Raw genomic sequence first — 50,304 nt, forward strand, 5'->3', positions numbered from 1 at the left:
ACCTTCACGCCGATCGTGAAGGGCGCCGCGGCGGGGATCGGGACGCTGTTCGACCGAGCGACGCAGGCGGCGAAGTCGCCATTCTGGGCACAGTTCTCGCAGTTCCTGGGGCAGTCCGCCGGTCCGGCGATCTTGGGGCTCGGGTCGCTGCTGGGGAACCTCCTCAAGAGCCTCGCCGGGCTGGCTCAGTCGTTCGCGCCGATCGGGTTCGCGTTCCTGCAAGTCCTCAACGCGATCGCGGCACGGTTCGCGGCGTTCACCACGGGGCTGGCGAACAACCCGGCCTTCCAAGCCTTCACCAAGCAGTTCATTGCGCTGGCGCCGCTGATGGCGCAGACGTTCATCAGCCTCGGCAGTCTTCTCGGTTCGCTGTTCGCAGCGCTCGCCCCGGCGCTACAGCCGATCCTCGGACTGATCAACACGCTGGCGTCGTCGCTGGCGGGTGTCCTGCGACAGGCCGGGCCAGCGATCGCTTCGGTGTTCTCCGCGCTCGGCTCCGGACTGTCCGCAGTGATCGTTGCGCTCGCGCCGGTGGTGACGCAGCTGGTGCAGGCGCTCGCACCGCTCCTCGTCCAACTGATCAACGGGCTGAAGCCCATCCTGATCTCGCTCGTTCCCGTGCTCGGGCAGATCATTTCCGGTCTCGCCCCGGTCATCTCGGCTCTGCTGTCGGGGCTGCAGCCCGCGATCCAGTCGCTTGTGCCTGTGGTGTCGCTGCTGGTCGGCGCGATCGCGAAGATCCTGTTCGCGTTGGCGCCGGTGCTGCCTCTGGTCGGCCAGTTCATCGCACAGCTCGTCGCGGGCCTAATGCCGGTCCTGACGCCGATCGTGAACGCGATCGCGTTGATGGCGCAGCAGATCGCCGGAACGCTCATTCAGGCGCTTCAACAGTCCGCGCCAGCCCTCCAGCAGATGCTGCTGGCGGTTGCGAGTCTGCTTCCCGAACTGCTGCCGCTGGTGCCGTTGTGGGCCGAGTGGTTCAAGGCGATCGCTCCGCTGCTGCCGGTCATCATCCAGCTGGCCGCGGTGATCGTGCAGGCACTCGTGCCCGTCCTTCGCATCGCCATCAAGATCGTCGTCTGGTACTGGACGACGATCGCGCACCTGCTGCTACCGGTGTTCCGGCTGCTCGTCACCGTGATCACGTGGGTCGCGGGGATCCTCACGCCGATCATCCAGGCGATCGGGTGGCTGATCCGCGGCATCGGTACCGCCGCGATGTTCGTGTGGAACATCATCAAGATCGCGTTCGCGGGGATCGTGTTCGCCGCGAAGATCCTCGCCGCCGTGATCTTCGTGGTGGTCGTCGCGCCGCTATTGATCGCTTTCAAGCTCCTGCAGATCGCCTTGATGGCGCTCTGGCAGCACGTGTTCGTGCCCGCCTGGCACGGCATCTCCTGGGCCGCGCAGCAGGCATGGAAGCTCCTGCAGCCGCTATTCGGGCTGATCCGGGCAGGAATGCGGCTCCTTGGCTCTGTCATGTCCTGGCTCTGGCGCAACATCGCCGTCCCCACCTGGAACGGCATCCGCGCCGCGATCAGCGTCGCATGGGGGGCCATCCGCGGAATCTTCAACGCCGTCGTGGGGTTCCTCCGCGTCACCCTCGGCCCGATCTTCACCTGGCTGCGCGACAAGGTCATCCGCCCGGTCTGGAACGCGGTCGGCTCTGTCATCAGGGCCGCGTGGACCGGAGCGATCCGCCCCACCTTCGACGCGGTCAAAAACGCGGTCGGGAAGGTCCGCGACGCGTTCAAGACCGCGGTCGACGGAATCGGCCGCATCTGGGACGGCCTGAAGAAGATCACCAAGGGACCCGTCCAGTTCGTTGTCAACACGGTCTACAACAAGGGCATCCGGGCGGCGTGGAACACCATCGCCGGCCTGGTGAAGCTCCCTGGCCTCCCGGAACTGAAGTTCGCGGCCGGCGGTGTCGTCCCGGGCGGCGCCTACGGAGTACTGCCCGGCTACGCGCCAGGCCGGGACACGATGCTCGCGGCGGTGTCGCCGGGCGAGGCATGGATCCGGCCCGACGCCACGCGTGCCCTCGGGTCGAACTTCATCTACGGCCTGAACGCCGCGGCGGCGTCCGGAGGGACTACCGCCGCAGCGCGGTTCCTGTCGCAGGCGGGCGGCCCGCAGTTCGCGTTCGGCGGCATCGTCGGGAAGATCAAGGACGCTGTCGGCGGCGCGAAGAACCTGGTCGTGAAGGGCGCCTCGGACCTGCTGTCCAAGGGCGCGTCTTTCGCCGCCCGCAAGATCCTCGACCCGATCCTCGGGCAGCTCAACGAGGTCGCTGGCGACTCCAACTGGGTCAAGGCGATGACCCGGCTGCCGCGGCGGATGATCGACGGGTTCATCGGCTGGCTCAAGAAGGCCATCGACCCCAAGCTCGGCGGCGACGCCACCGGGGTCGTCGCGGCGGCGAAGAAGTACCTGGGTGTCGGTGACGACCGTGGCCGTGACAACGACAACCCGTTCACCCGCCACTACGGGTGGCCGGCCGGTACGCCGTGGTGCGCGCTCTTCGCCTCGAAGGCGATCGAGGACGCGCACGCCACCAAGAAGTACTCGGGCGCACCCACCGCCGCGGTCGCCACGTTCAACGCGCAGATGCAACACGTTCCTGTCTCCGCAGGCCGCCCAGGTGACTTGGCGACCTACCGCGGGAACGGGCACGTCAACATCATCGAGAAGAAGGCCGCTGGCGGCTACATGACCATCGGCGGCAACCAAGGGCCCAAGGTCAACCGGTACGTGCGTGGCGGGCAGACCGCTGTGCTGCGTCCGAAGTTCGCGACCGGCGGGATCGTGCCGAGCATGGCGCGGCAGGTGTTCGGCAAGGAGTGGCTGCACGCCGACGACCCGGCCGACCGGCGAGACCCGCTCGCCGCGATGTACAACCAGCTCGTCCGTCCGACCCTGTTCGACACCGGCGGTTGGCTCCCGCCCGGAGTCAGCACCGTCGCGAACTTCACCGGACGTCCCGAGGCCGTACTCACCGACGGGCAACTCCGCCGCATCACCGCGGCGGAGGGCCGCGGCGACAGGCACGTGTCGGTCATGGACCACGCAACCGTGGTCGTGCAGGACCCGGTCGACATCGACATGCTCGCGCAGCGGCAAGAGTTCGCCGCCCGCAGCGCCTCCTTCGGATGAGGGGAGCGGCGCTGTGAAGACCGCGGTGCGGCTTGTCGACGGCGCGCGGCAGCTGAACCTGCACCCCTCTCTCGATTACATCCCGCAAAAGCTCAGTGTGACCTCACCGCCGGTGCGTGAAGCCACCGAGCCCCGGACCGACGACGACGGGGAGCGCGACTCCACGACCCTGTTCGGCGGCCGCGCGGTGTCGCTTGAAGTCGTGGTCGTCGACGAGCAGGTCGACTGCGAGGTTCTCCTCGACCAGCTCAAACAGTTCCTGCATCCCCGCAGCAGGCCGTACCTGTATGTCACCGATGACGGCTGGTCGCAGGAGCGGCGGATCCGGCTGCGCGTCGACCAGTGGGACGAACCCTACGAGGGATACAAGGCGTCACAGTCACGGCCGGTGCAACTGCAGTGGAAGGCGCCCGACGGGATCTGGGAGGCCGTCGCCACGGTCGAGGAGACCGTGAACGCCGACCTCGCCGGCGACCCGGTCGGGTTCACCTTCCCGGTGACCTTCCCGGTGACGGCGACGGCGACGATGTCGGCTGGCGCGTCCACGGTCGTCAACCTCGGTGGCGTCCCGTCGCACTTCAGCGCCCTGCTGTACGGCCCCTGCACAGGTCCGCGGCTGATCAACGAGACGACCGGTGAGCAGATCGCCTTCACCGAGTCGCTAGTGCTTGGCCCGGGGGAGTACGTGGAGATCGCCACGCGGGAGCGGACCGCGTGGCTGAACTCCGAAACCAGCCAGTCACGGCTGAACTTCATCGATTTCGACTCCACGTCCTGGTGGCGGATCGAGCCGGGCGACCAGCAGATCCGTTACGCGCCGCTCGACACGGCGGGTGCAGCCGCTGCCGTCATTACCTACCGGCCCGCGTGGCTATGAGGAGGACGCCGTGACGCTGAAGCGGCCCCTGTACATGCAGGCGGGCGGCGGCGATACACCCTTCTCCTACGACGCGGTCGACTTCCGTGCGATCCTCGCTTCGGTCTTCAACGTCGGGGGCGTCTGCAACACCAGCCCCGCCGACCTGAAGGTGACCCAGCGCAGCGCTGGCGCCAACTTCTCCGTGGACGTGGCGGCCGGGTATGCGGTCATCGCCGGAACCGACGTAGCCGGGCAGGGGTTCTACCTGGTCCAGAGCACCGCCACGGTGAACCTGGTGGTGCCGCCGCCGCCGGTGTCCGGGACGCGGGTTCACCGGGTGGTGGCGCAGGTCCGCGACAAGCTCCACAACGGGGCGTTGGCGGCGAACACCTACGACTTTGTGCTGAGCGTGCTGGAGGACACCGGGTCGGGGACGCCAGCGACGCCCGCGTCGGCGCTGAGCCTGGCGACGGTGAGCGTCGCGTCCACAGCACTCAATGTGAGCGACAGCAACATCACCGACACGCGGGTGAATGCGGTCTCCACGATAGGCATCGGCCGGTGGGTCGGGTCTGATGCGCTTCGCCCTCCCGCTCCGGTGGACGGCGAGCTGATCTGGCGGACGGACAAGAGCTACTACGAGGTCGCGGTTTCCGGGTCGTGGCGGCCTATCGGCCTCGCCGCACCCGCCGCGCGCCTCGGCCGCGTCACCACCAACCAGTCGATCACCAACAACACGACGACGCCACTCCAATGGAATTCGGAGTTCGAGGACACCCACGGCGGCCACGACAACTCCACCAACAACAGCCGTTACACCGCGCCGATCGACGGGCTGTACCAGGTGACGGCGACCGTCGCGTGGGACTCCAACTCCAGCGGAATCCGGGAGATCTCGCTGCGCGTCAACGGATCCACGATCTTGGACGGTAACCGGATCGGTGCCGGTTTCAACATCACCTTGACGCAGACCGTGAGCCACCTCGTGCGGCTCACCGCAGGCCAGTACGTCGAGGCGATCGTGTGGCAGAACACCGGCGGGTCGCTGGCCATCGACAGGACGTTCCACGCCGGCCCGCTGATGGACGTCGTCTGGATGCGCCCGTGACCATGCGAAGGGGAGCCTGATGTTCACCCCGGCCACCCGCGATGCCGTCATGGACGGCACGTCGATCGCCGCGCTGTGCACGCACGCGAGCCTGCACACGGCAGACCCGGGCGGGACCGGCGCGAGCGAGGTGGCGGGCGGCTCGTACGCGCGCGTCGCGGTCACGTGGGCGGCGTCGTCCGGCGGCACGAAGACCCTCACGGCCGCCGTGACGCTGCAGATCCCGGCAGGGACGACGTTCACCCACTTCGGCCTGTGGTCAGCCGTCAGCGGTGGGACGTTCCGAGGCGGCGAACTGCTCAGCGCGTTGCAGTCGTATCCGACCGGCGGCACCTTCGACCTGTCGATTTCAATCCCGTCGACGTAGGAGCGCTCACAGTGACATTCACCGCCCAGGCGACGATGGCCGCCGCCGAGGCGTTCTGCGCAAGGGACATCAACGCCTCGCGGGACGACCTCGCCGAAGTAGGGATCAGCGCCTGATGGCCAAGGCTGGATATGCCGTCGTCACCGGGGGCGCGGTTGCCCTGTCGGCGGCGACCGCCAAGAGCGTCCTGGGCGTGAAGGCGCCGTCCGGGAACGGCATCGACCTCAAGAAGTTTCGGGTCGCCTTCGACGGCGTGACCGCGACGAACGTCCCGGTGCTGGTCGAGCTGTGCGCGGCGACGTTCGCGACGAACTCGCCCGGCACCAACAGCACCAGCGTGACGCCTGTGCAGGTGTACGGCCGGGCCGTCACGGTTGGTGCGACGGCGGCCAGGACCTGGACCACGGAGCCAACGGTACTCACGGTGATCGGCGAGTTCCTGCTGTCGCCTGCCGGGGGCGTGGTCTTCTACGACTTCCCGCTCGGCGACACTCCGGACTCGGCGGTGTCCGAGGGGTTCGTGATCCGCTGCAACGCGCCCGCTGTTGTGAACGTCAGGGCCAGCCTCGAATTCGAGCGCTGCTAGGGCCGCCACTCGTCCCGGTAGTCGCGATGGTCGGCGTACGGCAGAGTGAGCAGGCGCATGGTGGTGCACGGCCACTCTCCGATGATCTCTTCTCTAACATGGCACGTCGCGCAGTAGCGCCAGCGGAGCGGTTCTGACCCTCCCAGCACGGCACCGCCCTCCATCGGGTGCTCCGCGAAGATCCGCCGCTTGGCCTCGACGTCGGCCAGCACGTGGTCAGGGTCGTGGCGGGCGGCATGGTCGAGCACGTCCGCCTCGTTCTTGTCAGCGGTGGCGATGACGTGGCCGCTCTGCGGATCGTCGTAGCTGGCGTACAGATCGCCAAGGATGCCGTCTGTGCGCCAGGCCCCCGAGTGGGCTGCGGCCAGCGCGCGCTGGGCCAGGGCGGCATCCTCGTCCAGCCGCTCGTTCAGGAATCTCACCAGGTCGTCCACGTCTCCAGCATCGCACCGACGGGAGGACCGTGGAGCTGAATAACGGCGCCGAAGGCGGGACGAACACCACCACGGTCTCTGCCGCCAACAGCGGCGGCGCCAGCGGCAACCCGTTCGACTCCGTGGTCGGCACCCCGACGATCACGTTCGACAACACGCACGCGCTCGGGAACTTGAGCTACAAGGTCGTCGCCGGGGCCAGCGCGCAGCAGATGGTGTGGTCGTCGGCCAGCCACGGCACGCAGTCCGAGACGTGGGGCCGCCTCTACCTGTACTCGTCCGGCGCGCCGTCCGCAGTGACCGGTATCGTCCGCTGGCTCGTCGGCGTCGGCCAGACCGCACGGCTCCGCTACGAGTCCACCGGCGTCCTCACCCTGTCCGACGTGGGCAACAACCCAGAGTTCGCCACCGCCAACCCGATCCCGACTGGGCAGTGGGTGCGCCTCGAGTGGCACATCCTGTTCCAGGCCGGGACCGGAGTGTGCGACTTGCGGACCTACAACAACGCCGACAGCACGACGCCTACCGAGTCGCTGTCGTCGGCGACCCTGAACGCGGCGGCGGGCTGCGACACCGTGCAGTGGGGATCGTTCAACGCGGTCACGTGGACGGGCTGGCTCGATGGTCTGCAGGTGAACAACACCGGCTTCCCCGGGCCCATCACCGCCCGCCCCGCCGTCACCGTCGCCAACCGCGCCGCCGTCGTGCGCGCGGCGGGGTGGTGACCAGTGGCACGACTCGGTCGCGGCCAGCCCAACCGGCCTGTCGTCACCCGTACCTCGGTCAAGGGCCCGCTCCCCGGCACCGGGACGATCCAGGTCAACTTCACGCTGACCGGCACCGGCACCAAGCACGCGTCCGGAACCGGGACCATCGCGCTCGGGCTCGCGCTCACGGGCACGGGCGTCAAGCACGCGCCCGGGGCGGGCGCCGTCGCCATCGCGTTCACCCTCACCGGCAGCGGCACGAAACAGACCGGTATCGGGTTGCCGCCGAGACCGCGGACCCGCTGGCAACTCATCCTTGGCCCCGCGTCGGGCGGCCATGAGCTCGCGTTGACGGAGGCGACCGGCCGCCGCTACACGGCGCGGCTGACGGACGCGTCAGAGCTGGCGTTCTCTCTGGATGGACGGCACTCGCAGGCCGCGGCGGTCGAAGAGCTCGCTACCGATGTGCACGTGTTGTGGACCTCTGATGCGGGGGACAGTCGGCTGCTGGACCGGTGCCGGGTCGGTTCGACGCAGGACACCCTGGATGACGCCAAGCACACGATGTCGGTTGGCTGCCTGGACTACAAGGCAGTGTTGAATCGGCGTCGGCTGTACTCCGACGCGACCCTCACCTACACCGCCAGCGATCAGGCCGAGATCGCTTGGGCCCTGATCAACTACACGCAGGGCCTAGCCGGTGGTGCCCTCGGCATCGCCAAAGGATGGGTTGGGACAACACCGACGGGCGTGGTCCGTGACCGGACGTACGAGGTCGGCGATTCCGTCGGCGAACGCGTCCAGGAGCTCAGCGAGGTCATCGACGGTTTCGACTGGGACGTCACGCCGGTCAGCGCGTCCGCTCTGCGGCTGGACGTGTGGTCACCGCAGCGGGGCTCTGATCGGGGCGTGGTTCTGGAGTTCGGCGGGATCGTCGCTGCGGCGACCAGGGACACCAACCCTGCCGACTACGCCAACGCGCTCCGGTATACCGGCGCTGCCGGTGATGACGTGGCCCCGGGCCCGACGGCTCAGGAGAGACAGGCCGGCGACATCGGCTCCGTCTTGCAGGGTCGCTGGGATGCGGTGTTCGGCGACGACGGCCTCACCACCCAGTCCGCGCTTGACGACCGCGCGGACTGGCAGCTGGCGCAGTCGCAGGTGGTCCGCCCGGTCTGGACGGTCACGCTGCGCGCCGGCGCGTGGGATGGGCCCGACCACATCTGGCTGGGTGACCCAGTCCGGTTGATTGTCAGATCCGGGCGGCTCGCCGTCGACACCACACTCCGGGTGTTCGAGGTCGAGATCGGGCTGGACGGCAACGGCGGCGAGTCAGTGCAGCTCGCGCTTGGCGGACCACGTCCAGACTACCGGAGGCGCCCGTCGCTGGTGGATCGGCGGCTGACGAACCTGGAGAGGCGGTAGGGAGTGACGGCTGCCTTGGCCCAGGTTCCGTGGCAGACGCTGCTGGCTAGCGGTCTGGTGGCGGGCCTGCTCGCCACGATCGTGCTGATCGTCCGGTCGATCATCCAAGGCGCGCTTGTTCCCCGCCAGCATCTGCTGGACGTGCAGGCCGAGCGCGACAAATGGGAGGCCGCATGGCGGGTACAGCAGGAGACGCTCGCCGAGATCGATGGCCGGCTGGACGCCAACACCGAGGCGCTGAGGCTCATGCAGCAGCTGGTGGACGCGCTGGCGACGAAGGGGTCGGCGCGGTGAGGCTGCCGTGGCGGCGACGCCGCGATGACGCCATTCCCTCCGACGCCGACGAAGCGTTGGAGCTCAGCGAGCAGCGGCGGGAGCAGGCCGTCGAGCGACGTGCGGAGTTCGACCGGCTCGCCGAGCGGATGCGGCGTATGCGGACGACCAACCATTTGGCGGAGCGGTTCGCGCAGGCTTTGAGGGAGGGGCGTCGTTGATCCAGTTGCTCGGCACCATCGGCCTGGTCGCGGGCGCCGTGGCGGCCACCGCGTTCGTGGGGCTGTACCACCTGTCGGCGCGCTGGTGGCGCAGCGAGGAGGGCATTCACCTGATGGCGTTCACCGGTGCGCTGGCGGTGGTGTTCGACTGGCAGTCGGTGCGGGCGCTCATCGTCGGCATGCGGCAGGTGTCGCTGGGTGTGGAGATCACGCGTGCCGCCATCTACTGCACGGTGGCGGCCCTGCTGGTGTGGCGGCTGTGGCTGCTGTACCGGCTGCAGATTCGGCCGGGGATGAAGCGTGAGAGGGGCAGGCAGTGAGCGAGATCGAGCACATGGGCGAGGTCGACCGGCATCCGGGCGTGCACCGGGCGACGGAGGCCGACGAGGAGCAGGTGCTGCGGGGGCTGTACGGCGAGCCCGACCAGTACGGCGTGTTCCAGGGGGTGGAGGGCTGATGACCCGGGGTCCTGATTTGAGGCAACGAAAGAAGCGCGCAGACAGCGGCCGGGTTTCCTGGCCGCTCTTCTTTTCCCATATTGCGCTTCCGGATGAAAACAACTGCATGGAGTGGGTGGGCCCGGCAGGTGAAGCGACCCTCGGCTTCAAGTACGGACGCCATGGAGCGCGCACCGCGCACCGGATGGCCTACGAGTACTGGCACGGCCCCATCCCCCACGGCCTGGTCATCGACCACGTGTACGCCTGGGGGTGCCGGAGCACCTTGTGCTGTGCACCTGACCATCTCGAAGCCGTCACGCAGGCCGAGAACGTCGCACGCGGCCATAAGGGTGCCCTGTTCACGCACTGCCAGAGCGGCCACGAGATGACTTCGGCGAACACCTATGTCCGGAAGGACGGACGCGGTCGACAGTGCCGTCGGTGCAAGGCCGACCGCGAACGCATCCGGCAGCGCGCCTTGAAGGAGGCGGGCTGATGACCGTAAGCAGCATGCTGGCCGAGGCGCGACGATGGCTCGGTACTAATGGCCGGCCGAACGCTCTGACGATGGCGTATGCCTCTCGGCACGGTGCCGACTATCGCAGCACGGCATGGTGTGACATCGCCGTGACTGAGTGGGCCCGCCGCTCCGGCAACACCGCCGCCGTCCTGCCAGGCGGGGATCGGGCCTACACGGTGTGGCACGCGGAGGACTTCCAGAAGGCCGGACGCTGGCACACCGGCACCACGGCCGAGGTGAACGCGGCCAAGCCGGGCGACATCGTGTTCTTCGACTGGGGCGCGACCAACTCGATGGACGCCATCGACCACGTGGGCGTCATCGAGAGGGTGCTCGGTGACGGGCGGGTTCAGACGATCGAGGGCAACACCTCCGACCAGTGCCTGCGGCGCGTGCGCTCGGCCGACGTCATCGCCGGGTACGGCCGCCCGGCCTACAGCAACGAGGAGGACGACATGCCGCTCAGCGACGCCGACCTGAACAAGATCCGCGACATCGTGTGGAACACCGACACCGCCCCGGCTCCGACCGGCTCGGCGACCAAGGACAACCCGACGTGGCGGCACGTCAACCTGATGCGCGACACCTACAGCGCGGTCCGCGAGGTGCAGGCGCTGGTGGCCGCGCTGGCCGGCCAGGTGCCCGACGTGGACGAGGCCGCGATCGCCCAGCACGTCGTGAACGCGCTCCCCGAGACGCTCGCCCAGCAGGTGCTCGACGGGCTGAAGACCCGGCTGGAGAGCTGACCAGTCTTTATGCCGGATCCGGCAAGAACGTGGCGGCATCCGTCGCCCGGTGACCCGAGGAGGTCGCACCCATGAAGGTCTTCGGATATGAACCGGCCGTCATCGCCTACGCGGTGAACGCCGCCGTGGCGCTGCTGGTCGCCTACGGGCTGGACCTGTCGCAGGGCCAGGTGGAGGCCGTCGCCGTCATCACCACGGGCGTCCTGGCGGCGGTCGCGGCCGTGATGACCCGCCCGGTCGTGGTGTCCACCATCACCGGCGCTGCGGCCACCATCCTGACCGCGTTGGCCGCCTTCAAGATCGAGCTGACCGCCGACCAGATCGGCGCGACCGTCACGGGGCTGTCCATCGTGCTTGCGCTGCTGCTGCGGCAAAACGTGTCCCCGGCGCCGGGCGTGACGGCGAGGCGCCCTTGAGCCCGGCGTTCGTCGGCCGGATCCGGACCGGCGCGGGCACCCCTGACCCATAGACTGATTCTGCCCGGTATCCGGGCGTGGGGACAGCGCACGAACGCCCGCCTTCCTTCGGGAGGGCAGGCGTTTCGTCGTTCTCTTGAGACGGTTTCAAGTGCGGGCTCGCCGATCAAGGTCCTTCAGGTTCCCGCGCAACGACGCCTCGTCCTCTGCTTCGGCGGAGGGCGGGGCGTTTCGTCGTGTGCGAGGTCAGGTGGGCTCCTCGTAGAAGCCGTCCAGATGTTGATCCAGCTCAGCCAGATCCGGGTGCGCTGCGATCTCGCGCCGATCCGCTTCTCGCATTGCCGCCTCGGCTACCAGGGTCGTAGCCGCCGCCTCCAGCATCTCCGCGTCCCCGCGTAGGAGGGCGGCCCTGAGGCGCATCATGGCAGCACGGAACTCGGGATCATCCGGGGATGTCGTGGCGCTCACTGTTCCGGGCCTTCTGGGCGCGGTGCCCCGGCCAGGGCCTTCCGCATCGAGGCGGCCATCTCCGTGACCGCTGCGCTGAGCCGCTCGAACTGGGGAGCGAGTTCCGCGAACTTCTTGGCCGACCGGGCCAGCGCGACCGACTGCAGGCGCTTCAGGGTGGTGGGCCGGGACGCGATCCCGGCGGCGTGCACGCGGCGGGCGATCTCGTTGACGGACACGCCTGAGCGGTGGATCACGAACAGGTACTGCCAGAACGCCTGATCGACTTCGTCCTTTCGGGCGTCGAGTTCGAGCTTCGTGGCGATGATGGCGTCCACGTCGTCGGTGGTGAGCTGGCGGGCGGGTTCGATGTGGGTGTCCATGCGGGCCTCCTGATGGTCAAAGGACTTGACCTCTACTATGCAGTCAAATCCTTTGACCGGTCAAGATATTTGACCGAAGAATCTGAGGTGTGTCCATGACCTGCACGAACACATGCCCTACCCTGACCGCATGGCCACACGAACCTGCCCAAACGGCCACGCGCTTCGCCCCGGCCACGTCCTCGTCGGCTGGTCACCCTGCACCTGCACCTCCGCGTGGGGCGAGCACAAGGGCCACCGCACCGTGCGAGGCGTGCCGTGCGGTCGGGGAGACGATGGTGCGATACCAGCCCGAGCACATCGGCGGCGGCCACCCCAACCGGCGCACCCGACCGGCGGGACCGCAGGAACCTGACTAGGGAGGGCCCCGGCCGGACCGCTGACCTTGGCACGGTCACAGCGGTGCCGGCCGGAGCAGCACGGCCTGGAGGCATGGGGATGCCCCCAAGCGAGTGGATGCGGGCCGGGAAGCCGGGAAAGATCTCCGGCCCGCACCCCACCCCCCAAGTGGACGGCGCCCCGTGCGGGGTGCAGGGCGCCGACCCACACCTAGAGATCCACTTGGTAGAACAAGCACGTTTCGGTCAGCTTCTGAAGCATGGCCTAGGCCAAGGCGCGTTCGCGCAGTACCTAGGATCCTAGGTACTCAGGACCCGAGGTAGAGAGGAACCTTGCCGCCTTTACGGTCCCCAGCATGCAACGGCGCATCGACCGCACCTCCGACCGGGCTTGGTTCCGGCAACTCGCGGACATCATCCGGGATCGAATCGACTCGGGGGAGTGGCAGCCAGGCCGCAACCTGCCAAGCGAAGCCCACCTGGGACAAGAGCACGAGGTCAGTCAGCTCACCGTCCGTCGCGCCTTTGTAATCCTCCGCGCCGAGGGATGGGTGGAGTCCGTGCGGGGGATGCCCTGGAGGGTCCGTGAGCGAGAGGGACCAACCACGGTGGAGCTCAAACCCGGTGACCAGGTCACCGCGCGGGTCGCGACTCGGGCTGATCAAGAGCGGCACGACATCCCCGAGGGCACCCTGCTGCTCGTCGTGTCCAGGGAAGGGCAGCCGGACCGGGTGTACCGTGCAGACGAAGCCGTGGGTGAGGTCCCTGACTAGCGCCGGTTACCGCTGTGCCGGTCGTGAGCCTGGGTATCCACTGTTGAGTTAGCGAAGCGGTACCGTTCCTGCCTGAAGATACGTTCGTCGAGCAGGTGCCCTCAGACTCACACTTCGATCCCCAGTTTTGCAAGGTGCAGAAATAGTTGCTTTTCTCCACGTCAGAACCCACCTTCGAAAACTGAGCCCTGATGATCGAGCCCACCGACCTCACCGCCGCGCGGTGGAGCCCCGCCGTGCGGCGGCAACGCCTCGCCGGCGTCCTCGCCGACCTCCGCGACCGTGACGGACGCACCGCCGAGCAAATCGCCAGCGAACTCGGTGTCGCCAAGACCACCGTCATCCGCCTGGAGAACCCCAGGCATCTCACCTTGCCCAAGCGAGAACTCATCGAGCGGCTCCTGGACGTCTACCGGGCAGGCACCGCCACCCGGAAGCGCGTACGCGACCTTGTCGACGAAGCCCGGCAACGGGACTGGTGGCACCCCTACAAGCCCTACCTCCGACCCGCCCACACCACCTACCTTGGCCTCGAAGCGGAGACCGCTGTCCAGCGGATCTACCAGCCCACCCTGCTCCCCGGACTTCTGCAGACGGCCGCCTACAGCGCAATCACCGTCAAGGAACAACACCCGGCCCTGCCCGAGCGCGAGGCTGAGGCGTTCACCGCCGAGCGCCGGGCCAGGCACGAGCGCATGTTGACCGGCCCAGACCCGATCCGCCTCTGGGCCGTCCTGGGCGAAGCCGCGCTACTGCAGGCCGTTGGCGGCCCCCGCGTGATGGCCGAACAGCTCGACTACCTGCACCGCATGGCGCAACTCCCGCACGTCACCATCACCATCGTCCCCTTCTCCGCAGGCGCACACGAAGGTCTCGCCCCGTTCGTGATCCTCACGTTTCCGCAGCCCACCGACCCGGAACTGGCCTACATTCCCGACCCGGTCGGGCACTGGGTCCGGACCCGCGAAGACGTGGACCACCTCGTCGGAGTCTTCGAGCGGCTGATGCTGCTGCTACCCGACCGCGACGCGAACCTGCAGATGATCGCCGCCGCGGCTCAGCGGTTCCGAGCCGAGACCTAAGGTTTGCGGGCGACGCCGCCCAGCAGCAGATGCGGCCCCAACTCCATTGGTGCCACCGGCCGCCACTCCCGCACCTCTACCAGCCCGGGGTCCTCCAGGGGCCACCCGCAGAACATGCCCGCGATCTCGTCCCGGGAACGGATCGCTACACCACCCGCCGGCGCGTACACCGCCTCCAGGTCCGCGAGCAGCTCAGCCGGAGCACCATCGGACGCCATGTGTGAAACGGCCAGGAAACTCCCGGCCGGGACGGCATCGGCGTACCGGGTCACGACACCCGCAGCGTCGCCCACGACATAGTGCAGCACCGCAAGCATCAAGATCCCGACGGGCTCATCGAAATCGATCAGCCGACGCGTCTCCGCCGCGGCGAGCACCTGGTCGACGTCCCGCACGTCGGCCTCCACATAGCCGGTCCGCTGCCCGGATCCCCACATCGCGCGAGCATGGCTGTGCGCCGTCGGGTCCTTCTCCACATACACCACCCGCGCGTCACCCGCATGCGAGCCGAGGATCTCGTGGACGTTGCCCCCGGCCACCGGCTTCGGCTTCCCCGCCCCGAGATCGAGGATCTGCCGGATACCGCGCTCGGCGAGGAAGCCGACGACACGTTCCAGGAACTGTGCGTTCGCGACAGCGTTGGAAGCGAGGCCCGGCCACTTCGCCTCGTAGGCGTGCACGATCTCCCGGTCGGTGAGGGTGTTGTCGTCTCCGCCGGTGGTGTAGTTGTAGGCGCCCGCCAGGCTGATGTGAGTGGGGTCAACGTCCCGTTGAGGATCGTCCATAACCTGTGTCTACACCCCCGACCTGGAGCGAGGCCAGCCCGATAAGTAGAGCACCTACCCGGCTGGCCTGCAGAATCATCGGCGGATGTAGCCGTTCACCACCATCGGCAGTGACGCGTCCACGCCCGCCATGTTCAGCACGCCCTCGTCCCGCGGGTCACCGATTGAGTGTCCGTTCGCTGCCATCGCAGCGATCACCACCCGAGCGTCCCCGTTGACCGCGCGCCGGTACGAGGTGAGCGCCTGCGACGGATGCTGTCGGCCCGCCCACGTCTCGTTGTCAGTGAGTACCAAGATGCCGTCGACGTGGAGCTTCTCGCGCTGCGCCCACTGGAACGGCAGAGACAGGTCAGTCCCACCACCCGACGGAGACCACCGGCCAACCTCACGCAGGTTCGTGTGTGCCGTCACCCGGGAGGAATGGACGCTGGTGTCGACGTCGATGACGTGAACGTTGCCGCCCTCGATCCGGTTGAGGATCACCGCCATCGCGTTCGCGACCTCGTAGCAGGACCCGAGCGGCACGCCACCCGAGCGCACACCGGCCCATGACATCGACCCGGACGAGTCCACGGCGATGAGCAGCCGATGGCCGGACGGCTCGATGTGGCCGAATGACAGCTCGTACGCCTCTTCCAGCGCGTCCACGATCGCGGGAACCGGCGACCAGGTCTGGAAGTCGGCGCGCGGGTTCGGCTGCGACCGCCCGGCCTGGTAGACACGCACCGCCAGGAACAGGTCCATCGGGTGGATCCGCGCCTTGGAGAGCGCGTCGGCGTTGGTGAGCCGCGCCGCAGCGAGGCGGGTCGCGTCACTCATCGGCTTGAGCGTGCCGAGCCTGGTCATCCTGGCCAGGTTCCGGATGAGCGCGGTTATCCCGATCGTGTCGACGAGCTCATCCCACACACCCGCGTCGGTGAGCACGGCGTCGGGCAGGAACTCCCACGGCACGCCGCGGTCCTGGACCACGTCGATCGCGTCGACCGGGTTGGTGACGGCCTGCGCAGCGAGGAACGCGTCAACGGCCGGCACCTGCGTGCGAACGTCAGCGTCGGCGACGTTCCCCGCGATCCACCCGAACAGCGCACGCCGCTCCGGAGTATCAGCCTTCGGGTGCGCGATCCGCAGCGCGTCCCGTAGCGCGAACGCCTCACCCGAAGACGTTTTACGCTGACGCGCCTTGCACACCCGCCACGCCACCTGGTCGACTTCACCGTTCAGGAACCACGACCCGAGGGCGGTCCGCATCGCGCGGCCGATGACCGGGGCGGTACCGCCGCTGGTGGCCTTGCCGGCGAGGTTTTTCCAGTACCCGAAGTACGTTGCGAAGTGGTCGGTGGTCCGGGCGACCTGCGCAAGAGACACCTTGACGGCCTGCTTAGTGTCGGCGTCCCCGCGGGCTGCAGCCGCGGCGAGCGCGAACAGCGCGGGACGGTTCTTCGGCGCCCGCGGTGGACGCGCCGTCGAGATTTCCGTTGCCGTCTTTACGACACGGACACCGTCGGCCTGAACGGCATCGAACACGACCCCGGCATTGTCGGCAGTGAGCTGGTCCTCGCCGACGTAGTAGGTACCGCCCGTTGTGCCGAGGATCAAGAAGTCCTCGAGCTTGGTCCACAGGTCCTTGGCGAATCCGTACCCGCCGGCGTTGTTGCGGACCTGCTCGGCCTCACGGCCAGGAATCGGCTGGTTCTGCGGCGTCTGGATGGTGGACACGGACGCGAGAGGATCACGGGCCATCATTGGCCTCCGAGGTGTTCGACCCGCCACGAAGGCGGATGTGGGGGACTGGCGCTGGCCCGCGCGGGGAGGGCGGATGTGGTGGCGCCTGCCGGGTTTTTAGACCAATGCGCTACCTGGCTGCGCTACCGGCCGACCAGGTCGGCCGAGCAGGATTTGAACCTGCGACCTTTGGTTCCCGATAACCGACGGGCTTCGACCCGCCCTCCCCATGACGTCCAGCTTGGCCCGTAGGGCCGGGTGTCTGCACGGATGTGGGAACGACCGCCGGAGGGCTCTATGCGAAAGATAACCGACGGTCTTCGACCCGTGCAGGCACCGAGCCTGACGCGCTGATCCGAAGGTAACGCGCCGGATCACAGTTCGCATCTTGATATTGGTCGGGGGACTACCTCTGGGCCGCCGCCCGCAATTCCTTCTTCGCGTCCAGCACGTCATCGACCGTCGCCCACCACCGGTGGCGCTGCAGCCGTTCTGTGAGGTCCCAGCGTTCCGCGCGGGCGCGCTTCAGCTCGGTGTGCTGCTCGTCGGTGACTGTGGCCGTGCCCGCTATGACGTCGAGGGCCGGCGGGTGCGACGCCGTGATCTCCTGGCAGCGGGCGTCCGCGGCGTACCAGTCGCGCTGGAGTTGGAGCAGGTCAGGCGGGAAGTCGTAGGTGGCCACGCGACGATCATGCCACCAGAGCACCAAGACAGGTCAGCGGGGGAGTGGTGGCGCGCTAGACAACCGTAGAGACCGCTAGAACTCGATGTCGTTCATCGGGTTGTTCCTCCACTGATCTACGGCTCGGATGTAGACGAGGAGCACGGGGGAGTTGGGGTTCCAGCGACCATGCTTAGCGATCTCAGAGATAGGGACGCCTGCTGCGTAAGCGGTCGAGGCTGAGCCTGCCCGGAGCCCGTGGGAGGTGTACTTCGCGGGAAGGTTGGCGAGGACGCCACGGCGGTGGACGATATCGCAGGCGGACTTGCCTGTGAGGCGTACGGCGACTTTGCCGGCACTGTTGGGCTCGCCTCCAATTCGCCCGTGGCGGTCGACGGGGCGGAACAGAGGACCGTCCACCAGGCCCCGCTCGGCGAGGCACTCCTTCCATCCGTTGACGGCTTCGACCGGGCACATGTCGGCGCGCTTGCTGCGGGGGATGGCGACCCTGATGCCGCTGGCTTCCTGGTCGGTCTTCGACCGCTTTACATAGACGCTGAGCCCCTCGGGGGTTTCGATGGCGTCGTCCTGGTCGAGGCCGACGAGTTCGGAGCGGCGCGCCATCATGTTGAAGCCGAGGAGTAGGAGTGCCCGATCGCGTACGCCCTGCAGGGTCCTCAGGTCGCAGGTCGCGATCATGGCACGCAGCGCGTCGGGCATGATCGGTGTCGCCTGCTTCTCTCGGTTGCCGTCCTCGGCCCACTGCCTCCGGTAGGTCTTGAGGGCTTTGAGAGGTTTCTCGCTATCAGGTTCGTCCTGGCAGCCAGCGTCTGTGTGCTTGGAGCGGATCGTGGAGATTGCCTGAGCAATGGTGTTGGGGGCGCTCTTGCCCCTGCACATGTGGTTGACGTACTCGGTGAGTGTCTGCGCGGTGGCAGGGAGGTAGACGCGTCCTTCGTGCTCACACCACTCGCGGAAGTCCTTCCACGCCCGGTCGTATGCGATGCGGGTGTTCTCGGCGGTGGAGTTGATGAGACGCTCAGCGGTGTCGGCGCTGATGGTGAAGTCGATGTCGCTGTACGCGACGGGCGGCGGCTCGGTAGGGCGAACGACGATGGGGGAGGAGGTGACCTCTAGGTCGGACACGCCTTACTGCCTAGCCAGGCTGCGGATCTTGCGTGCCGCGTTGCGGTAGGTCTGGGCCGCGATGGAGCGCTGGTCTTCGTTGAAGATGTCAGCCCCGCCGCCAGCCTCCAACTCTTCGGCTTCGGCGTCAAGAAGCCGAGCAGCCTCGCCAAGCGCATCACGTGGGGCTGTTTCTGCGGTGATCTTCAAGGGGGTCCCCCATCGAATTCTGAATTCCTATAATGCATCTTAACGGAACCCAGGCGTCTGTGACCTCACTCAAACGGAACGATTCTAGATCGATGTCCGCTTCTGCCTTACGGACGGTAGCCTCACCGCAGGTACAGCTCTTTACCGATGTCCTCAAAGGTCCTGGGCAGCCGCGGATGTGACTTCGTGATCGAGCAACCCACGCCCCCATCCTCCCCAAGGAGTTGAAGTGTGGTTGTCTCCTCACCTTCCTGGAAGGTAGGGATGAAGACCGGGTGTCGCTCAAGAGCCAAGGTGATCTTCAGTGATGGTATGCCGAAGTCCTGATCGCCGGCATAGTTCACCCTGATCTCGGTGAATGGTGCGCGTACGCCCCTGGCGTCCTCCGTTCCGGAGCCAGCGCGCGCAAGCTCCAACCAGTCGATCACCGTGATGTGACCGAACCACTCGAAGAGCGCTTCCCCCTCCGGCCCGATCATTGCGATATGCCCGTCCACCGTCGAGGGGGCCGACAGGGGCGCATCCCGCAGATCAGTCTCGCCCGCGATGAAGAAGCCATGATCAGCAAGCACGAAAATCGGGCGAACGCTATCGTTTCGAAGCAAGCCGCGGTACCTCATCCCCAGGTAGTGGAGCCGGTGAGTGCCAATCGGATCCAGTCTCCGTGGCGGGGGGCTGACCTCGGCATCCTCACCCCAACTGTTGGCCAGCACCGCAGGTCCGTGTTGGGAAGAGTCGATGACGACTGTCACCGAGGGACTCGCGCTCATTGCTGCGTGACGTGCCTGGCGTAAGGCGGTCGCTTGATTGACTTCTGTAGCCCGCTGGGCCTCGACAACGGCGCGGGCGGCTTCCTGGCCTTGCCGCTCAGTCGCCTGCGCGCTCCGCCGCGCGTATCGCAGCGCACCCAAGGAGCCTGCCAAGGCGACGACCGATACCACGTTGGTGAGGGCGACTTCGGAGTTCACGATAGCCGATCCTAGAAACACCGGTGGGGAGTCGTCTGCCCGTTGGCCGCTGTCGGTCCCGTCTTGTTACGAGGATGAAGCTTATGATGAGCTAGGCGTCCTCTTAATACCTGACATACGCCACTGAGGGGGTGTGATACATGCCTGGACCTCTGCGAGACGCAGCGCCACGGCGATGACGAAGTCTCTGCAGTAGTCGAACTCTTCCTGAGTTGGTGAGTAGCCCTCGGGAGGGTGCACCTCGCGTGTGCCAGCCATCGAGTGGAAGACGAACGGCGTGAGGAGTGTGAATCTGTGGTATCGATGATAGTCGATTCCGACCGCAACCATGCGCATTGCGTCCTGTAGATAGTACGTCACCTCCGAGCACTTGGTGATCTGTTCGGCTAGGGTGCCGGCCCCCCGCACGGGCACACCCAGGCGGTTATGTTGATCTACCCGCTGCAGTGCTGCGGTGACATCCTGCTCGCGCATGAGGCCGCGAATTTCTGGACCAAAACTGAAGACAGACTCCCTACGGTCATCGCCTCGAACATGGCTGGTGAACAGGTCGGAATAAGCGTCCACGAGCCAGCTCATTGCCTGAATAGTCTCCCCAGTCTTCCATCGTTCCGAAGCCCGCTTCACGAGGGACTGAGCACTCTTCTGAGGCATGAGATTTGCCATGTCGAGAGTATTGTAATCCAAGTCGAACACCAGAGTGGCGTTTTCCTGGAAGAACGAATGAACGTCCCTGCGGGCAAGGTCGATGTCTTCGGGGCTTGGAGGGGCTCCTGCGTGCTTGAAGTCCTTGCGGCATCGATTGAGGCGATCCATGCCCACTTTGCCCGCGAGTGTGACTTCGACCTTCTTCATCTCAACCCAGTACTTCATGAACTCAGTCGGCTGGTTGGCCTTGCATACCTCACACGCCAAGATCAGGAACTGCTCGACAGCGTCGTGGAAGGCTAGGATGCTGATCCTGTTCATCGGGCTCGGCCGGTTGGACTGTTCGACAGCCTCGTGATGGATGAGCTTGATGAAAGCGAGGCGCTCCATGATGTGCGGGGTAACTGGAGTGGGTGGGGTCATGGTGTCCATCATCCTCCGGATCGCATGGGGATGCCGCGATTTCCCAATCCCTACACATCGTCGATGCGGATCACCAGGCGTCGAGCGTGAGGTCCAGTATCGATCGGGCGGGTGCGGATCGACTCGACGTGCCCGTCGCCCTCCAAGACCACGCCGTCCGACATCTCCAGTCGGAGTCGCCGCTTCCCTTCTCCGGGGGCGGGCGAGTCAGGTGTCGTCCAGCCAGTGACGATCCTCTGGCCGTCGATGATGGAGTAGTCGGGATCGATTGTGTCCAGCTCGGTGATGAGCTGCGTCCTACGCGAAGTGGAGATCAGTCGGCCTGTGAGTTCCATGGTGGGTTCCTTGGCGTCCGAGGCGTATCGCTGGGTGAGGGCGGTGGCTGCTTCGGAAAGGACCTCGAGAGGGTTGTCGCCGACGAGGTTGATGACGACCTCGGCGTCGCTGTTGCAGATCGTGACGTCGGCTCGGTGCCACGTGGGAGTGGGTGCGTCGACGTCCCCGTCGAGGGTCTCTCCGCCGGTGGACAGGGTGACGGTGTGACCGGTGTCGAGCAGGTGAGAGAGCCGTGCGTCGAGGCTCTGGTCCATAGTGTCCTTCCCGGAATGTGCATTCTGTGAGCCCATCAGGTCGTGCTGTCATCGCCCAGTCGTTTGCAGCCGTCCTCGCCGCAGAGCCACACCCCCGTCACGGGCGGTGGCGGAGGAAGATAGAAGAAGTTGATCGGAAAGCCTGTGAGGCAGACGAGCGCCTGCAGTTGCTCCTCGGTCGGGACGCGTTCGCCGGCCTCCCACTCGTCCACCATGGGCTCCTGGCCGCCGAGCGCCTCGTCGACCTCGGGCCCGTACAGGCCGCAAATGTCAAGTGCCACTGTGATGCGTTCGGGTGTGGGTAGGCCGTTGCGTCTTTCGGCCTGGCGAACGCGGTCCATGACCTTGGTGATCTGAGACTGCCGCCGGATTCCAGGCCCGAAGGCACCGACCGGTGAGGTGGAGCGGCGTCGCTCTCGAAGTTGGCGGGCGCGTTCGAGGTCGTCAGCCATGCCCTATTCTCCCATGCCCGCAGGTCAGATGCCGGTTTGTGTAGCCGAGAGTTCCCAATCCCTACGTCACTCGTCGGTCTCGCTCCTGGGTTCTCTCAGGTGGGGCCGCAGGAGGGTCGCGATGCGAGTGATCTCGGCGGGGCTGAGGGGCCGATCGTGGCGGCCGTCTTCCTGGCCGGCGCGGAACGCCTCGTCGGGTGTGCGGCAGATGCGGCGCTTCGGCTGGTTACCCATATGGGCTCTCCCTCTTCGCAGGTCAAATGCGGGCAGTCGAGACTATCCACGGGTGCCTTCCGGGTCCTGGTGAATTAGGAACCGGTGCAGATCGTCGTCTGGTGTGTGCTTCAGGTAGAGCTCCCCGCCCGTCCGCTGCAGCGCCATGAGGAACGCGTACGCCTGGACGGCGCGGTTGACGGTGTCGGTCTTGGAGATGCCGAGCGCTTGAGTGGTGTTGTCGAGGGCGAGGACGGCTTCGCCGAGGAGCTGGACGGTGATCTGGGCTGCGGCCCTGGGTGGATCTGCCATAGCTGCTCCTGCGTGTCTGGGTGCTGTCGTCTAGCGTGCCTGCTGCCGGGCGTGCTCGTTGCGGACGGCCTGGACGATGAACTCGGCGACGTCCTTCGGGTACTCGGCGTGTACCTCGATCCACACATCTGTCTCGTCGTACTCCCCGGCCAGGATCACCCAGCAGCGGGTGCGTGTACCGCCGGGGTTGTCGGGGGCGGGTTGTGCGCGCCAGGTGTCGATGTCGACTCCCCCGATATGCGGGTCTTCGTTGGTGAGCATGGGGTTGGTTCGTCCTTCCACTAGTTGGGGCTGCAGCGGGTGCTGTCGCCGGTTCACTCCGCCGCATGTTGACAGTCGGTGGAGCAGTACGCGTCGTCCGTCTCGATCTCAATGAAGACGGCCATGGTCAGGACTTCCAGCGGCCGACAACGACCGGCTGCGCCCAAGAGACCGTCTTGCGGCGGTCGATGATGATGTTCCCGTCGGGATCGAGGATGATCTCGTCTTCTCGGATGTTGTCGTCCGCGAAGGATGCGATGACTTGCTGCTTGATGGCGGTTTCATCCGTCGCGGTCATGACCAAACCAACCCTCAGTCGTCAGGCTTTCCTGGTGGTCCTCTTTGCAGTTGATGTCGCTCACCGGCGGGGGCTCCCGTCCGGCCAGTGGCTCTCCAACAGGGCCCGTTCGTGGTCTGCGCAGTACCCGAACGGCGCTCCACGCTTGGACGGCTTGTGGCACATGGTGTCGCGCTGGCCCCAGTGGGAGTCGCCGATGTCCCAGCAGCACTGGTTGGCGTTGAACGCGGCCTTCTCTTCTCGGGTGAACCTGTCGGGGTCCGTGCTCGGGGTAACGATGCGGTTCCGGTCGGCCATGCTTTCTCTCGGTTCGAGGTGGATGATCTGTGTTCCGTGAGGCGCTCCCCCACGGGGTAGCGGAGCGCCAGGACGCAGCACCAGCGCCGGGGCTACTTCTTCTTCGGGTCCTCGCTGTCGGCCTTCTTGCCGTCGACGACCGTCACCTTGGCGTTCTTGCCTACGGCGCAGTTCTCGACCTTGACTTCGCCGCCCATGTTGACGATCCCGGTGATCTTTTCGGCCATGTTGTTCTTCCTCTCGTATGGTGGCCGGGTGCCCGGCCTGTTGGTGCGGGGTCAGATGATGCGGAGTTCGCGGAGGAACTCTCGCCAGATCGGCTCCAGGTTGCGGAGGTCCGCGAGTTCACGTGGGGTTCGCCAGGTGAGGTCGTGGAGTTCGCCGTTGGAGCGGACCTTCGGCGGCTGCGGGCCGGTGAAGAGCGTGGTGAACACCAGCCAGTGGTGCCAGTTCTCGCCGTCGATGGACCCGGCTTTGCGGTGGCAGCGGTCGCCTCCGAGCCGGTTCAGGACGAGACTCAGGTCGCGGTCCCGGACGCGTAGACCGGTCTCCTCTTCCAACTCGCGGACGCCGGCGGCGCGGAACGCGGGCTCCTCTTCATGGGCCCCGGTCGGGATGCGGGTGGCGAGTTCGTCGACGTGCCCGGCGCACGGCGCGACCGCCACCGGGGTTTTCGCGCGCAGGCCGGTGAGGTAGCGGCCTTCCCAGACGGCGAGGACGCCGACTACAGCGTGGTTGCAGGGATCTCCCATCACGACACCCGGTGGATCTTGATGCGGCCGATGCGGAACATCCACTCGTTGGTAGGGCCGTCCTTCTTGACGCGGGACGGTATGTAGACGACGTCGTCGGCCCTATCCGGGTTGGTGGTGTCGGCTTCGAGTTGCTCGACGTCTCTTGGGGGTAGGTCGGCGTACAGGGTCTGGGCGGGCCCGTTGGCGGGCCGGAACTCAATCTCGATCTTCAAGGGGCTCCTCTGGAGGGGTTAGGCCGCGGCCTGCTGGCCGGGACGAGCGGTGTCGGCGAGCGCGAACAGGCGCTTCCAACCGGCGACGGTGAGCTGGTAGCGGACTCCGCCGTCGACCGACTGGACGATGAGGCCCCCGCGGGCCTGGACGTCGATTTGCGTCTTGACGGTGTCCGGGGTTAGCCCCGCCACCGTTGCGATCTCGCGGCACGTTGACGGGCGCTGTGCGGCGCGGAGGATGGCGTGCTCAACGTCGTCCCAGATGCTCGACGAGAAGCGGTTGGTCGTGATCATTGGAGAGGCCCTCTCGGGTTAGGCGGCGCACCTATAGCGGCCGGTTCGGGGTCGGGTGAGATAGCCGGCCTCGACGAGTTCCTTCAGGAGGTCGGCGACCTGGCGGTGCTTGAGGCCAGTGGCGGCTTCGATCTCCACGGGGCGGGTAGCGCCTGCGTGGACGGCGTTGACGATCGCGAGTCGTGAGCCAGCGAGCTCGGGAAGGCCGCGGCGTGGCGAGGCTGGTGCGATGTTCTCTAGATCTGCGGGGATGAGTGCGCGGGGGAATTCGATGACCTCGCCCATCTCTCCCTGTGCGGTCGTGTCCGGAGCGGGCTGCGGGGTTCGCATGTCATCGGGCAGGATGCCGCTGCGGAGCTGCTCAATCCGCGCGGCTGATGCCACACGACCTGCGGTTGAGGACTCGTGCCGGTCTCGGTAGGCGGTGCCTGCCGCGAGCGTCGCTGTCGCGGCGAGCGTGTCCAAGGCAACACTCGGCTGCGTAGCGAGCCAGCCCCGGGCGACCTCCGAGCTCTCCCCCGGGGTGGTGTTGCGGTTCCGGAACGGCGCGGTCCGGGTCCCCGTTTGCGGGGTGCCCTGTATGTACCCGTATCCGGGGATGTCCGGGAGGTGGCGTGGATCCACATCCAACCCGGGCATCAGTGAACCAGCCGTCTTGGAGGACACGTGCAAGGCGATGGCGTTGCCGGCCATGATGTTCATCCGCAGGGCCTCGGAGTTCCCGAAGGTTTCCAGGCCGGGGTACTGCGACAGGCAGATGAACGCGATGCCGACTTTGCGTCCTTCGCGGGCGATCTTTGCCCACCACGGTTTCCACGCCTTCACGCTGAATGGGTTGTGACACTCCTCCACGACGAACAGCAGCCCGGGCCGCTGGGGGGACGGGGTGAACCCGGTCAGGCCCTCGTAGGAGTTCTCCTCCCCGCGCGCTTTGAGGATCTCCACCGCGGCGAACAGCATGTCCTCGGCGTTGACCATGGTGCCGAACCAGTCGGCGTGCTCGGCCAACGCCGGCGACGATCCGCCGCCCTGAGGGTCGAGGTACCAGAACACGGTGTCGCCACCCGACAGCGCGGAGATGACCTTGTTCTCCGCGACGCGGGATTTTCCGCTGCCGGTGTCGCCGATGATGGCCATCGACCACATCGAGCCACTGGTGTACAGCCGAGACTTGGCTTCACCGGACCCGTCCGCCCAGGGGCCGAGGCCGATCAGTCCGTTCTCGCGGCGAGGGCCGTCGAAATTGACGGCGCCGGTGATGGGCGAGTGCTCAATGACCTGCAACCGGAACCGGGACGGGTACTTCTTCCCGGTGACCGGGTCCGGCGGCGCGGACTCGGCGATGAGGTGTTCGAATTCCTCCTCCAGACCCGTGGCGATCTTCGGGAGGGCGGCGACAACGTTCTCCAATGTCTGCTTGCCGCGGTCAAGCTGCCCGAGGAACTCATGCCCGTACTGGGTCGGCTTGGGAAGTGTGAGCTTGGAGTTGGCGAGTGGCCCGCCCGGGCACCCGATGAACGCGTCCCAGTCGTCAATGATCCGGGTTGCCCGGTTGATCGGTTCCTCCTGGTGCACTGCTTCTGGTGCCTCCTCGGGCGGTGGATAGCCGAGGCGGATGTGCTGCCACCAGCGGGCGGCGAGCCCGTACTCGACTGCGGCGAGGGCGGCGATGTCACTGGTCGCCACGCCGTAGGGCGCGACGGTCAGCCAGCCCGCACCGAACAGGCCACCTAGGAGGACGCGGCGGCCGAGGCGCCGACGGTGGCGCCTGGCCCGCTTCGACGTCAGTAGGGCTAGGGGGACTGAGATCCCGGCGAGGATGCCTGACATCCCTGCGGGGCTGACGGCGCCGACCGCCGAGATCGCCTCTGCGGCCACACCAGCGCCCAGCACGGAGCCCGCAAGCAGGTGAGGTAGCAGCGGGCGCCGGCACCGCCACACCGTGGCGTACAGACTGCGTTGGACTCGCACGCCGACGCTTTCAGGGCGCCACTCATCCTCGCCGGACTCTTCCCGCAAGTCGGCAGAGCCGGTTTGCTCCTCTTCGCGGAGATCTCCGACGTCAGGTGTGACCTTGACGAACGTGGGCATCGCCTGCTCCTCGCGCGTGAACCGGGGGACGTGGCGTCGGGTGAGGCGCCCGACCTCTGTTCGGGCGCCCGGACTCAACGTCAGTCCTGGGTGACGAACTCCTTGTCGCCGGCGCCCTGACGGGCCTGGTAGGCGTCCTTGACGACCATGTCGGCTTCGAGTTCGGCGTGTGCGTCGTCGAACGCGGCGGTCAGATGGCTGGCCAGATCCTGGGCGAGGGCGAGCTTGTCGATGACCGCTCCACTGACCCCGGCGTTCCGCATCGTCGAGATCGATATCTCGGTCGATGCCACTGCGGCCCCCGACTGGGTGGCCATCTCCTGGGTCCACCGCAGTGCGGCGATCAGGTTGGTGGTTTCTCCGGACACGATGTCCTCCTTGGTGATTGGTGGGGTGGAGCCTTTGCTGCGCCACCGGCTCAGGTCGGTGACGGTCCCTCCGGAGGCCTTGCCGCTGGCGGTGACTTCCTTGTCCTCCTGCTCGGGGACCACGGGCGGCGCGGCGGCTTGACGGGCTGCGGTGTCCGCCTTCTGCCGGGCGGTCTCCGTCTCCCAGCAGCTGCGGCACGCGAGGACGGTGCCCTCCGGGGCATGTGAAAGGTGGAGTGGTCGGAGGTTGGCCAGCCGGAACTCGTGGTTGCACAGGTAGCAGCGGGCATCTGGCGCTTGAGGCGCTTCGGCCGTGGGATCAGCGGACGGCCCCGCCGAAGGCCTTGCAGAAGCCTTAGCGGAGGGTGCGGGGGCCTGGTCGTCGACGGAGGGGTCCATGCGCTCGTTGATCTCGTAGGCATGATCCTCGGCGTCGGCGAGATCCTTCTTCGCCCATTTGCTGCGGCGACGCGCGGCGGCTCTCTTCGCCATCCGGGCTCGCCGCTCATCGGCGGACGCGCAGGCATCCGACCAGGCGTTGGCGAAGAACCGTCGGCCCGGGCCCCCACCCGAACTGCCCTTACTTCGCTTCCAACGCTCTTGCTCGCGCCGGAAACTCGGCGGGTCTTCCCCGCGGGCCTTCCACGACAGGTCCTGGACGGTGTTGCGGGTCAGGTAGTAGGCGATCCACAACGCCAGCAGCAGGTCGAAACCCATCACGACTCCCCAAGATCGGAGACGAACGCGGCGACCTTGGTGTTGACCGTTTCCACTGCGTCCCCGCCGGTCTTCCCGAGGGACCCGCCGATCACTAGGGCCAGCAGTGTTGGCATCACGACCGCGGCGAACTGGGCGCCCTTGTCGGCCTGCTTGTCGAAGGAGATGTCGGCGACGGCGATCCCGACCATGATGATCGTCACCGCGACCGACACCGCGAGCACCAAGTCCGGCTCGTCGGCGAGGTCAGCCGCGCCCTTCCCCACAAACGACACCGAGCCAGCGACCCCCTTGCCGACAACGGTGTGGGCCAGACCACACCCGGCAGTCGCGGCCAGCAGCATCGTGATGACAGCTACGGCCTTGGCGTTGCGCTGCGAGTTCACTCGCTTGTTGAACACGTACAGCGTCGCCAGACCGGCGAGCAGCACAACCCATCCCATGATGGTTCCTCCTTTGCTTTAGATGAGCCACGACAGTGGCGGGGCGTGGGACAGCAGCCACAGCAGCAGCAGCGCCGCGGCGAGCCGGGAAGGTCGCTCGGCGATCCACTCGATGACGGCGCATATCGCGATGGCGGGGAGCGCGACGGTGAGGGCGTACACCTGGCCGACCTTGCGGGCGGCGCCGTCCTCGGTGGTCCACTCGCCGCGGGTCGTGTACGCCCACACCTTCGCGAGGCCTGCGCGGTCCTTCGACCACACGTCCGGTGGGGTGAAGGTGACGCGGACCCACGCGGTGACCTCCGCCAGATAGTCACGCGCTGTGATCGTCGAGGTTTCCGCACTGTCGGGTTGTGACTGTGCGGCTTCGGGGTTACTCTCGCGCGCACCTGCGCGCGTTGCGCGTTGGGTTTCTCCCTCGGGCAGAAAGTCACTGTGCGGACCGCACTGTGCGGACTGTGCGGTCCCCCGCTCAGGCTCACTGTGTGTCGCCGTCACCGGCTCCTCCTTCCGTCTTGCGGTACAGCCGGTTCCCGGCGTCCACGAGCATTTGCACGAGCCGTTCAGCGCCTTGCGGGTCCGGGTGGGCCGCGAGCCCGGCCCGGTAGTGATCGGCTGCGATCATGACCCTCGCCCGCGGATCTGTGGTCGCGGCGAGCGCCTCGTTCAGGCGTTGCAGGCGGCGGGGGAACCGGGCCGTTCGGCGCATCGGCTTGCCCTTCGCGCGGCGGCTACCGGCCACCGGTGCCACCGCCCGCCAACTGCAACACGGCGATGACCGCGACCAGGACCAGCAGCACGGCTCCGGCCATGAGCAGCGGACGGACCAGAGCGGCGCTCGGCACCGCTAGGGCGACGATCAAGAACCAGGTGAACGTCGCACCAGCCGCGGACCACACCGCGGCGATCTTGAACCCCGCCTTCGAAGGGAATCGCTGGACGATCACTGGTTCACCGCCTCCTGGTTCGCGTCCTGGTTCACGAGTTCGCGTGCCTCGGTGAGCCGGTTGTAGGCGGTGGTTTTGGTGAACCCGAGGCGTTCGCGAACCACCCCGAGGGTCACCGCATCCCTGCCGAATTCACGGATGAGGTTCACGACTAGTTGAACCTCGGCGGTCTTCTTCGCCGCACGGTCAGGGAGGTTCGCGGTGCTATGAACCTGGTGGGCCTGCTTGGTTCGCGGTTCGGCAGGGGGTTCTTGAACCTGTGGTTCAAGAACCTCGGTTCGCGTTCCCTGCTTCGCCGTGGGCGGTTCAAGTTCGCGAGGCTGGTGAACCTGAACCTTCGCTGGGCGAGGTTCGTGAACCTGCTCCGCGACTGGTTCGTGAACCTCCACCTGAACCGGCCTTTGTACCTCGGCGCGAACCTCGACCCGCGTCGGCGTGAACTCCACGGGCGTGAACTGCCGTCCCTGAACCATGAACCCGGTTCGCTGAACCAGTGACGTAAACCCCGCCCATGGCGCCTCCGGGGTCAGGTTCGCGAGCGCGTCCGCGTTGTACATCGACCCGAGTTGGGCGATGAGCGCTTGCTGCCGGGCCGGGTCTGCGGCGAGGCCAGCGTGCGCGACCGCAGACAGCATCGCCCGGTCGAGGCGGTGCTTGGCGAGGTCGATCCGCCAGTCCCGTGCGTCATCCCGGCGGAGTCCACGGACCTTAGCGGCGGCCTTGGCGACGCGGGTGAGGCGCCGGTGCGCGTCGACCTCGGAGGCGGTCCGGCCAGACGGCTCCGCGATGCGAAGCCACACTAGGACCCGCTCCGGGGTGAGCCGCAGGTGGATCGTGGAGCCGCCGCGGGCCCGGCGACGTTCGATCGACATGCCCCGTTCCCACAGCCACGCTGCCAGCAGAGGCATCGCGAGCCGGAACGCCGCCTCGGGCCACTCGTCGGCGTCGGTTGCGGAGAACGCGCCGGACAGGGCGGTGACGACCCACACGGCTATCCCGTCGATGCCGGCCTTGGCGTCCTCGGGGATCTCGGCCTCGCGGATGTTGCGGCGGGCCCGCATCGCGCACGTGAACGTCACCAACTCGAGGACAGCGAACGCGACGATGCGGAGCTCGACAGGGAAGTCGAGGATGTCGCGGAAGAACCGCCACATGCCCTGCGCGGCAATACCGGCGGCGATCACGGCGACGACGAACGTGAGCCGGTTCTCCAGACTCGCCTTCGCCTCAGGCGCCCCATCGGTCTTGCGCTTGGCGGGCCGCCAAGCCAGGAACGCTTTCCAGGTGAGGACGCCGACGAGGACAGCCCCACCGGACACCAGGTACGGCCACGCGTCGGCGGCGACCGCCTCAAGTTCGGTGAGGGACGGGGCGTTCATGCCGCCTCCCGCACAGACACGGTGAGGCGGCTACGCTTCATCTTCCGGCGCTCCCGCTCCGACAGCCCGCCCCACACACCGAACCGTTCGTCGTGGGCGAGGGCGTACTCCAGGCACTCGGTCCGCACCTCGCAGACGAAACAGGTTCGCTTCGCGGCCCGGGTGGATTCGCCCTTCTCCGGGAAGAACGCGTCCGGGTCGGTCTCGGCGCACAGGGCGCGCTCGGTCCAAGCGGGCACGTCAACGACCGGCAGGGCGGGCGGTGCGGGCGACTCCCACGGCAGTTGGACACGGACGTTGCGGGGTCGAGGCGCAGGCATCGTAGTGCTCCTCAGTAGGGAAGAGGCTGGCCGGACGGGGTCCGGGTGTCGGGCTGCGAGGTGGGTCGCCGCGGCGGCCGCGGCTTCTGCTGGGTCTGGCGTGTCACGGCGCACCGCCCACAGCGGGTGAGGTGTCGAGGCGCCAGCCGCGGATCGTGTTCGGGCTGCGGCGCAGGATCCGGTCGGCGACGAGGCCGGGGACGGTGCCGCCGAGGTAGTCGACGCGACCGCAGATCGACAGGGTCGGCTGCCGGTCGGCGCCGTTGTCGGTGTACGGGGCCAGGAGCACGGCGAGGTCGGGATGGTCGCGGGGGTAGATAGCGACGCGTACGGCGTCACCGCGGTCCATGAGGTAGCCGCTGTGCCAGACCCAGTCGGGGCCGGTGTGCTTCTGCGGGCCGTTGAAGATCCCGGTGACCGTGATCTCGGCACCGACGCAGTGGGCGCCGGAGACCACAGCCTGGATGCTGGAGGTGGTCATTCCGCCTCCTTGGGGTAGTACTGCGCGCATGCCTCGGCGGTGTCGACTGCGTCCTGCCCGCGGCGCGGAGGCCACGTCGCGTCCTCGAGTTCGGCGAGCAGCTCCTCGTCCTCGTCGGGCAGTTCGACAGTCATCGACTCCGGGTGAGAGGACGGGGGCTCGTTGATCGCCTTCACGGTGGACCCACACGCAGAACAGAAGAACCAGGGGCCGTACCTGCGGCCGCTACCGGAGGTCTCGGCGGGCTGGAACTGCCAGATGTGTTCGCCGGAGAGGCGGTGCCACAGGCGTCGCAGAGCGTTCACCGCGGCTCACCCCGGTCCCGCAGGTTCGCGGCGGCCTGGTCCACGGCGGCGAGGGCCCGGATCGCGAACAGCTCACCCTGGATGAACTCGGCCTCGCCGCTGTCCACCGCGTTGGTCAGCTCGCGGATGTAGGAGACGCGGCGTTCAGCGTTCATCCCGGGCGGCGGGTCCGCGAGCTTCACGATCCCGCCGGCGAAGTGGAACCCGTACGGGGTGCCGTCCCCAGCCGTGTCCTCGACCGTGTACTGGAACAGTGCCGTCAGCTTGAACCGGTGCCCGGGCTTGCTGGTGGTGCACTCGCAGACCAGCTTGGGTGCGCCCGTGTCGCCGCGCAGTTCGTGGGTGCCTTCCAGCCCGTAGCGGCGCAGGCCCATGAAGACCGCGGCCTCGCCGGCTTCGTAGGTGCGGCGCCCGAAGGTGATGGTGCCGTTGCTCACAGGGTCACCTCGCGGTTGAGGTCCGCGGCGTGCACGGCATGCCCGTGGGGGCAGCGGTAATGGATCGGACCCTCGTCCAGCGCGACGCCCTCATGGGCGGGGCAGTGCGCTGGCGGACGGGTCGACGGGGCGGTCAGGACCCGGGCAGCGGTCATGTTTCGCTCGACCAGGTCAGAGGCGGTGCGGATCATGACGCGGCCTCCTGCGGTGGGTGGTAGCCGGCGACGGCTCCGAGCCATGTGGCGTGGTCGGCGACGGCGGGGGTGGTGGCGACGTGAGCACCGGATGCCTGGAGCAGCAGGGCGAGGAGCGCGTCGGCGGACACGCCGGGCGCTGGACGGGTGTCGATGCCGAGGGCGTCGAGCATCTCGCTGAACGCGACCCTCGCTGCGGCCAATGGCAGCGCATCGACGGGAGATGCGGGGGCGGGGACGACCGTGAGAGCCGGCCGCTCGATAGCGGGGGCGGTCACTTCTGCCTTCCATGCTGCTGCCGGTCGTAGGCGTCCCGGACCTTCTTCGGCTCGCCGCCCGGGTAGGTGATGGTCTGCTCGTCGGTTACGCTGGTGAGCATCGGACCTGCCTTCTTCGCAGTGGGTGAGCGTCCTACTGGCCCCGCCCTGGTGTTCCAGCACCGGGCGGGGCTTCGTGCTGTACGGGGAGCTCTCCGCCGCCCCGCGCGGGGTCTCTGCCACAGAAGTGCCAAGAGCCTGGACGGGCCTCAGTTCTTGTCCGCGAGGACGTGGCGCGCCATGTCTGTGGTGATGTCGCTCCGGCGCTGGCCGTAGCGGATCTCGGCGTACACCTCCTCGGGCGTGAACCTCGGATGCTTCGCGGCGACTTCGAGGATGAATCGGGTTTTGGCGTCGTCGAGGTCGGCAGGCGCTGGCGAGGTACTGCGCTGGAGGGGGCGACGGACGGACCGCTCTCGCTTGTCGGAATAGGTCATCGGTCGTTCTTCCTACTGGTGGATGTGGGGTGGAGCCCTCCGCCGCCCCGCCCATCAGGGGACCTGACACGAGGGCGTCAGCAGACGAGACGGCGGAGGAGATCATGACGACGCCTTCAGCACAGTGACTTCGTCATCGGGGGCCAGGCAGAACGACATGCTTGGGTCGTCGGAGAGCGTCAGGTACACGGTGGGCGCACCACCCTCGCCGTGCTCCCGGTAGGTGGCCTTCACGACCGTCGGCCACCGTCCGCCGGCCTTCGTGATCTGCTGGTTGTCGCGGACAGGGCGCCGCCGCCAGCGGGACTTGTAGCGGCACACAACCTTGGTCACGCTCTGGTCTTCGCGGACCTCGCGGGCCTGGATCGTTTGTGTCTGCTGCTTGCCGCTCATCGGGGCGTCCTCCGGCGCAGCCGCTGGAGGAACACCTGGACCGGCACCAGCGGCGGTAGGTCGCCGCACGCTGGGCAGTCGTCATGCTGGTGCGAGACGTCGCTGCACTCGGGGTCGAACACCTCGGTGACCTGACCGACGACCAGGACGTACACCGCGAGGACGAACCCGGTCCCGAGCAGCAGCTTCGAGTCCTGGATGAAGCCAGTGGCCCCGAGCAGGATCATCGAGATCATGGCCGGGGAGGGGAGCGCCCGGACGACCCGGCGTGCCTTAGCAGTGCCGTGCGGCGTCGTTCGCTCGGGCTCAGCGTGCGCGACTGTGTGGTGGATGGACAGCGGATGGGGGCCCCGCGAGATTCCACGCAGCGTGCGCGGAGTTTCCTCGGGCGTCGGCTCGCCTCTGCCAGACGTGATCATGAGTGGTCCTCTCTCGGTGGGAAGACGGTGCGCCAGGCGTCGACCAGGGCACGGCCCCTGTACGAGCCGAGCCGCTCGAGGTACTCCTCGGCAGCTGAGCGCGGAGTGTCGGCGTTGACCTGCGTCTTGGTGGCTGGCTCGACCTGAGCCGCGGTGTCTTCACGTGTCACTGGAGACCTCCGAGCGACACGCCGCGCCGCCATCCCGGAAACGGGATGGGCGGCGGCAGAGACTTGAGGTATGGGCAGAACCCGTACCCCTCGATGGGCTCGGCGCTTCCGACAGCGCCGTGCCGCCACCCGCATCCCGTCCGGCTATCAGCCCGGACACGTCCACGGCTTCACCGGAGAAGCCGCAACCATCCCGGTCAGCCGCACGTACTACCGCAGTGACACCTGGGACGCGCCCGAACTGAGGCTCCATCTGACCGCAACCGTCAACTACCTCGGAAGGATCGCCAAACGCTCCTACGCGCAGGCTTCCAAGCGAGGAGACGTTGACGCGCTCGCCATGCTTGACGCCGAACACCGGCCCCTGGCGGACACGGTGCTGATCGCCCCGCACCGCGTCCGGAGTGCCATGGACGCCCGCGGCTACGACGACATCGACCACCGGCCTGACCTTGAGGACCCTCATAGCTGGTCCTCCGCGGCGTAGTTCGCGGCCTCCGCGAGGTCGAGTCCGGTTACGCGGCCGGACGCGAGACAGCCACGGAGGCTGACGGGGATGCCCGCCGCCATCGACGCTGCGAGCCGCAGCGCTCGCGTGGCACGAACAGGTCCTTCAATCTCGCCGGCGTCTAGGGCGGTGACTGCGTCCTCCCAGAGCACGTGGGCGTGCCGGACACCGCTCGCCCGGTCCCGCTTCTTCGCCACGCGCACGAACCGGGCGACGAAGTCGGGCCGGGCGAGCCAGTACGGAACGAGCCCCTCCACGGTCGTTTCGATCAGTGCCTGAATAGCGATGTGTTCGCTGTCGGCGACGGCATGGGGGCAGTGCTTCGCGTACGTCGTGAGCCCGTCGCACAGGTCTGCGAGCCCGATCGGCTTGGTCTTGCGACTCAGAACATTCAGCACGCCTACTCCTCGCCGCTGCCGGGGGTGTAGAGGCATCCCGGCCGGTCCGTGTCGAACACGGCCATCGCGAGGGGCGCCTCGTCCTGTTCTGGGCCCGGGTGCACGGGGTCCGTGGACGTCATGTCGGTGGAGTTCATGCCGCTCCCTTGTTCGCCTTGGCGAGCCACTGGGCGGCGAACACGTCGAAGTCCGGGTGCCGGCCTGCTCGTACCTCCGCGATGACGTCGTCGACGAACTCGCGGAGGATTAGGTGTTGGCCGCCGCACCGGCCACTCGGCCATGCGCCTGCCTGAACGCGACGGCGTACCGTCATGGTGGAGATGCCGAGGATCTGAGCGACTTCGGAGATCGTAAGGAAGAGGGGCGACTCGTCGGATGGCGAGTCCGGCTCAACGGCGTCGACGCTCACAAGCGCGTCCTTCCCGGGGGGCGTCATGCCGCGGCCTCGACCGGCTGGGCCACTCCCTCTTGGGCCTGGGCGATCCAGTTGGCGGCGTAGTCCTCGAAGCGGGCGCCGGACGGCGCGCTGATGAATCCGAAGACGAAGTCGCTTCGCATCCGGTAGCTGTCGCCGAACTGGACGCCGGGGAAGCGTCCTTCACGGAGCCCGCCGTAGAGGTAGGACTTGCTGACCTTGAGGACCGTCGCTGCCTCCGAGACGAGCAGGAAGGGTCCCGTGCTGCACGCGCACGGCGTGCGCTCGATGTCCTTCGCGCCCTGGAGACGCTCGGTGCTCTGCATGGACTAAACGTTATGACGTTTAGCCAATGATTGCAAGGGGCTCCGTGCTGTTCCTCTTTCGAGGTGCTGCCCTACCTGGGAAGCTGCTTGTAGGCGTTGCTATAAGGTTTCGGACAAGCGAGGAGGTGGAGGTCGGATGCAGGGAAAGCAGGGGCGTCCTGCGTACAGGCAGATCGCGGAGGATCTCCGTGCGCAGATCGAGGATGGTTCCCTGCCGGAAGGCGCCCGCATCCCGTCCGAATCCGAGCTCGGTGCGGACTACGGGGTCTCAAGGATCGTCGTCCGAAACGCGATGGGACTCTTGGCGAGCCAGGGCCTGATCAGCAAGGAACGTGGCCGTGGATCATTCGTTCGGCACCGGGGCCCGAAAGAGACACGCATCGTCGGTGACTTCTACGGCAAGCGCCACACGGGTTCACCGTTCGCGGCAGCCGTGAAGGCGGCTGGGCATCGACCTGAGTGGGACTACCAGACCAGAGAGACGACCGCGTCGCCCGCGGTTGCTGAGCGGCTCGGCATCGAGGGCGGCGACCCCGTCATGCGCACGACGTACACGTTTTTCAGCGATAACCAGCCCGTCATGCTGTCGACGTCGTATGAGCCGCTGGCGATCACGCGCGGGACGCCCGTCGAACATCCTGAGGCCGGGCCGATCACCGGAGTTGTCGCGCGCATGGACAGCATCGGGAAGGTCATAACGCACGTCACCGAAGAGACTGTGGCTCGGGCGGCCAGGAACATAGAGAGGGAAGCCCTCGACGTCGCCGAGGGGACCCCGGTGTTCGCCATCACCCGGACGTACTTCGCCGGCAACCAGGCCGTAGAGACTGCGGACATCGTCGTGTCCGCGGACCGCTACAAGCTCAAGTATCGGGTGCCTCTACCTCCGCCAGGTGAGCAGCGGGACTCGGAGTGATCTGTCCCGATGGTCCGTCCACTAGCCCCACCGGCCCGTAGAGCGCGAGGACGTCGGCCACCGACGAGCCGCTTCCTCGCCGACCCCAACGCAGAGGTCCCGCAAATGTGGTGCTCGAGGTGTCTGAAGCGAGATCCCGGCGATCCATGCCCCAACGATCGCCCGTACAGGCTGCGTCACGCCATGTACGAACCCTGCAACTCCAGTGCATCATCGGCAAGTAGAGCCATTAGCTAACGCAGGAGGGGTGATGATGGGCCCGACGCGATCGTGGACGGGACGAGACGCGACCACCCTGCGGAAGGCGCTGCGCATGACCACCGACGGCTTCGCTGCACGGCTGCAGGTCGCGCCGCGGACCGTCGCGAACTGGGCCGCTCACCCGGAGATGGTGCCGCGGCTCGGAGCGCAGGACGAGCTCGACCGTCTGCTTGCCGCTGCGCCCGCTGAGGTCCAGGCGCACCTCGACGATGCCAGTGCTTCGACCGGAGTTGAGGCGGCCCAGGTGTTGCGCGTAGCGATCGCGGTCCTTGCGCACGACGGCCAGGTGCTCCTGGTCCGTCGGCGTGACGACGGCGCCGGGATCTCGTGGCAGTTCCCTGCGGGGATTATCAAGCCTGGTGAGCGTGGCGAGGACGTCGCCGTCCGTGAGACGCTCGCGGAGACCGGCGTGCACTGCTCGGTGAAGGAACACCTTGGTAGCCGCTGCCACCCGGTGACCGGCGTCCAATGCGACTACTACCGGTGCGATTACCTGGCAGGGGACGCCTACAACCGCGACTCTGTTGAGAACACTGGCGTGACGTGGGCGCCACAAACACAGTTGACCAAGTTCCTTTCGAGAGAGACCGTCTACCCGCCGGTACTGCGGATGCTGGAGGACACCCATGCAGCCTGAGATCGACACTCGCCCGACGATCGCGGCGGCCGTCATCGTGCAAGGTGGCCGATTCCTCCTGGTGCAGCGGGCTGTGTCCGAGGGGTCGCTGTCGTGGCAGTTCCCGGCTGGCGAGGTCGAGATCGGCGAGACGCCGGAAGACGCCGCGGTGCGGGAGACCGCCGAAGAGGCCGGCGTCACAGTGGTCGCGAAGTCGCGGCTGGGGGAGCGGATCCACCCGGCGACAGGCCGCACGATGATCTATGTCGCCTGCGAGATCGTTGAGGGTGAAGCGCATGCGGCCGACGTCGACGAGATCGCGGCTGTCCACTGGTGCCACCTCGACGAGATCGGCGACTTCGTCCCGTACGGGTTCTACGAGCCGGTGCAGTTGCACCTCGAAGCGCAGCTCGCCTGATGCAGGCGCTATCGGGAGACGGGGCAGGCTAGCCAGTCGTCGTAGCTGTCGCCGTTCCCGCGGTGCGTGAGGTACCTCTTGGCCTCCAGCCATTGGAAGGCGTCCATCAGCGTCATCGACGTGAACGCGTCGTACCGCGATGACTGGCATCACCAGCTCGAGCGGCAACGGATCAGGGAACTCGGCTGGAGTGACTCTCTTGGAGCCCGCCGCGAGGCTGAATACGTCTGCGGTCGCCTCGAACGAGGGGCCTGCGGCTAGGTCGCGCACCCTGGGCCAGCCTTATGGGGTGGTCTGACGACATGTCGTGTATCCCCCTACTCGGTCGGTTGTCAAGCATCGCAGGTCAGTCCGGCGTTCTGATGTGCCACTTCTGGCACAAGATCGCGATTCGGTGCCACTTTTGGCCCAGCTGCCCGCATCGAGCTGTGCCATTTTTGGCACAAGATCATTGCGGCCTCCTGCGGTAGTAGGTCCGGCGAGAGATCCCGAGTTTGGTCGCCGCGGTCTTCGCGTCGGACTCCCAGATGCGCATCCCGATCGCCAGCCGAAGCTCGCCGCCTGCCGTGGTCCCGTCGATCAACCCTTCAAGCCATCCCTTGAGTTCTTCGAGTTCCTCACGGGCTGACCGCTCCGCTGGGCTCTCAGCCGCTCGCGCGCCTGGGCTCCAGGAGACACAGCGCAGCGAGATACCGCGAGCGGTCATCGCGCGCTTCACGTCAGCGGGAGCGCAGCCTCGATGGCACATCCAGACGATGCGCTGCGAGCCGCCAGCCGTGAGGCTCAGCGTCCGCTTGCTCTCCTCTGGGCGAGCGCACACCGGGCAGCGTGCGGACCACTGTCGTTTGCCTTCAGCGGTCCTACGCGCGCCGTCCAAGTTGGCGCAGACGTGGTCTGTCAAACAGTCTTCGGCGTCGAGTTCACAGCGGTGCACGACCACCGCCGGAGTCGAGCGTCGCTGATGGGGCCGAGATGCATCGTGGGCTATTCTGGCTGTGCTGGTTGCTGTGGAGGCGACCGAAGCGTTTGCGGCTCTCAGGCTTTGCCTGGGGGCCGCTTCTTCTACCTGGCGGTGGCATGTTCACCTCCCTCCTGCGGAGAGAGCAGGAGGGAGGCCAGCCGCTCGAGGTCGTCCTGCGCGAGAGCGGGGGCGTCGGCGCGCAGCTTGGCGATGAAGTCGCGGGCGTGTTTGACCTTCAGTTCGTAGCGGAGGTCCGCCACGAGATCGGGACGGTCAGGGTGATGCCGCTTCAGTGCGGCGAGTCGGGCGCGGGTGCTGCGCCAGTCGGGTTCGGGCACCGGGTAGCCCTTCGAGCTTTCGCCCTGCTGATCCCGCAGGTCGACACCACAGCGGTGGAGGGAATCCTGCCCGCGGTCGGCTTCCCTTCCCCAAGAGGGCCGTGCCGCGGGTGGCACTGGATAACCGCTGTCGCCTCCCGTAGGAGACCGCCTCCCGTTTAGGAGGACTCCGGTTGCTCACTGCTAGTGATTTTAGCAGGAAAGGCAGTGGTCCAAGCCGGACCGTTTCTACGCGGCGTCTCCGTCGATCTGCGGCGGCGGGTCGTCGTCGGCGAGATCAAGCCCAATCTGAGTGAAGCCTCGGGCGGCGAGTCCGCGGGCGCTGTGGGTGAGCTGGTATGCGAGGACGCCGGCGGCGCTGCGATGGAGTTCCCAGTGGGTGCCTGTCCACCAGAACATGGGCTCGTACGTCCGCCGGGGGGCGCCGGACACTTTGAGGACACCGGCCGCCCGTAGTCGGCGCGTGAGTTCGGGGACGGCATAGTTCATCCCGTACCGCTGCCTGAGCTCGGCGGCGACTTCTTCCCAGGTGTAGGTGACGGGTTCGAACGCCATGACCGGCTTGAGGGCGTAGGTGCCGGCACGGCGGATGGTCGGGAGAACGTCGCGGTACACCCAGTCCTGGAACCGAGTGACTTGGTCGCGGACCGTTGAGTCTTTGATCCGCGACACTTGCCGTTGTCCGAGCACGCGGTAGAAGCCAGGCTCGGTGACGTGCCATATCCGCTGGTCACCACCAGGGGTACACGCTGTCGTGTACCCCTTCTCTTCGTCTGGGATGGACTCTACGAGCCGGTGAGCGTCACGGAAGGCCAGGGCCCGCGCGAGTCCGGGCGCTTCTACCTTGAAGGAGTCACCGATCGGTGTGATGCGCAGGTGGAACTCTTCGTTGTGGAACAGCCGCAAGCCGTTCATGCCGCCTCCAGCGGTGGGGTTGCTGAGGTGCTGTGCATGATGACACAGTATGATTCCAGTCATGTTGAGTCAACTTGAGCGATCTGAGCAAACGCCGCGCGGAAGGGTGGGGAGTTGACGTTTCTGGAGGACGCTGACGAGGCGGCATGGACACGACTAGGGCGATTGCTTGCTGCCCGGCGCGCCGAACTCTCCCCGAAGTTTCGCTCCAGGCGTCTCTTCGCGGAGTTTGCGGGGATCAACCACCGGGTCTTGTACGACATCGAGAGTGCCCGACGCCGAAACTTCAGCCCCAACACCCTGACGGCCATTGAACACGCGTGCTCCTGGAAGCCAGGTTCGATCGCGCGGATCCTCGAGGGCGGGGACCCAGTTGAGAACACTGTCATCCTTGGTCCCGTCCGGGCCATCGACGACGACCCCGTCAGCCCCGTAGAGATTCCCGCAGAAGTTGACCTTTTTGCCATCCCGCGGTGGGAACGCCACCTCTGGCTTGCTCCTGACCTCTCGCGGAAGGAGCGCCGACTCTTGATCAATTTGATCAGAGCCGAGCGTCTCAGTGCTGAGCAAGATGATCCGCCGACTGGCAGCGGGTGACGGTCCCGAGAGCGCTCGCTTGCTGAGCGATCTGCTGGTGGCGGTCAAGCCAGGTGCTGCTGTCCCCCGTAGAGGGTGACTGCGCTGACGCGTCCAGGCGGTGGATGGTTCACCCACTGGTCGCCTCGGCCCACTCTGGTCATCGCGCGCCACGTTGCTGGACCTCGGGAATGGATCAGGACGCTGGCTCTAGGTTGGGGCGGCGAAGAGGGTGACCGTGAAGGGAGACGCCAGTGGCTGTCGAGTACACGCGTCCGGTGGTGCCAGCCGAGGATGAGCAAGTGATTGCGCAGGCCATGGCGGTGTGGGACGCGTTGACGCCGGGTGAGCAGCGGGAGGTGTTCCGGTCGTTGGCGCAGGTGGTGACCCGATATGGGCGGACGAAGGATGTTGACGCTCTGACGCGGTTTGCGGAGAGTGTTGACGGGATGGTTCGTCTGGAGTCAACCACTGACCTACGGCGAGCTATACGGGAGACCCGCGGGGCGCCGGGTAAGCCGGCGGAGGTGAGCTTCGCGGACATGGCCAGGCAACTCGAGGAGTAGCCATGCGGCGGCTGCGGCCCACCACCGAGACTCAGCGGGTCGTGGCCGAGTGGTCGGCCTCCGCGTCACCGGACCACCGGCAGCGCCTTGCGGAGCTGTTGAGGACGTTGGATGACGGGTGCTGGGAGACGCGGTGGTGGAACGAGCAGTGCAGCAGTGAGCCCGAGGTATACGAGTTGAGGTTCGACACGGCAGCTCACGTGTTCATGCGGATCTTCGTTGATGAGGTTGATGGGGTGGAGTACGCGGACTTCATCTCGATCGAGCACAGTGGCGCATCTACTCGGGAGCGGTGACTAGCCGATCGGCCAGTTGCGGCAGGCTAGGAGGTTGTACGTCCGCGGAGGATTGACCGGCGCCCGCGGGCAGCAGGTCAGCGCTGGCTTCGTCGGTTGAGTCTCGTCGACCGGACCGGGTCGGCGGGTTGCTGGCTACTCTTGGATGGCCAGGGTCAGGTTATGAGGAGACGTGGTGACTGAGGCGTCCGGATCACAGCAGTCCGCGTTGACCGCTGGGGAATCCTCGCTGAGCGTAGACGACCGTCAGCGCCTGCGGGCAGAGCTCTATCAGCTACTTCTGGATCTTGAAGCCACGGACTCAAATGTGCCTCGCGATCCGCCGAAGGTGCCAACTAGCGGTCGCGCTCCGGACGTGGTCTATTACTCGCAGCGGGCTGGCCAGCTCTCGCCGACGGCGCTACGGCTCGGGCTGGTGCACTGGGCCGAGCGCTCTTCAAAGCCGAGTTCGGATTCGCTTCACGAGCTGCTCTTCCTTCTGGAAACAAGGGAGCGGGCATCACGTAAACACGGCCGGGGCGGGCATCCTGCCCGCATGCGGAATGTCCCCGTGGCTGACGGTCTAGCGGCTGAAGTTGAGGAGAAGGCCGGCGGCGAGCCCTTGGGCGGACTCGTGGAGCGGCTGCTGCGTGACTGGCTGGCCCAGCGGCGACTCGAGGACTACCTTCATGCCTCCGATGAAGAAGACGCCCCCTTGACTGAGGATGAGGTTGAGGAGGGAAGGCGGGCGTGGCGCGGCGAGGAGTAGACGACCGGCCGCCGCTGCTGCCGTCCCGTTCGTTCGTTCTGGACGCGCAAGGACTCGGCCTGTACGTGGCGCGTGACCGGAGGATGCGCGCGATCATTGCAGCGGCGCTGGAAGACGGGTTCGTTCCGGTGATCAGCGTGTTGACGTTGGCGGAGCAGCGGTACTCGATGAACGGCCCGGCGTTTGATCATGCCCTGTCGTCGGTGACGGTGGTTGATGCGAACCGTGCGATCGCAGAACGGGCCGCGCGGCTGCTGGCGGAGGCGGCGTTGGACGGGCACGAGAACCTGATCGACGCCTTTGTGGTCGCTACAGGGTCGTTCGCTGAGGTCGGTGCGCGAGTGGCGAGTTCGGATGCCTCGCACATGCCGCCGTTGTGCAAGGCCGCGAGGGTTGTCACGGGTCGGACGATCGGGCTGGTTCGGATCTAGCCTCGGCCGGTTGCGGCAAGCCAGGTGCTGCTGTCTTCAGGGAGAGTTGACCACGGCCTGCCGCGCGGCTGCGGGCGGCCCGGGTCAGCGGACATTGCGGGTCTACTTAGCGTCTCGCGGAGACTTGCGTACTCTTGCTATATGGCAGGAGACGAGATCCAGGTCGCGCTGCCCGCAGCGACCGTTGAGGCTGCCAGGGCCATCGCCGAGGCCGTCGGCACGTCTGTGGGTGAGCTCGCGGCGCGTGGGCTCCGCAACGAGGTCCTCCGTCGGCAGTTGGCCGCTGATCCTCTTGCCGAAGATGATGAATGGCTGGATTTCGCCGAGGAGGCCGAGGAAGACTTGCGCCGGTGAGGCGCGGAGAAGTCTGGATCGTCGGCAGCCGGGTGTCGGGCCGTGATCAGTATGTCCTGATTGTCGGCAATGACCTCCTGGTCGAGTCTCTCGGCTCGGTGATCACGGTCGGTGTGGAAGCCGGGGAGGCGTTCGCCGGTGCAAGCATGGTGACTGTTCAGCTGACGCAGCCGTTCGAGGGTACGGTGCGGGCCCACTGGGTCACGACTGTCCGCAAGGACCGGTTCGAGCGGATGGTGGGGATGGTCGATCGGCACACCATGGACGTGGTGGACGCGGCGTTGAGGGCCGCGCTGGATCTGTAAGCGCCTGATTCATCTGCAGTTGGGGCCTGGGCCGTCCGGGTGGGCTTCGAGGTAGGCGGCTTCGATGGCGGGTGTGGCTTGCCCGGAGAACGCCCGGTTGCCTTGCTCGACCCACCAGGCGCGGATGCGGGCGTGGTAGGCAGGGTCGGGTCCACGGCGAGGGGCGTCGCTGGGGTGCTTGGCGGCCATAGTGGGTCCTTTCCGCAGGTCAGGCGGCGATTCCGGTGATCGTAGTCTGCCGTACGGGTCGGACAGTGCCGGGACGGGACTGCGGCGGGGCGCTGTCGAGGCCGGTGCCGGCGCGCGGCATAGCGGGCCGCAGGGGGATTGCCCGGCTGATGGCGTTAGTTGTGTAACTGTCTGTGTGCTCTGGGGTGGCTGCTCGCCTACCGGCGCCCGGCAGCTACGGCCCATACGTCTCCGTGGAAAGATTCTTACGGGTATTCATCTCCCAGTGTGGTGGGCAAACGGCTGGCAAATTGCCGTATCTTGCGGGCATATGTCGCGATACCCGAAAGTACTTTCGGATTCAACTCCGATGACTTGAGGGGCTAATCTGTCGTTCACGGGGCGCACACGGGCCGTTGGCGTCAAGATTGCCATGGGAACTTCAGCGTTACTGTTGGCCAGTTCATTACCTGAGCGGCCCACGGTCTTGATCGGAAAGGATCGGCCACACCTAGATCCGACGTGCCACCTGACGCCCCCCGGCTGTCGGTGACCTTGCGGCCCGGCTCGGGCCGGCTGGAAGGCGAAGGATCTTAGGGGAACTGCTCGAGCACCCCCCTAGTGCTCTCATGGAACGAGGGTCGCCCCCCGCTGCGAAGCTGCCAGCCACCGGCTGGGGGCGACCCTCCCAAACACGACCCCGGGAGGGGCCTGATGTGCATGGAAGACTACGCGAGATGCGCCCAGGATGTGGTGGACATCCCAGGCGCGGTTGATCGTCTCACCGATTGCGTCACCGCTGCGGCGGACGTCAGGAGCCTGGCATGACCGCCCAGCCTCCTGACGCGTTTGGTGACTACCGAGTCACCAAGCTTCTCGGGAGGGGAATGGAAGGGGAGACCTTTCTCGCGGTGGATCCGTCCGGCCGCGAGGTCGCGATCAAGACCATCCACCTGGAGGAGGTGAGCAGCCGTAAGGCCGGGCGTGCTCTGGACCGTGAGGTGGTCGCGCTGCGGTCGATCAACTGGGCTTACGCCCCGAAGTTCATCGGGTACCACCCGAAGGCCGACCGGCCCTACTACGCGATGGAGTACATCGAGGGCATCACCGTCGATGATGCGATCGCGCTCACCGGGGGGCTGGGAGACGTGGAGGCCCAGCGTCTCGCTGTGCGGCTCGCGGCGATCCTCGCCGCGCTGCACACGGCCGGGGTCGCGCACGGGGACTTCCGTGGTCAGAACCTCATCATCAGCAAGGACGGCGGGATCTACGTCGTGGACTTCGGGCGTGCCACGTTGCGGTGCGACTCTCGGCAGCGGTTCAGGCAGCGCCGCGACAGTGATCTGCGGCAGTTCGGAGAGCTGATCGTGTTCGCGCGGAACGGGCGGTCGGCGTTCGGGAAGGACAGCTCGCTGGCGATCGAGCGGTACAACGAGGGACGCCCGGACCTGGGGGCGCTGTCGTCGCGGGCGCGGACGGTCGCGGCGGAGCTGTTGCGCAAGCCGGGCCGTGGGCGTCGGCGTCCGTCGGCCAGGCGGGTGCACCGCGTTCTGGTGCATGGGCGGCGGGGCCGGTGGCGGTTCGGGTCTGGGATCTTCACGGTCCTGGTCTGTGTCGTGGATGCCAGCGCGATCGGTCATGTCCTTCGAGCGTCGGGGGTCGGCTGAAGACTAGCTCTGTGGGGGTCGGGGTGGTCATTGGTGACGGGACGCCGATGACCACCCTTGGTGGGACCGTGATGGGCCGGTGCGCTGACGCGTTGATGCTCAGGTGGTTGGCGGGCTGTCCGGGTATGGCCGTACTTCCGCTGAGGAACCCGTTCGAGCACGCTGCGCTACAGACTGGTGCCCCCTCAAACGGAAGGCGCCTCATGGCCCAACCGCCGCTTCCTCGTGATCCGAACCAGCCGCCGTACCAGCAGCCATACACGGGGCCGATGCCACCGCCGCCAACGCAGCCTCAAGTCGTGTACGTGCAGGCGCCTCCGCCGCCCGTCCCGGGCCGCCGCGGCATGAGCCTTGTCGGCCACGGCTTCAACTGGACGCTGACGTTTTTCACGTGCGGGTTGTGGCTGGTGGTGTACGGGTTCTGGTGGGCGACGGTCCGGTCCCTCCAGGTGTGGAGGAACTGGCGTAACCGCAAGAAGTACAACAAGGTCTACGGGTGATCAGCGCGGCGGCTGGCAGCCATTCGCACAGGATACTGATCCGGGGATGAAAAGGTCCGGCCCATCGAGATCCACCATGGTCACCGGTTCCACGTCGACAGGGTCCCCGCATCCAGGACACGGTGGACTGTTCTTAGTCGTGAACTCTCCCCAGGTGTAGCCGCTCGCTCCGTGAACGCCGTCCCGCTCGCCCTCATCGAACTGGAAGTCGCTGTCGATCGTCCATGCGCTCATGCCACCATGCTGCCTGAGAAGGCCACAGCGAGAGGCGGATTGCGGTCAGCCGATCCAGGTGATGCTCTGCACGATGACGATGCGGTCCTGCTCGTTGATCCAGACGTGAACGACGCCGTCGCCGTGGTCGAAGGTAGCGAACCGGAACGCCTCATCGCCCATCACCGCGTCGCGGTGGGTGCGCTGCCACGGGTCGCGGCTGACCTCCACGAGGGTGTCGTACAGCGCGACGGACGGCCGTTTCGGCAGGCCCCGCACCTCCAGGTCAGCCTCGTCGGTGAAGACCGTCCGGTAGGGGTTCACGCGTCGTGGCGGGAGAAGACCTCATCCATGGAGACATACTCTCCGACACCGTCGCGTACGTCTTCGTAACGCTGATGAAAGTCCGGCTTGGCGTAGGCGAAGGCGAGGGCGCTCCACGTCTTCAGCAGCTGCCGAAGGCCCCGATAGCCGGCGAGGTCGTGGGAGGCGTCGACGGCGGCGTGGTACTCGGTGAGGAACTTGGGCCGCGCCTGCTCGGGGAGCCGGTCGTAGATGACCTGCGGGTCCCGCGGGTCCGGCTCCGCGTGCACGGGCTGGGCGCTCATGGGTCCGAGTGTAGTGGCACAGTAAGGTTATGGGCGATGTTCGCAAGCCGCTTGCGCACCTCGACGAATGTTCTAGGCCGGTCAGGTCACTCGATGTCGAGGCCAGTCGGTACGTCCTCAGGTGCTAGATCGGTTCTGAGGCGGACGTAGCGGGCGGCGTGTCTCCAGCGGCCGTGTTCCGCGGCGGCGTCCACCGCGATCTCCACGACGACGGTCGGCTCCACACGGGTGTATTGGATGGGTTCTTCGGCGCCTGAAAGCCCACCAGCCCACCCTGCGGGTAGCATTTCAGGCCACGGATGACCGCCGCCAGCGGGGGACAGAACCCCAGCGAAGCCAGCGCGGATCTGACGGCGGAGGGCGACAGAGCGGGCGACGAGACGCAACCGACCGCTGGAGGAGTACCGGCCGAGCAGCAGCGTCCGCGGCGCGTCGATGCCGTCGGTGACACCGCCGATGATCGCCTCGGTGGTCCACCGGTGACGAACCTTCCACCAGCCCCTCTTCCCCTCCCGGTACGGGTCGTCAGCGGCTTTGACGACGAGCCCTTCGATGCCTTGGACGGTGAGGAGCTCGAACCAGAGGGTGGCTTCCCCGCGGTCGGTCAGTTGCGGGCAGGGCACCACGAGGGACGTGCCGGGGACAGCGGCGAGGAGCTGCTCCAGTACCCGCCGCCGATCCGAGAGCGGCAGCGACCGGAGGTCCTCCCCACCGGCCTCCAAGACGTCGAACACGACGTAGTGGCAGGGCTCCCGTAGCGCCAGTACAGCGCGCTGCCCGCCGGCGACCTGACGGCGCTGCAGCGCGCCGAAGTCCAGGCGCCCATCCCGGGACCAGCGGACGATCTCCCCATCGACGACCGTCGCCGGTGGAAGGACGTCGAACACCGCGAGGGCGATCTCGGGGAAGGTCTCGTTGAACCGGGTCAGCCGGCGCGATGACAAGCTAACGCCGCCGTGCTCGTTGACGATCGCGGTAGCCCGGAACCCATCGAACTTGGGTTCGTAACGGCACCCGCCGGAACACTCCCACTCCTCGGGGATGTGGTCGATCGCTGTAGTGCCCATGGGGACTGGTGGCCTGTTGATGTGCACCCCCGGTCGCCCCCAACACCCCGTGGTTCTGCCGCGTGGTGTACGGCTACCCGCCACGCGGCGCGGAGCCTACGGGCCGGGAGATGCTTGACGGCGCGATGGGCGATTCGTGACCTCTGGATCAACAGAGCTGCGCCGATGCACACTGGCCAGATGGCGGGGGACAGGTACCTGGTGGGCCCGGACGGTGTCCGGGTCGAAGCCGTCGAGCTCGCCGACGAGGACGTCGCTTACGCCCGCCGCCGGCACCGGGACGCCCAGGCCGGGGAGGCGTTCTTCGTCGTGACCCGCCGCGGGCGCCTGGTCGGCTACTGCCGCGACATTGAAGAGGTCGCCGAACTGGTTGACCTTCAGAGCCTGCGAGGACCGGACAGTGCCGCTGAAGACGCCGGGTAGCTCATTCGACCGGGACCGTTGAGCCGAACCTCGACCACGAGCTCCGCCTTGCCGGTCGCGTCGTCCAGCGACGCCTTACCGAGGTCCTCGTGGGACAACTCGACCGAGCCGCCCTGCGCGATGAGAACCGCGATCAGCACGTTGCGAGTGTGGCGTCGGGACGGATGACGGTTTCAGCCATGGTCGCCACTCTCCTCGTCGGTGCCGGGGTTCTCTGGGCGGTCGGTGTCGTGGGCGGCCTGCTGAGCGTTCAGAATCACTCGGGCTTCGTCTTCGGACAGGACACCGCCCGTGGCCGCAGCGAGCTCGAACAGGCCGATCAGGTTGGCGAGCTTGCGCGCTGCTGCCGGTGAAAGGTCAGCCACCGCTCACTCCTCGGTGTCCGGCTTGGCGAGGAACTTCATGTCGTGGAGGGTCGCCAAGGCGGACAGGTGCGCGATCAGGTCCGCGACGTCACGGGCGAGGTTCTTCGCCGAGCCGAGCGCGATGCTGGTGCTGCTCTTGTCCAAGATCTCCAAGTCGCGCGTCAGAGACTCGACATTGCGCTTCACGTTGGCGAACTCGCCGCGGGCGCCAGCCTGGTGACGGCTGACCTGGCCCTCGAAGACACGGGCTGCGACCGGGTCAGGCTGAGCCATGACTACTCACTCCTTCGAGGTGGTTCACGTGGTCGGGACGCGTCTGGACCTGGGCGCTCGCTTCCAGGAGTACGCGGGCTTCGACGAGCAGCACTTCCGCCTCGTCCAGCTTGGGCGGGCCGAGCAGCGGGTGGTTGCCGATCCTGTCCACGCAAGAGGCCGTGACGTAGGCGTCGGTGGGGCGGGGCCGGACCCGCTCGCCCGGCAGGACCTCTCGGCCCTGTGCGATCAGGGCGACGAGCCGGTCGACGGCCTGGGCGCGGTCGGGCCCAGCGTGCCGCGGGCCGCTCATGCCGTCACGGCGACGAGGAAGACCTGGCCGCGCTCGATCAAGGCGAGAAGGAACTCGCCGAGCGACGTGCGCGCATGCACCCTGGTCGTCCCCGCAAGGCGAGGCGGGGGGAGTAGGTGCCGCCAGGCCGCAGGGTCGTGCGGTAGCAGGAGGACAACCCCGGCCCCGCGCCCTTCGCTCCAGCTGGCCGAAGGCACGGGCGGACGCCCGCAGGTCCAGGCGGTGACGTACCGGCCCGACGGCAAGTTCATCCATCGTCGGGGTCGTCGGCGAGCACGTCCGCTCTCACGATCACGCTGACCCCGCGCCCCCGCCAGTCGGGGGACGCAGCATGCAGATGCGTGCAGCCCGGGCTGGTCCGCTCCGGCCAGCGGCGCAGTCCGAGCAGATCCGTCCACGCGTCGAACGCGACCCGCCGGTCCGCGTACTCGGCCTGCATGCAGTCGCCGACCAGGCCGTGCTCGGTGACCTGCCACCAGACCACCGGCAGTTCCGCGTCTTCCGGCAGTTCCTTGTCTTCGCCGAACTCGAGCAGCTCGGCGAGGAGGCGTTGATTGCGGCGCTGCCACCGGCGGCGATCAGCATTAGTCACCGGGCCGTGGATGTTCGAGGACGTCACGGCTGTGCCACCTTCTTCCGCTGTGCGGCACGCAGCCGCGCCGTGCGCTCAGCCCTGGCGAGTCCGGCCCGCGCCGTCTTGACCGCCTCGTCCATCCGGTCGACGTGGTTCCGAACCTCTTCCACAAGCCCGACAACATGATCGGTCTGCGCCCATGGGCTCCACCTGTCACCTTCCGCGATGTTGTGGAACGCGATGTCGGACAGCACACGCATGAACTCGGCGCCCGCCTCGACGAGGGTGTCCCAATCCTCGGGCCGGTAGTCTTCGTTGGTGATCTCTACGGTCATGCGTGCTCCTGGGGGAGGGGGAAGAGAGGGGTGTGCTGTACGGCGTCGTCGAGCTCGTACACGTCGCCGCGTTGGTCCCATTCGGCGACGAGGGCGCGGGTGTTGACGATGGCCTGCTCGAGGCCGACCCCGTGGTTACGCCCCATGCAGGCTTTGCAAACGCATTCGGGTTGGGTGGCGTCGTAGCAGACCGCGTCGCACTGGCCGACGATGTCGGCTCCGCGACGGATGATCAGCAGCGACGCCATAGTCAGTCAGTCCAGGCTGCGCTCAAGCTGTGTCTGCGTGGCGTTAAGGTGCCGGCGGACCTCCTCAATGGCGTCGAGCGCTTCACCGGATCGTCCTTGGGCGAGGAGCGCGACCACGTCCTGCGCAGCGTCGGCGGCGCGGCCAGCCGCGCGCTCCGCCATCAGGACACTCATCTCCGTCACGAGGCTCACAGCGTCCCCCTGTAGGCGGCGAGGGGGAGCAGCAGCGACCAGGCGCCGGCGGCCATCGCGACGGCTTGGAGACGGGCCCGGGCGGTCACGACGCGGCGTCCTGGAC

85 protein-coding genes (2 of these 85 running past the window's edge) are annotated in these 50,304 nt (G+C 67.1%); 30 read left to right on the top strand and 55 right to left on the bottom strand.

All coding sequences use genetic code 11. The annotated features are described in order from the left end of the window. The 5 genes from E1298_RS47625 to E1298_RS01045 all read left to right on the top strand — a co-directional run. A protein-coding gene (locus E1298_RS47625) for a hypothetical protein (protein ID WP_165975228.1) crosses the window boundary here: on the top strand, positions 1-3,156 show its 3' portion. 1,734 nt of this gene lie to the left of the window's left edge; the window shows 3,156 of its 4,890 coding nt (coding positions 1,735-4,890); the start codon falls outside the window, past its left edge; the stop codon is at positions 3,154-3,156. Between the two features lie 13 nt (positions 3,157-3,169). Next, entirely contained in the window at positions 3,170-4,033 is an 864-nt protein-coding gene (locus tag E1298_RS01030; protein WP_165975229.1) for a phage distal tail protein, read from the top strand. Then, complete coding sequence (locus E1298_RS01035; protein ID WP_131888810.1) at positions 3,990-5,123, top strand: hypothetical protein; 1,134 nt, start codon at positions 3,990-3,992, stop codon at positions 5,121-5,123. The genes E1298_RS01030 and E1298_RS01035 overlap by 44 nt, the downstream gene beginning before the upstream one ends. Positions 5,124-5,142: 19 nt before the next feature. Beyond that, a complete protein-coding gene (locus E1298_RS01040; protein ID WP_131888811.1) occupies positions 5,143-5,490 on the top strand; it encodes a phage tail fiber protein in 348 nt (115 codons plus the stop codon). A gap of 115 nt (positions 5,491-5,605) precedes the next feature. After that, on the top strand, positions 5,606-6,076 hold the full coding sequence (locus E1298_RS01045) for a hypothetical protein (protein ID WP_131888812.1): 471 nt from the start codon (positions 5,606-5,608) through the stop codon (positions 6,074-6,076). On the opposite strand, the gene E1298_RS01050 is transcribed toward E1298_RS01045, so the two are convergent. After that, complete coding sequence (locus E1298_RS01050) at positions 6,073-6,510, bottom strand: DUF6221 family protein (RefSeq protein WP_131888813.1); 438 nt, start codon at positions 6,508-6,510, stop codon at positions 6,073-6,075. The two genes, E1298_RS01045 and E1298_RS01050, sit on opposite strands and share 4 nt — an antisense overlap. A gap of 29 nt (positions 6,511-6,539) precedes the next feature. On the opposite strand from E1298_RS01050, the gene E1298_RS01055 reads away from it, so the two are divergent. The 9 genes from E1298_RS01055 (at position 6,540) to E1298_RS01090 (ending at position 11,258) form a co-directional block, all read left to right on the top strand. Next, positions 6,540-7,235 carry a hypothetical protein gene (locus E1298_RS01055; protein WP_131888814.1) on the top strand — a complete coding sequence of 232 codons (696 nt, stop codon included), beginning with the start codon at positions 6,540-6,542 and terminating at the stop codon, positions 7,233-7,235. 3 nt (positions 7,236-7,238) lie between these two features. Further along, positions 7,239-8,642 carry a hypothetical protein gene (locus tag E1298_RS01060; RefSeq protein ID WP_131888815.1) on the top strand — a complete coding sequence of 468 codons (1,404 nt, stop codon included), beginning with the start codon at positions 7,239-7,241 and terminating at the stop codon, positions 8,640-8,642. Between the two features lie 15 nt (positions 8,643-8,657). Beyond that, entirely contained in the window at positions 8,658-8,936 is a 279-nt protein-coding gene (locus tag E1298_RS01065) for a hypothetical protein (protein ID WP_131888816.1), read from the top strand. Continuing rightward, entirely contained in the window at positions 8,933-9,136 is a 204-nt protein-coding gene (locus E1298_RS01070) for a DUF7620 family protein (RefSeq protein ID WP_131888817.1), read from the top strand. The genes E1298_RS01065 and E1298_RS01070 overlap by 4 nt, the downstream gene beginning before the upstream one ends. Further along, a complete protein-coding gene (locus E1298_RS01075; RefSeq protein ID WP_131888818.1) occupies positions 9,133-9,456 on the top strand; it encodes a putative phage holin in 324 nt (107 codons plus the stop codon). The genes E1298_RS01070 and E1298_RS01075 overlap by 4 nt, the downstream gene beginning before the upstream one ends. Next, complete coding sequence (locus tag E1298_RS47630) at positions 9,453-9,593, top strand: hypothetical protein (protein ID WP_165975222.1); 141 nt, start codon at positions 9,453-9,455, stop codon at positions 9,591-9,593. Before E1298_RS01075 ends, E1298_RS47630 begins: the two co-directional genes overlap by 4 nt. Then, positions 9,593-10,072: an HNH endonuclease signature motif containing protein gene (locus E1298_RS01080; RefSeq protein WP_131888819.1), complete on the top strand. Its 480-nt coding sequence runs from the start codon at positions 9,593-9,595 to the stop codon at positions 10,070-10,072. The genes E1298_RS47630 and E1298_RS01080 overlap by 1 nt, the downstream gene beginning before the upstream one ends. Then, complete coding sequence (locus E1298_RS01085) at positions 10,072-10,842, top strand: CHAP domain-containing protein (RefSeq protein WP_131888820.1); 771 nt, start codon at positions 10,072-10,074, stop codon at positions 10,840-10,842. Before E1298_RS01080 ends, E1298_RS01085 begins: the two co-directional genes overlap by 1 nt. A gap of 71 nt (positions 10,843-10,913) precedes the next feature. Then, complete coding sequence (locus tag E1298_RS01090) at positions 10,914-11,258, top strand: hypothetical protein (RefSeq protein WP_131888821.1); 345 nt, start codon at positions 10,914-10,916, stop codon at positions 11,256-11,258. A gap of 246 nt (positions 11,259-11,504) precedes the next feature. On the opposite strand, the gene E1298_RS51075 is transcribed toward E1298_RS01090, so the two are convergent. Both E1298_RS51075 and E1298_RS01095 read right to left on the bottom strand, forming a co-directional pair. After that, positions 11,505-11,639 (bottom strand): hypothetical protein, encoded by a 135-nt coding sequence (locus tag E1298_RS51075; RefSeq protein WP_279497469.1) that lies wholly within the window; start codon positions 11,637-11,639, stop codon positions 11,505-11,507. 83 nt (positions 11,640-11,722) lie between these two features. After that, positions 11,723-12,088 carry a hypothetical protein gene (locus E1298_RS01095; RefSeq protein ID WP_131888822.1) on the bottom strand — a complete coding sequence of 122 codons (366 nt, stop codon included), beginning with the start codon at positions 12,086-12,088 and terminating at the stop codon, positions 11,723-11,725. 694 nt (positions 12,089-12,782) lie between these two features. Between E1298_RS01095 and E1298_RS01100 the strand changes: the two genes are divergently transcribed. Together E1298_RS01100 and E1298_RS01105 are read left to right on the top strand one after the other, a co-directional pair. Beyond that, positions 12,783-13,199: a GntR family transcriptional regulator gene (locus tag E1298_RS01100; protein ID WP_131888823.1), complete on the top strand. Its 417-nt coding sequence runs from the start codon at positions 12,783-12,785 to the stop codon at positions 13,197-13,199. Positions 13,200-13,390: 191 nt separating this feature from the next. Then, positions 13,391-14,281 carry a helix-turn-helix domain-containing protein gene (locus tag E1298_RS01105; protein ID WP_131888824.1) on the top strand — a complete coding sequence of 297 codons (891 nt, stop codon included), beginning with the start codon at positions 13,391-13,393 and terminating at the stop codon, positions 14,279-14,281. Here E1298_RS01105 and E1298_RS01110 read toward each other — a convergent pair. From E1298_RS01110 to E1298_RS01260, 34 genes are all read right to left on the bottom strand, one after another. Further along, positions 14,278-15,066 (bottom strand): SAM-dependent methyltransferase, encoded by a 789-nt coding sequence (locus tag E1298_RS01110; protein WP_131888825.1) that lies wholly within the window; start codon positions 15,064-15,066, stop codon positions 14,278-14,280. The two genes, E1298_RS01105 and E1298_RS01110, sit on opposite strands and share 4 nt — an antisense overlap. A 75-nt stretch (positions 15,067-15,141) precedes the next feature. Then, positions 15,142-16,782 carry a TROVE domain-containing protein gene (locus tag E1298_RS01115; RefSeq protein ID WP_165975230.1) on the bottom strand — a complete coding sequence of 547 codons (1,641 nt, stop codon included), beginning with the start codon at positions 16,780-16,782 and terminating at the stop codon, positions 15,142-15,144. A gap of 412 nt (positions 16,783-17,194) precedes the next feature. Next, a complete protein-coding gene (locus E1298_RS01120) occupies positions 17,195-17,470 on the bottom strand; it encodes a hypothetical protein (protein ID WP_131888827.1) in 276 nt (91 codons plus the stop codon). A 75-nt stretch (positions 17,471-17,545) separates the two neighbouring features. Next, a complete protein-coding gene (locus E1298_RS01125; protein ID WP_131888828.1) occupies positions 17,546-18,595 on the bottom strand; it encodes a site-specific integrase in 1,050 nt (349 codons plus the stop codon). A gap of 3 nt (positions 18,596-18,598) precedes the next feature. Beyond that, positions 18,599-18,784 (bottom strand): hypothetical protein, encoded by a 186-nt coding sequence (locus E1298_RS01130; protein ID WP_131888829.1) that lies wholly within the window; start codon positions 18,782-18,784, stop codon positions 18,599-18,601. Positions 18,785-18,906: 122 nt separating this feature from the next. Then, a complete protein-coding gene (locus E1298_RS01135) occupies positions 18,907-19,752 on the bottom strand; it encodes a hypothetical protein (RefSeq protein ID WP_131888830.1) in 846 nt (281 codons plus the stop codon). A gap of 81 nt (positions 19,753-19,833) precedes the next feature. Further along, positions 19,834-20,790: a hypothetical protein gene (locus tag E1298_RS01140; RefSeq protein ID WP_131888831.1), complete on the bottom strand. Its 957-nt coding sequence runs from the start codon at positions 20,788-20,790 to the stop codon at positions 19,834-19,836. An 83-nt stretch (positions 20,791-20,873) separates the two neighbouring features. Then, positions 20,874-21,413 (bottom strand): hypothetical protein, encoded by a 540-nt coding sequence (locus tag E1298_RS01145; RefSeq protein WP_131888832.1) that lies wholly within the window; start codon positions 21,411-21,413, stop codon positions 20,874-20,876. A gap of 35 nt (positions 21,414-21,448) precedes the next feature. Further along, positions 21,449-21,865, bottom strand: coding sequence for a hypothetical protein (locus E1298_RS01150; RefSeq protein ID WP_131888833.1), 417 nt, complete (start codon positions 21,863-21,865; stop codon positions 21,449-21,451). A 66-nt stretch (positions 21,866-21,931) separates the two neighbouring features. Continuing rightward, entirely contained in the window at positions 21,932-22,099 is a 168-nt protein-coding gene (locus tag E1298_RS47635; protein ID WP_165975231.1) for a hypothetical protein, read from the bottom strand. A 42-nt stretch (positions 22,100-22,141) separates the two neighbouring features. Next, entirely contained in the window at positions 22,142-22,390 is a 249-nt protein-coding gene (locus tag E1298_RS01155; protein ID WP_131888834.1) for a hypothetical protein, read from the bottom strand. A 30-nt stretch (positions 22,391-22,420) separates the two neighbouring features. Continuing rightward, positions 22,421-22,651, bottom strand: coding sequence for a hypothetical protein (locus tag E1298_RS01160; protein ID WP_131888835.1), 231 nt, complete (start codon positions 22,649-22,651; stop codon positions 22,421-22,423). Positions 22,652-22,778: 127 nt separating this feature from the next. Then, a complete protein-coding gene (locus E1298_RS47640; RefSeq protein ID WP_165975232.1) occupies positions 22,779-22,949 on the bottom strand; it encodes a hypothetical protein in 171 nt (56 codons plus the stop codon). Between the two features lie 60 nt (positions 22,950-23,009). Next, positions 23,010-23,246 carry a hypothetical protein gene (locus tag E1298_RS01165; protein ID WP_131888836.1) on the bottom strand — a complete coding sequence of 79 codons (237 nt, stop codon included), beginning with the start codon at positions 23,244-23,246 and terminating at the stop codon, positions 23,010-23,012. Between the two features lie 92 nt (positions 23,247-23,338). Then, positions 23,339-23,473 (bottom strand): hypothetical protein, encoded by a 135-nt coding sequence (locus E1298_RS51080; RefSeq protein WP_279497481.1) that lies wholly within the window; start codon positions 23,471-23,473, stop codon positions 23,339-23,341. Between the two features lie 51 nt (positions 23,474-23,524). Further along, entirely contained in the window at positions 23,525-23,998 is a 474-nt protein-coding gene (locus E1298_RS01170) for an NUDIX hydrolase (RefSeq protein WP_131888837.1), read from the bottom strand. Then, positions 23,998-24,213, bottom strand: coding sequence for a hypothetical protein (locus E1298_RS01175; protein ID WP_131888838.1), 216 nt, complete (start codon positions 24,211-24,213; stop codon positions 23,998-24,000). The genes E1298_RS01170 and E1298_RS01175 overlap by 1 nt, the downstream gene beginning before the upstream one ends. Before the next feature lie 18 nt (positions 24,214-24,231). Further along, entirely contained in the window at positions 24,232-24,507 is a 276-nt protein-coding gene (locus E1298_RS01180) for a helix-turn-helix domain-containing protein (protein WP_131888839.1), read from the bottom strand. 18 nt (positions 24,508-24,525) lie between these two features. Beyond that, positions 24,526-26,598, bottom strand: a complete 2,073-nt coding sequence (locus E1298_RS01185; RefSeq protein WP_131888840.1) for a hypothetical protein — start codon at positions 26,596-26,598, stop codon at positions 24,526-24,528. Positions 26,599-26,678: 80 nt separating this feature from the next. Further along, positions 26,679-27,683, bottom strand: coding sequence for a hypothetical protein (locus E1298_RS01190; RefSeq protein ID WP_131888841.1), 1,005 nt, complete (start codon positions 27,681-27,683; stop codon positions 26,679-26,681). Next, positions 27,683-28,126, bottom strand: coding sequence for a hypothetical protein (locus E1298_RS01195; protein WP_131888842.1), 444 nt, complete (start codon positions 28,124-28,126; stop codon positions 27,683-27,685). The genes E1298_RS01190 and E1298_RS01195 overlap by 1 nt, the downstream gene beginning before the upstream one ends. 18 nt (positions 28,127-28,144) lie before the next feature. Next, positions 28,145-28,387, bottom strand: coding sequence for a hypothetical protein (locus E1298_RS01200; protein WP_131888843.1), 243 nt, complete (start codon positions 28,385-28,387; stop codon positions 28,145-28,147). Between the two features lie 217 nt (positions 28,388-28,604). Continuing rightward, positions 28,605-28,868, bottom strand: a complete 264-nt coding sequence (locus E1298_RS01205; protein WP_165975233.1) for a hypothetical protein — start codon at positions 28,866-28,868, stop codon at positions 28,605-28,607. Next, on the bottom strand, positions 28,858-29,073 hold the full coding sequence (locus E1298_RS01210) for a hypothetical protein (RefSeq protein WP_131888845.1): 216 nt from the start codon (positions 29,071-29,073) through the stop codon (positions 28,858-28,860). Before E1298_RS01210 ends, E1298_RS01205 begins: the two co-directional genes overlap by 11 nt. Further along, positions 29,070-30,452: a hypothetical protein gene (locus E1298_RS01215; protein ID WP_131888846.1), complete on the bottom strand. Its 1,383-nt coding sequence runs from the start codon at positions 30,450-30,452 to the stop codon at positions 29,070-29,072. The genes E1298_RS01210 and E1298_RS01215 overlap by 4 nt, the downstream gene beginning before the upstream one ends. Continuing rightward, positions 30,449-30,772, bottom strand: a complete 324-nt coding sequence (locus E1298_RS01220) for a WhiB family transcriptional regulator (protein WP_131888847.1) — start codon at positions 30,770-30,772, stop codon at positions 30,449-30,451. The genes E1298_RS01215 and E1298_RS01220 overlap by 4 nt, the downstream gene beginning before the upstream one ends. Positions 30,773-30,875: 103 nt before the next feature. Continuing rightward, the gene (locus tag E1298_RS47645; RefSeq protein ID WP_165975234.1) at positions 30,876-31,253 is read right to left on the bottom strand and encodes a hypothetical protein; all 378 of its coding nucleotides are present in this window, start codon (positions 31,251-31,253) and stop codon (positions 30,876-30,878) included. Next, complete coding sequence (locus tag E1298_RS01230) at positions 31,250-31,558, bottom strand: hypothetical protein (RefSeq protein WP_131888849.1); 309 nt, start codon at positions 31,556-31,558, stop codon at positions 31,250-31,252. Before E1298_RS01230 ends, E1298_RS47645 begins: the two co-directional genes overlap by 4 nt. Beyond that, positions 31,555-31,995, bottom strand: a complete 441-nt coding sequence (locus E1298_RS01235; protein WP_131888850.1) for a hypothetical protein — start codon at positions 31,993-31,995, stop codon at positions 31,555-31,557. The genes E1298_RS01230 and E1298_RS01235 overlap by 4 nt, the downstream gene beginning before the upstream one ends. Continuing rightward, a complete protein-coding gene (locus E1298_RS01240; RefSeq protein WP_131888851.1) occupies positions 31,992-32,186 on the bottom strand; it encodes a hypothetical protein in 195 nt (64 codons plus the stop codon). The genes E1298_RS01235 and E1298_RS01240 overlap by 4 nt, the downstream gene beginning before the upstream one ends. Then, the gene (locus E1298_RS01245; RefSeq protein WP_131888852.1) at positions 32,183-32,467 is read right to left on the bottom strand and encodes a hypothetical protein; all 285 of its coding nucleotides are present in this window, start codon (positions 32,465-32,467) and stop codon (positions 32,183-32,185) included. Before E1298_RS01245 ends, E1298_RS01240 begins: the two co-directional genes overlap by 4 nt. Before the next feature lie 248 nt (positions 32,468-32,715). Then, positions 32,716-32,943, bottom strand: a complete 228-nt coding sequence (locus E1298_RS01250) for a hypothetical protein (RefSeq protein ID WP_131888853.1) — start codon at positions 32,941-32,943, stop codon at positions 32,716-32,718. Positions 32,944-33,045: 102 nt separating this feature from the next. Further along, on the bottom strand, positions 33,046-33,336 hold the full coding sequence (locus E1298_RS01255; protein ID WP_131888854.1) for a hypothetical protein: 291 nt from the start codon (positions 33,334-33,336) through the stop codon (positions 33,046-33,048). After that, positions 33,333-33,572 carry a hypothetical protein gene (locus E1298_RS01260; protein WP_131888855.1) on the bottom strand — a complete coding sequence of 80 codons (240 nt, stop codon included), beginning with the start codon at positions 33,570-33,572 and terminating at the stop codon, positions 33,333-33,335. The genes E1298_RS01255 and E1298_RS01260 overlap by 4 nt, the downstream gene beginning before the upstream one ends. 423 nt (positions 33,573-33,995) lie before the next feature. Between E1298_RS01260 and E1298_RS01265 the strand changes: the two genes are divergently transcribed. After that, positions 33,996-34,412, top strand: coding sequence for a hypothetical protein (locus E1298_RS01265; RefSeq protein WP_131888856.1), 417 nt, complete (start codon positions 33,996-33,998; stop codon positions 34,410-34,412). Here the strand turns inward: E1298_RS01265 and E1298_RS01270 are convergent. The 4 genes from E1298_RS01270 to E1298_RS01280 are packed head-to-tail and all read right to left on the bottom strand — an operon-like array spanning position 34,388 to position 35,572. Continuing rightward, positions 34,388-34,831, bottom strand: a complete 444-nt coding sequence (locus tag E1298_RS01270) for a hypothetical protein (protein ID WP_131888857.1) — start codon at positions 34,829-34,831, stop codon at positions 34,388-34,390. The two genes, E1298_RS01265 and E1298_RS01270, sit on opposite strands and share 25 nt — an antisense overlap. A 2-nt stretch (positions 34,832-34,833) precedes the next feature. Further along, positions 34,834-34,968: a hypothetical protein gene (locus E1298_RS51085; protein WP_279497490.1), complete on the bottom strand. Its 135-nt coding sequence runs from the start codon at positions 34,966-34,968 to the stop codon at positions 34,834-34,836. Beyond that, on the bottom strand, positions 34,965-35,240 hold the full coding sequence (locus E1298_RS01275) for a helix-turn-helix domain-containing protein (protein WP_165975235.1): 276 nt from the start codon (positions 35,238-35,240) through the stop codon (positions 34,965-34,967). The genes E1298_RS51085 and E1298_RS01275 overlap by 4 nt, the downstream gene beginning before the upstream one ends. A 23-nt stretch (positions 35,241-35,263) precedes the next feature. Continuing rightward, complete coding sequence (locus E1298_RS01280) at positions 35,264-35,572, bottom strand: excisionase family DNA-binding protein (RefSeq protein ID WP_131888859.1); 309 nt, start codon at positions 35,570-35,572, stop codon at positions 35,264-35,266. 136 nt (positions 35,573-35,708) lie between these two features. Here E1298_RS01280 and E1298_RS01285 point away from each other — a divergent pair, with 136 nt between their 5' ends. The 3 genes from E1298_RS01285 (at position 35,709) to E1298_RS01295 (ending at position 37,783) form a co-directional block, all read left to right on the top strand. Continuing rightward, positions 35,709-36,488, top strand: a complete 780-nt coding sequence (locus tag E1298_RS01285; protein ID WP_131888860.1) for a GntR family transcriptional regulator — start codon at positions 35,709-35,711, stop codon at positions 36,486-36,488. 313 nt (positions 36,489-36,801) lie between these two features. Beyond that, the gene (locus E1298_RS01290; protein WP_207944373.1) at positions 36,802-37,386 is read left to right on the top strand and encodes an NUDIX hydrolase; all 585 of its coding nucleotides are present in this window, start codon (positions 36,802-36,804) and stop codon (positions 37,384-37,386) included. Further along, positions 37,376-37,783, top strand: a complete 408-nt coding sequence (locus E1298_RS01295; protein WP_131888861.1) for an NUDIX hydrolase — start codon at positions 37,376-37,378, stop codon at positions 37,781-37,783. The genes E1298_RS01290 and E1298_RS01295 overlap by 11 nt, the downstream gene beginning before the upstream one ends. 1,062 nt (positions 37,784-38,845) lie before the next feature. Here E1298_RS01295 and E1298_RS01300 read toward each other — a convergent pair. Together E1298_RS01300 and E1298_RS01305 are read right to left on the bottom strand one after the other, a co-directional pair. Beyond that, a complete protein-coding gene (locus E1298_RS01300) occupies positions 38,846-39,082 on the bottom strand; it encodes a hypothetical protein (protein ID WP_131888862.1) in 237 nt (78 codons plus the stop codon). A gap of 228 nt (positions 39,083-39,310) precedes the next feature. Further along, positions 39,311-39,997 (bottom strand): BRO-N domain-containing protein, encoded by a 687-nt coding sequence (locus E1298_RS01305; RefSeq protein ID WP_131888863.1) that lies wholly within the window; start codon positions 39,995-39,997, stop codon positions 39,311-39,313. 114 nt (positions 39,998-40,111) lie between these two features. Here E1298_RS01305 and E1298_RS01310 point away from each other — a divergent pair, with 114 nt between their 5' ends. From E1298_RS01310 to E1298_RS01350, 9 genes are all read left to right on the top strand, one after another. After that, positions 40,112-40,594 (top strand): hypothetical protein, encoded by a 483-nt coding sequence (locus E1298_RS01310; RefSeq protein ID WP_131888864.1) that lies wholly within the window; start codon positions 40,112-40,114, stop codon positions 40,592-40,594. A gap of 233 nt (positions 40,595-40,827) precedes the next feature. Next, complete coding sequence (locus E1298_RS01315; RefSeq protein WP_131888865.1) at positions 40,828-41,139, top strand: hypothetical protein; 312 nt, start codon at positions 40,828-40,830, stop codon at positions 41,137-41,139. Positions 41,140-41,141: 2 nt separating this feature from the next. Beyond that, positions 41,142-41,435 carry a hypothetical protein gene (locus E1298_RS01320; RefSeq protein ID WP_131888866.1) on the top strand — a complete coding sequence of 98 codons (294 nt, stop codon included), beginning with the start codon at positions 41,142-41,144 and terminating at the stop codon, positions 41,433-41,435. A gap of 175 nt (positions 41,436-41,610) precedes the next feature. Next, the gene (locus E1298_RS01325; protein ID WP_131888867.1) at positions 41,611-42,183 is read left to right on the top strand and encodes a hypothetical protein; all 573 of its coding nucleotides are present in this window, start codon (positions 41,611-41,613) and stop codon (positions 42,181-42,183) included. Further along, entirely contained in the window at positions 42,165-42,614 is a 450-nt protein-coding gene (locus E1298_RS01330; RefSeq protein ID WP_131888868.1) for a hypothetical protein, read from the top strand. Before E1298_RS01325 ends, E1298_RS01330 begins: the two co-directional genes overlap by 19 nt. Positions 42,615-42,755: 141 nt before the next feature. After that, on the top strand, positions 42,756-42,968 hold the full coding sequence (locus E1298_RS01335) for a hypothetical protein (protein ID WP_131888869.1): 213 nt from the start codon (positions 42,756-42,758) through the stop codon (positions 42,966-42,968). Further along, the gene (locus E1298_RS01340) at positions 42,965-43,273 is read left to right on the top strand and encodes a type II toxin-antitoxin system PemK/MazF family toxin (RefSeq protein ID WP_165975236.1); all 309 of its coding nucleotides are present in this window, start codon (positions 42,965-42,967) and stop codon (positions 43,271-43,273) included. Before E1298_RS01335 ends, E1298_RS01340 begins: the two co-directional genes overlap by 4 nt. Before the next feature lie 992 nt (positions 43,274-44,265). After that, complete coding sequence (locus tag E1298_RS01345) at positions 44,266-45,108, top strand: serine/threonine protein kinase (RefSeq protein WP_131888871.1); 843 nt, start codon at positions 44,266-44,268, stop codon at positions 45,106-45,108. Positions 45,109-45,407: 299 nt separating this feature from the next. Further along, positions 45,408-45,608: a hypothetical protein gene (locus E1298_RS01350; RefSeq protein ID WP_131888872.1), complete on the top strand. Its 201-nt coding sequence runs from the start codon at positions 45,408-45,410 to the stop codon at positions 45,606-45,608. A gap of 279 nt (positions 45,609-45,887) precedes the next feature. Here E1298_RS01350 and E1298_RS01355 read toward each other — a convergent pair whose 3' ends face one another. From E1298_RS01355 to E1298_RS01365, 3 genes are all read right to left on the bottom strand, one after another. Beyond that, on the bottom strand, positions 45,888-46,145 hold the full coding sequence (locus E1298_RS01355) for a hypothetical protein (protein ID WP_131888873.1): 258 nt from the start codon (positions 46,143-46,145) through the stop codon (positions 45,888-45,890). Continuing rightward, the gene (locus E1298_RS01360; RefSeq protein WP_131888874.1) at positions 46,142-46,429 is read right to left on the bottom strand and encodes a DUF6247 family protein; all 288 of its coding nucleotides are present in this window, start codon (positions 46,427-46,429) and stop codon (positions 46,142-46,144) included. Before E1298_RS01360 ends, E1298_RS01355 begins: the two co-directional genes overlap by 4 nt. Positions 46,430-46,515: 86 nt before the next feature. Continuing rightward, on the bottom strand, positions 46,516-47,496 hold the full coding sequence (locus E1298_RS01365; RefSeq protein WP_131888875.1) for an ATP-dependent DNA ligase: 981 nt from the start codon (positions 47,494-47,496) through the stop codon (positions 46,516-46,518). A gap of 180 nt (positions 47,497-47,676) precedes the next feature. Here E1298_RS01365 and E1298_RS01370 point away from each other — a divergent pair, with 180 nt between their 5' ends. Next, positions 47,677-47,919 carry a hypothetical protein gene (locus E1298_RS01370; protein ID WP_131888876.1) on the top strand — a complete coding sequence of 81 codons (243 nt, stop codon included), beginning with the start codon at positions 47,677-47,679 and terminating at the stop codon, positions 47,917-47,919. Here the strand turns inward: E1298_RS01370 and E1298_RS47650 are convergent. From E1298_RS47650 to E1298_RS01410, 9 genes are all read right to left on the bottom strand, one after another. Next, positions 47,874-48,059: a hypothetical protein gene (locus E1298_RS47650; RefSeq protein ID WP_165975238.1), complete on the bottom strand. Its 186-nt coding sequence runs from the start codon at positions 48,057-48,059 to the stop codon at positions 47,874-47,876. The two genes, E1298_RS01370 and E1298_RS47650, sit on opposite strands and share 46 nt — an antisense overlap. A 33-nt stretch (positions 48,060-48,092) precedes the next feature. Continuing rightward, entirely contained in the window at positions 48,093-48,284 is a 192-nt protein-coding gene (locus E1298_RS01375) for a hypothetical protein (RefSeq protein ID WP_131888877.1), read from the bottom strand. Positions 48,285-48,287: 3 nt separating this feature from the next. Continuing rightward, entirely contained in the window at positions 48,288-48,557 is a 270-nt protein-coding gene (locus E1298_RS01380) for a hypothetical protein (RefSeq protein ID WP_131888878.1), read from the bottom strand. Beyond that, on the bottom strand, positions 48,544-48,849 hold the full coding sequence (locus E1298_RS01385) for a hypothetical protein (protein WP_131888879.1): 306 nt from the start codon (positions 48,847-48,849) through the stop codon (positions 48,544-48,546). Before E1298_RS01385 ends, E1298_RS01380 begins: the two co-directional genes overlap by 14 nt. A gap of 247 nt (positions 48,850-49,096) precedes the next feature. Beyond that, complete coding sequence (locus tag E1298_RS01390; RefSeq protein ID WP_131888880.1) at positions 49,097-49,468, bottom strand: hypothetical protein; 372 nt, start codon at positions 49,466-49,468, stop codon at positions 49,097-49,099. Beyond that, entirely contained in the window at positions 49,465-49,758 is a 294-nt protein-coding gene (locus tag E1298_RS01395) for a hypothetical protein (protein WP_131888881.1), read from the bottom strand. Before E1298_RS01395 ends, E1298_RS01390 begins: the two co-directional genes overlap by 4 nt. After that, the gene (locus E1298_RS01400; protein ID WP_131888882.1) at positions 49,755-50,006 is read right to left on the bottom strand and encodes a hypothetical protein; all 252 of its coding nucleotides are present in this window, start codon (positions 50,004-50,006) and stop codon (positions 49,755-49,757) included. The genes E1298_RS01395 and E1298_RS01400 overlap by 4 nt, the downstream gene beginning before the upstream one ends. Before the next feature lie 6 nt (positions 50,007-50,012). After that, positions 50,013-50,198, bottom strand: a complete 186-nt coding sequence (locus E1298_RS01405; protein WP_131888883.1) for a hypothetical protein — start codon at positions 50,196-50,198, stop codon at positions 50,013-50,015. An 85-nt stretch (positions 50,199-50,283) separates the two neighbouring features. Then, positions 50,284-50,304: the final stretch of a hypothetical protein gene (locus E1298_RS01410; RefSeq protein ID WP_131888884.1), read on the bottom strand. 255 nt of this gene lie beyond the right edge of the window; 21 of the gene's 276 nt are visible here — the last part of the coding sequence; the start codon falls outside the window, past its right edge — the gene reads right to left on this strand; its stop codon occupies positions 50,284-50,286.

Source organism: Actinomadura rubrisoli (genome assembly GCF_004349215.1).
Lineage (GTDB): Bacteria > Actinomycetota > Actinomycetes > Streptosporangiales > Streptosporangiaceae > Spirillospora > Spirillospora rubrisoli.

Excerpts from the sequence above, each read along its gene's own strand:
- E1298_RS01040 (WP_131888811.1), top strand. The coding sequence starts at position 5,143 with ATGTTCACCCCGGCCACCCGCGATGCCGTCATGGACGGCACGTCGATC.
- E1298_RS01045 (WP_131888812.1), top strand. The coding sequence starts at position 5,606 with ATGGCCAAGGCTGGATATGCCGTCGTCACCGGGGGCGCGGTTGCCCTG.
- E1298_RS01080 (WP_131888819.1), top strand. The coding sequence starts at position 9,593 with ATGACCCGGGGTCCTGATTTGAGGCAACGAAAGAAGCGCGCAGACAGC.
- E1298_RS01085 (WP_131888820.1), top strand. The coding sequence starts at position 10,072 with ATGACCGTAAGCAGCATGCTGGCCGAGGCGCGACGATGGCTCGGTACT.
- E1298_RS01090 (WP_131888821.1), top strand. The coding sequence starts at position 10,914 with ATGAAGGTCTTCGGATATGAACCGGCCGTCATCGCCTACGCGGTGAAC.
- E1298_RS51075 (WP_279497469.1), bottom strand. The coding sequence starts at position 11,639 with ATGCTGGAGGCGGCGGCTACGACCCTGGTAGCCGAGGCGGCAATGCGA.
- E1298_RS01095 (WP_131888822.1), bottom strand. The coding sequence starts at position 12,088 with ATGGACACCCACATCGAACCCGCCCGCCAGCTCACCACCGACGACGTG.
- E1298_RS01100 (WP_131888823.1), top strand. The coding sequence starts at position 12,783 with ATGCAACGGCGCATCGACCGCACCTCCGACCGGGCTTGGTTCCGGCAA.
- E1298_RS01105 (WP_131888824.1), top strand. The coding sequence starts at position 13,391 with ATGATCGAGCCCACCGACCTCACCGCCGCGCGGTGGAGCCCCGCCGTG.
- E1298_RS01110 (WP_131888825.1), bottom strand. The coding sequence starts at position 15,066 with ATGGACGATCCTCAACGGGACGTTGACCCCACTCACATCAGCCTGGCG.
- E1298_RS01140 (WP_131888831.1), bottom strand. The coding sequence starts at position 20,790 with ATGGAGCGCCTCGCTTTCATCAAGCTCATCCATCACGAGGCTGTCGAA.
- E1298_RS01145 (WP_131888832.1), bottom strand. The coding sequence starts at position 21,413 with ATGGACCAGAGCCTCGACGCACGGCTCTCTCACCTGCTCGACACCGGT.
- E1298_RS01150 (WP_131888833.1), bottom strand. The coding sequence starts at position 21,865 with ATGGCTGACGACCTCGAACGCGCCCGCCAACTTCGAGAGCGACGCCGC.
- E1298_RS47635 (WP_165975231.1), bottom strand. The coding sequence starts at position 22,099 with ATGGGTAACCAGCCGAAGCGCCGCATCTGCCGCACACCCGACGAGGCG.
- E1298_RS01155 (WP_131888834.1), bottom strand. The coding sequence starts at position 22,390 with ATGGCAGATCCACCCAGGGCCGCAGCCCAGATCACCGTCCAGCTCCTC.
- E1298_RS01160 (WP_131888835.1), bottom strand. The coding sequence starts at position 22,651 with ATGCTCACCAACGAAGACCCGCATATCGGGGGAGTCGACATCGACACC.
- E1298_RS47640 (WP_165975232.1), bottom strand. The coding sequence starts at position 22,949 with ATGACCGCGACGGATGAAACCGCCATCAAGCAGCAAGTCATCGCATCC.
- E1298_RS01165 (WP_131888836.1), bottom strand. The coding sequence starts at position 23,246 with ATGGCCGACCGGAACCGCATCGTTACCCCGAGCACGGACCCCGACAGG.
- E1298_RS51080 (WP_279497481.1), bottom strand. The coding sequence starts at position 23,473 with ATGGCCGAAAAGATCACCGGGATCGTCAACATGGGCGGCGAAGTCAAG.
- E1298_RS01170 (WP_131888837.1), bottom strand. The coding sequence starts at position 23,998 with ATGGGAGATCCCTGCAACCACGCTGTAGTCGGCGTCCTCGCCGTCTGG.
- E1298_RS01180 (WP_131888839.1), bottom strand. The coding sequence starts at position 24,507 with ATGATCACGACCAACCGCTTCTCGTCGAGCATCTGGGACGACGTTGAG.
- E1298_RS01185 (WP_131888840.1), bottom strand. The coding sequence starts at position 26,598 with ATGCCCACGTTCGTCAAGGTCACACCTGACGTCGGAGATCTCCGCGAA.
- E1298_RS01190 (WP_131888841.1), bottom strand. The coding sequence starts at position 27,683 with ATGGGTTTCGACCTGCTGCTGGCGTTGTGGATCGCCTACTACCTGACC.
- E1298_RS01195 (WP_131888842.1), bottom strand. The coding sequence starts at position 28,126 with ATGGGATGGGTTGTGCTGCTCGCCGGTCTGGCGACGCTGTACGTGTTC.
- E1298_RS01215 (WP_131888846.1), bottom strand. The coding sequence starts at position 30,452 with ATGAACGCCCCGTCCCTCACCGAACTTGAGGCGGTCGCCGCCGACGCG.
- E1298_RS01220 (WP_131888847.1), bottom strand. The coding sequence starts at position 30,772 with ATGCCTGCGCCTCGACCCCGCAACGTCCGTGTCCAACTGCCGTGGGAG.
- E1298_RS47645 (WP_165975234.1), bottom strand. The coding sequence starts at position 31,253 with ATGACCACCTCCAGCATCCAGGCTGTGGTCTCCGGCGCCCACTGCGTC.
- E1298_RS01240 (WP_131888851.1), bottom strand. The coding sequence starts at position 32,186 with ATGATCCGCACCGCCTCTGACCTGGTCGAGCGAAACATGACCGCTGCC.
- E1298_RS01250 (WP_131888853.1), bottom strand. The coding sequence starts at position 32,943 with ATGACCTATTCCGACAAGCGAGAGCGGTCCGTCCGTCGCCCCCTCCAG.
- E1298_RS01255 (WP_131888854.1), bottom strand. The coding sequence starts at position 33,336 with ATGAGCGGCAAGCAGCAGACACAAACGATCCAGGCCCGCGAGGTCCGC.
- E1298_RS01260 (WP_131888855.1), bottom strand. The coding sequence starts at position 33,572 with ATGATCTCGATGATCCTGCTCGGGGCCACTGGCTTCATCCAGGACTCG.
- E1298_RS01265 (WP_131888856.1), top strand. The coding sequence starts at position 33,996 with ATGGGCAGAACCCGTACCCCTCGATGGGCTCGGCGCTTCCGACAGCGC.
- E1298_RS51085 (WP_279497490.1), bottom strand. The coding sequence starts at position 34,968 with ATGAACTCCACCGACATGACGTCCACGGACCCCGTGCACCCGGGCCCA.
- E1298_RS01280 (WP_131888859.1), bottom strand. The coding sequence starts at position 35,572 with ATGCAGAGCACCGAGCGTCTCCAGGGCGCGAAGGACATCGAGCGCACG.
- E1298_RS01285 (WP_131888860.1), top strand. The coding sequence starts at position 35,709 with ATGCAGGGAAAGCAGGGGCGTCCTGCGTACAGGCAGATCGCGGAGGAT.
- E1298_RS01290 (WP_207944373.1), top strand. The coding sequence starts at position 36,802 with ATGACCACCGACGGCTTCGCTGCACGGCTGCAGGTCGCGCCGCGGACC.
- E1298_RS01295 (WP_131888861.1), top strand. The coding sequence starts at position 37,376 with ATGCAGCCTGAGATCGACACTCGCCCGACGATCGCGGCGGCCGTCATC.
- E1298_RS01305 (WP_131888863.1), bottom strand. The coding sequence starts at position 39,997 with ATGAACGGCTTGCGGCTGTTCCACAACGAAGAGTTCCACCTGCGCATC.
- E1298_RS01320 (WP_131888866.1), top strand. The coding sequence starts at position 41,142 with ATGCGGCGGCTGCGGCCCACCACCGAGACTCAGCGGGTCGTGGCCGAG.
- E1298_RS01335 (WP_131888869.1), top strand. The coding sequence starts at position 42,756 with ATGGCAGGAGACGAGATCCAGGTCGCGCTGCCCGCAGCGACCGTTGAG.
- E1298_RS01345 (WP_131888871.1), top strand. The coding sequence starts at position 44,266 with ATGACCGCCCAGCCTCCTGACGCGTTTGGTGACTACCGAGTCACCAAG.
- E1298_RS01360 (WP_131888874.1), bottom strand. The coding sequence starts at position 46,429 with ATGAGCGCCCAGCCCGTGCACGCGGAGCCGGACCCGCGGGACCCGCAG.
- E1298_RS01365 (WP_131888875.1), bottom strand. The coding sequence starts at position 47,496 with ATGGGCACTACAGCGATCGACCACATCCCCGAGGAGTGGGAGTGTTCC.
- E1298_RS01370 (WP_131888876.1), top strand. The coding sequence starts at position 47,677 with ATGGCGGGGGACAGGTACCTGGTGGGCCCGGACGGTGTCCGGGTCGAA.
- E1298_RS01380 (WP_131888878.1), bottom strand. The coding sequence starts at position 48,557 with ATGGCTCAGCCTGACCCGGTCGCAGCCCGTGTCTTCGAGGGCCAGGTC.
- E1298_RS01385 (WP_131888879.1), bottom strand. The coding sequence starts at position 48,849 with ATGAGCGGCCCGCGGCACGCTGGGCCCGACCGCGCCCAGGCCGTCGAC.
- E1298_RS01395 (WP_131888881.1), bottom strand. The coding sequence starts at position 49,758 with ATGACCGTAGAGATCACCAACGAAGACTACCGGCCCGAGGATTGGGAC.
- E1298_RS01400 (WP_131888882.1), bottom strand. The coding sequence starts at position 50,006 with ATGGCGTCGCTGCTGATCATCCGTCGCGGAGCCGACATCGTCGGCCAG.